General features: G+C 60.3%; 42 protein-coding genes and 1 tRNA gene. 24 read left to right on the top strand and 19 right to left on the bottom strand.

Going from position 1 to position 44,027, the window contains the following annotated elements; genetic code table 11:
- Nucleotides 1-2,015: ATP-binding protein (locus GIW02_RS18430; RefSeq protein ID WP_236421970.1), on the bottom strand; the 2,015-nt coding region annotated here is incomplete at its 3' end.
- A gap of 46 nt (nt 2,016-2,061) precedes the next feature.
- Complete coding sequence (locus GIW02_RS18425) at nt 2,062-2,979, bottom strand: putative 2-dehydropantoate 2-reductase (protein WP_236411574.1); 918 nt, start codon at nt 2,977-2,979, stop codon at nt 2,062-2,064.
- Nucleotides 2,980-3,102: 123 nt separating this feature from the next.
- On the opposite strand from GIW02_RS18425, the gene GIW02_RS18420 reads away from it, so the two are divergent.
- Entirely contained in the window at nt 3,103-3,588 is a 486-nt protein-coding gene (locus GIW02_RS18420; protein ID WP_003175814.1) for a YajQ family cyclic di-GMP-binding protein, read from the top strand.
- Nucleotides 3,589-3,723: 135 nt separating this feature from the next.
- Nucleotides 3,724-4,566: a mechanosensitive ion channel domain-containing protein gene (locus GIW02_RS18415; RefSeq protein ID WP_236411575.1), complete on the top strand. Its 843-nt coding sequence runs from the start codon at nt 3,724-3,726 to the stop codon at nt 4,564-4,566.
- Between the two features lie 188 nt (nt 4,567-4,754).
- On the opposite strand, the gene GIW02_RS18410 is transcribed toward GIW02_RS18415, so the two are convergent.
- On the bottom strand, nt 4,755-6,056 hold the full coding sequence (locus GIW02_RS18410; RefSeq protein ID WP_236411576.1) for an OprD family porin: 1,302 nt from the start codon (nt 6,054-6,056) through the stop codon (nt 4,755-4,757).
- An 873-nt stretch (nt 6,057-6,929) separates the two neighbouring features.
- Here GIW02_RS18410 and GIW02_RS18405 point away from each other — a divergent pair.
- Together GIW02_RS18405 and GIW02_RS18400 are read left to right on the top strand one after the other, a co-directional pair.
- Nucleotides 6,930-7,355 (top strand): HIT domain-containing protein, encoded by a 426-nt coding sequence (locus tag GIW02_RS18405; RefSeq protein WP_236411577.1) that lies wholly within the window; start codon nt 6,930-6,932, stop codon nt 7,353-7,355.
- Between the two features lie 3 nt (nt 7,356-7,358).
- On the top strand, nt 7,359-7,565 hold the full coding sequence (locus GIW02_RS18400) for a SlyX family protein (RefSeq protein ID WP_131697893.1): 207 nt from the start codon (nt 7,359-7,361) through the stop codon (nt 7,563-7,565).
- 87 nt (nt 7,566-7,652) lie between these two features.
- On the opposite strand, the gene GIW02_RS27370 is transcribed toward GIW02_RS18400, so the two are convergent.
- Entirely contained in the window at nt 7,653-8,255 is a 603-nt protein-coding gene (locus tag GIW02_RS27370; RefSeq protein WP_456361627.1) for a cold shock domain-containing protein membrane protein, read from the bottom strand.
- Nucleotides 8,256-8,675: 420 nt separating this feature from the next.
- Between GIW02_RS27370 and GIW02_RS18390 the strand changes: the two genes are divergently transcribed.
- The 19 genes from GIW02_RS18390 to nadA all read left to right on the top strand — a co-directional run bounded on the left by GIW02_RS18390 (nt 8,676) and on the right by nadA (nt 23,982).
- Complete coding sequence (locus GIW02_RS18390; protein ID WP_236411578.1) at nt 8,676-9,149, top strand: Dps family protein; 474 nt, start codon at nt 8,676-8,678, stop codon at nt 9,147-9,149.
- Nucleotides 9,150-9,329: 180 nt separating this feature from the next.
- On the top strand, nt 9,330-9,671 hold the full coding sequence (locus GIW02_RS18385; protein WP_236411579.1) for a ribbon-helix-helix domain-containing protein: 342 nt from the start codon (nt 9,330-9,332) through the stop codon (nt 9,669-9,671).
- A 168-nt stretch (nt 9,672-9,839) separates the two neighbouring features.
- Nucleotides 9,840-10,061 carry an FmdB family zinc ribbon protein gene (locus GIW02_RS18380; RefSeq protein ID WP_003193872.1) on the top strand — a complete coding sequence of 74 codons (222 nt, stop codon included), beginning with the start codon at nt 9,840-9,842 and terminating at the stop codon, nt 10,059-10,061.
- Nucleotides 10,062-10,168: 107 nt separating this feature from the next.
- On the top strand, nt 10,169-11,944 hold the full coding sequence (gene aspS / locus GIW02_RS18375; protein WP_236411582.1) for an aspartate--tRNA ligase: 1,776 nt from the start codon (nt 10,169-10,171) through the stop codon (nt 11,942-11,944).
- 150 nt (nt 11,945-12,094) lie between these two features.
- Nucleotides 12,095-12,841, top strand: a complete 747-nt coding sequence (locus tag GIW02_RS18370; RefSeq protein WP_236411583.1) for a YebC/PmpR family DNA-binding transcriptional regulator — start codon at nt 12,095-12,097, stop codon at nt 12,839-12,841.
- Nucleotides 12,842-12,998: 157 nt separating this feature from the next.
- A complete protein-coding gene (gene ruvC / locus GIW02_RS18365; RefSeq protein WP_016975450.1) occupies nt 12,999-13,523 on the top strand; it encodes a crossover junction endodeoxyribonuclease RuvC in 525 nt (174 codons plus the stop codon).
- Between the two features lie 68 nt (nt 13,524-13,591).
- Nucleotides 13,592-14,203, top strand: a complete 612-nt coding sequence (gene ruvA / locus GIW02_RS18360; protein ID WP_025854761.1) for a Holliday junction branch migration protein RuvA — start codon at nt 13,592-13,594, stop codon at nt 14,201-14,203.
- A complete protein-coding gene (gene ruvB, locus GIW02_RS18355) occupies nt 14,204-15,262 on the top strand; it encodes a Holliday junction branch migration DNA helicase RuvB (RefSeq protein WP_236411586.1) in 1,059 nt (352 codons plus the stop codon).
- A 140-nt stretch (nt 15,263-15,402) separates the two neighbouring features.
- Nucleotides 15,403-15,858, top strand: a complete 456-nt coding sequence (ybgC, locus tag GIW02_RS18350; RefSeq protein ID WP_236411588.1) for a tol-pal system-associated acyl-CoA thioesterase — start codon at nt 15,403-15,405, stop codon at nt 15,856-15,858.
- Nucleotide 15,859: 1 nt separating this feature from the next.
- Nucleotides 15,860-16,555, top strand: coding sequence for a protein TolQ (tolQ, locus tag GIW02_RS18345; protein WP_015885609.1), 696 nt, complete (start codon nt 15,860-15,862; stop codon nt 16,553-16,555).
- 23 nt (nt 16,556-16,578) lie between these two features.
- Nucleotides 16,579-17,031: a protein TolR gene (gene tolR / locus GIW02_RS18340; RefSeq protein ID WP_162276129.1), complete on the top strand. Its 453-nt coding sequence runs from the start codon at nt 16,579-16,581 to the stop codon at nt 17,029-17,031.
- Nucleotides 17,031-18,104, top strand: coding sequence for a cell envelope integrity protein TolA (tolA, locus tag GIW02_RS18335; protein WP_101272733.1), 1,074 nt, complete (start codon nt 17,031-17,033; stop codon nt 18,102-18,104). Before tolR ends, tolA begins: the two co-directional genes overlap by 1 nt.
- Nucleotides 18,105-18,121: 17 nt before the next feature.
- Nucleotides 18,122-19,402: a Tol-Pal system beta propeller repeat protein TolB gene (gene tolB / locus GIW02_RS18330; RefSeq protein ID WP_032864323.1), complete on the top strand. Its 1,281-nt coding sequence runs from the start codon at nt 18,122-18,124 to the stop codon at nt 19,400-19,402.
- A gap of 55 nt (nt 19,403-19,457) precedes the next feature.
- Nucleotides 19,458-19,958: a peptidoglycan-associated lipoprotein Pal gene (gene pal, locus GIW02_RS18325; RefSeq protein ID WP_003209827.1), complete on the top strand. Its 501-nt coding sequence runs from the start codon at nt 19,458-19,460 to the stop codon at nt 19,956-19,958.
- A 6-nt stretch (nt 19,959-19,964) separates the two neighbouring features.
- A complete protein-coding gene (gene ybgF / locus GIW02_RS18320) occupies nt 19,965-20,792 on the top strand; it encodes a tol-pal system protein YbgF (RefSeq protein ID WP_236411590.1) in 828 nt (275 codons plus the stop codon).
- A 164-nt stretch (nt 20,793-20,956) separates the two neighbouring features.
- Nucleotides 20,957-21,604, top strand: a complete 648-nt coding sequence (gene queE, locus GIW02_RS18315; RefSeq protein WP_236411592.1) for a 7-carboxy-7-deazaguanine synthase QueE — start codon at nt 20,957-20,959, stop codon at nt 21,602-21,604.
- A 16-nt stretch (nt 21,605-21,620) separates the two neighbouring features.
- A complete protein-coding gene (queC, locus tag GIW02_RS18310) occupies nt 21,621-22,295 on the top strand; it encodes a 7-cyano-7-deazaguanine synthase QueC (protein WP_236411619.1) in 675 nt (224 codons plus the stop codon).
- 63 nt (nt 22,296-22,358) lie between these two features.
- A tRNA-Lys gene (locus GIW02_RS18305) sits at nt 22,359-22,434 on the top strand.
- A 489-nt stretch (nt 22,435-22,923) separates the two neighbouring features.
- Complete coding sequence (gene nadA, locus GIW02_RS18300; RefSeq protein WP_236411594.1) at nt 22,924-23,982, top strand: quinolinate synthase NadA; 1,059 nt, start codon at nt 22,924-22,926, stop codon at nt 23,980-23,982.
- Nucleotides 23,983-24,119: 137 nt separating this feature from the next.
- Here nadA and GIW02_RS18295 read toward each other — a convergent pair whose 3' ends face one another.
- The 12 genes from GIW02_RS18295 to arcD (GIW02_RS18240) all read right to left on the bottom strand — a co-directional run bounded on the left by GIW02_RS18295 (nt 24,120) and on the right by arcD (GIW02_RS18240) (nt 38,559).
- Nucleotides 24,120-24,608, bottom strand: a complete 489-nt coding sequence (locus tag GIW02_RS18295; protein WP_236411596.1) for an RDD family protein — start codon at nt 24,606-24,608, stop codon at nt 24,120-24,122.
- A 93-nt stretch (nt 24,609-24,701) separates the two neighbouring features.
- Nucleotides 24,702-24,914: a cold-shock protein gene (locus GIW02_RS18290; protein WP_003365337.1), complete on the bottom strand. Its 213-nt coding sequence runs from the start codon at nt 24,912-24,914 to the stop codon at nt 24,702-24,704.
- A 393-nt stretch (nt 24,915-25,307) separates the two neighbouring features.
- The gene (gcvT, locus tag GIW02_RS18285; RefSeq protein ID WP_236411598.1) at nt 25,308-26,432 is read right to left on the bottom strand and encodes a glycine cleavage system aminomethyltransferase GcvT; all 1,125 of its coding nucleotides are present in this window, start codon (nt 26,430-26,432) and stop codon (nt 25,308-25,310) included.
- Between the two features lie 39 nt (nt 26,433-26,471).
- Nucleotides 26,472-27,848 (bottom strand): L-serine ammonia-lyase, encoded by a 1,377-nt coding sequence (locus GIW02_RS18280; protein WP_236411599.1) that lies wholly within the window; start codon nt 27,846-27,848, stop codon nt 26,472-26,474.
- Between the two features lie 164 nt (nt 27,849-28,012).
- Nucleotides 28,013-30,853 (bottom strand): aminomethyl-transferring glycine dehydrogenase, encoded by a 2,841-nt coding sequence (gene gcvP / locus GIW02_RS18275; RefSeq protein WP_236411601.1) that lies wholly within the window; start codon nt 30,851-30,853, stop codon nt 28,013-28,015.
- A 10-nt stretch (nt 30,854-30,863) separates the two neighbouring features.
- Nucleotides 30,864-31,247 (bottom strand): glycine cleavage system protein GcvH, encoded by a 384-nt coding sequence (gcvH, locus tag GIW02_RS18270; protein ID WP_236411603.1) that lies wholly within the window; start codon nt 31,245-31,247, stop codon nt 30,864-30,866.
- 428 nt (nt 31,248-31,675) lie between these two features.
- Nucleotides 31,676-33,187, bottom strand: coding sequence for a sigma-54-dependent transcriptional regulator (locus GIW02_RS18265; RefSeq protein WP_236421967.1), 1,512 nt, complete (start codon nt 33,185-33,187; stop codon nt 31,676-31,678).
- Nucleotides 33,188-33,397: 210 nt separating this feature from the next.
- Entirely contained in the window at nt 33,398-33,760 is a 363-nt protein-coding gene (locus GIW02_RS18260) for a DUF5064 family protein (protein ID WP_236411607.1), read from the bottom strand.
- 18 nt (nt 33,761-33,778) lie between these two features.
- On the bottom strand, nt 33,779-34,708 hold the full coding sequence (arcC, locus tag GIW02_RS18255; RefSeq protein WP_236411609.1) for a carbamate kinase: 930 nt from the start codon (nt 34,706-34,708) through the stop codon (nt 33,779-33,781).
- A 62-nt stretch (nt 34,709-34,770) separates the two neighbouring features.
- Nucleotides 34,771-35,781, bottom strand: coding sequence for an ornithine carbamoyltransferase (locus GIW02_RS18250; protein WP_071484378.1), 1,011 nt, complete (start codon nt 35,779-35,781; stop codon nt 34,771-34,773).
- Between the two features lie 69 nt (nt 35,782-35,850).
- Nucleotides 35,851-37,107 (bottom strand): arginine deiminase, encoded by a 1,257-nt coding sequence (gene arcA / locus GIW02_RS18245; RefSeq protein WP_236411610.1) that lies wholly within the window; start codon nt 37,105-37,107, stop codon nt 35,851-35,853.
- A gap of 24 nt (nt 37,108-37,131) precedes the next feature.
- Nucleotides 37,132-38,559 (bottom strand): arginine-ornithine antiporter, encoded by a 1,428-nt coding sequence (arcD, locus tag GIW02_RS18240; protein ID WP_236411612.1) that lies wholly within the window; start codon nt 38,557-38,559, stop codon nt 37,132-37,134.
- Nucleotides 38,560-38,981: 422 nt separating this feature from the next.
- Here arcD (GIW02_RS18240) and arcD (GIW02_RS18235) point away from each other — a divergent pair, with 422 nt between their 5' ends.
- Nucleotides 38,982-40,409 (top strand): arginine-ornithine antiporter, encoded by a 1,428-nt coding sequence (arcD, locus tag GIW02_RS18235; protein ID WP_236411614.1) that lies wholly within the window; start codon nt 38,982-38,984, stop codon nt 40,407-40,409.
- A 150-nt stretch (nt 40,410-40,559) separates the two neighbouring features.
- On the opposite strand, the gene GIW02_RS18230 is transcribed toward arcD (GIW02_RS18235), so the two are convergent.
- From GIW02_RS18230 to GIW02_RS18220, 3 genes are all read right to left on the bottom strand, one after another.
- Nucleotides 40,560-41,909: a CoA transferase gene (locus GIW02_RS18230; RefSeq protein WP_236411615.1), complete on the bottom strand. Its 1,350-nt coding sequence runs from the start codon at nt 41,907-41,909 to the stop codon at nt 40,560-40,562.
- Between the two features lie 40 nt (nt 41,910-41,949).
- Nucleotides 41,950-43,293 carry a sensor histidine kinase gene (locus tag GIW02_RS18225; protein WP_236421966.1) on the bottom strand — a complete coding sequence of 448 codons (1,344 nt, stop codon included), beginning with the start codon at nt 43,291-43,293 and terminating at the stop codon, nt 41,950-41,952.
- Between the two features lie 69 nt (nt 43,294-43,362).
- Nucleotides 43,363-43,827 (bottom strand): LTXXQ domain protein, encoded by a 465-nt coding sequence (locus GIW02_RS18220; RefSeq protein ID WP_236420071.1) that lies wholly within the window; start codon nt 43,825-43,827, stop codon nt 43,363-43,365.
- Nucleotides 43,828-44,027 lie beyond the last annotated feature (200 nt).

The following is a 44,027-nucleotide window of genomic DNA, read 5'->3' as shown; positions in this document are numbered from 1 at the left end:
GGGGAGGGCGGCAATTGGCTGCCGGCCAGAGGCAGGCGCAGGGTGAAGCACGTGCCTTGGCCAAGGGTGGAATGCACTTCCATCTGGCCCTTGTGGTTGTTGGTGATGATGAAGTACGACACCGACAGCCCAAGCCCGGTGCCCTGGCCGATTTCCTTGGTGGTGAAGAACGGCTCGAACGTACGTTTGCGTACGTTTTCACTCATGCCGATGCCGTTGTCTTCCACCTGGATCTCCGCCCACGGCGGGTTGAGGCGGGTGCGCAGGATGATGCGCCCCGGTTCGCTGTCGTTTTCACGCAAATGAATCGCCTGGGCCGCGTTTTTCAACAGGTTGAGCAGTACTTGCTCCAGCTCGTTGGCGGTGCCGGGCACCGGGCCCAGTTGCGGGTCGAACTGGCGGATGATCGCCTGGCCCTTGAAGTCGAAGCCGATGGCCAGGTCGAAGTCGTTACCGGCGATTTCCACGGCTTGATCGATCAGCGCCGGCAGGTCGCAGGGCGCCATCTGGCGGTTGCTGCGGCGGCTGAAGCTGAGCATATGGGTGACGATCTTTGCCGCCCGTGCCCCGGCCTGCTGAATGCCGTCGAGCAGTTGCGGCACTTCGCGACCCTCCAGGTAACGGTTGACCGTTTCCAGTTCGATACCCGCCTGCTCGGCGTATTCCAGGTTCTTGGGCAGCTCGGGGGAAAGCCGGCGGCGAATGTTTTGCACGTTGTGCAGGATCGCCCCCAGCGGGTTGTTGATTTCGTGGGCCATGCCGGCGGCGAGGCCACCAACCGAGAGCATTTTTTCTGACTGCACCATCATCTCTTCAAGAGACAGGCGCTGCGTGATGTCGTCGATACGGATCACCACGCCGCGCCCGGCGCCGCCGCTCAGCGGGTAGAAGGTCAGGGCGTAATGCTTGGGCTCATCGTCCTTGACCCAGGTGACGCGTTCGATCCGTTCCACCGTGTGTTGCTCCACCGTGGCCTTGATCTGCGGCAGGTACGGTTTGAGCGGTTGGAAGGCGAGGTAGATCGGCTGGTTCAGGGCTTCGTCCAGGCGCGTACCGGAGAGTGCACTGGCTTCCTGGTTCCACTGTGTCACGTAGAGTTGCTCATCCAGGGCGATCAACGCCGAGGGCATCGAGTCGATGATGCTGTTCAGGTAATTCTGAAAGCCGGTGAGTTTTTTCTCGATCTTGCTGCGAACCTGCACTTCCAGTTCCAGCTTGCGGTTGGTGTGGCGGGTTTCTTCAGCCAAGCCCTGGGCCTGGTCGTAGGCGGCCTGGGAGTCGTCCCGTGCGCGTTTGAGCTGTTGCTCACGGGCTTCGATGCGCGACAGCATGGTGTTGAACGCCTCGGCCAGGCTGCCGATTTCATCATGGTTGCCACGGCCGGCGCGCAGGGCGTAGTTCTCTTCCCGCGTAACCTGGCGTGACAGTTCTTCCAGCTCATGGATGGGCCGGGTGATCAGGCGTTTGATCTGCCGGGCGATGATCAGCCACAGCAGCACGCTGAAAATCAGGATGCCCAGGCTGGCCGTCAAGGTGCCGGTATAGAAGGCTACCGGCAGCTCACTGCTGGCCACCAGCAGCAGGTGACCGGACGGCTGGCCGGCGCGGGGCAGGGTGATGACCTGGTTGCTGCGAAATTCGGTTACGCGCCAGGCTTCGATGTGCCGATAGGTGTCCGGCAGGTGCAGGCGATCCCCATGTTGCATCTGCGCCAGGCGGTTGCCCTGGCCGTCGTACAAGGCGGCGGCGCGCAACGGCGAATAGCTGGTCAGCTCATTGAGCAGCGCATTCGCCTTGGTGGGCGATTCGAGGGCGTCGGCGGCCAGGGCCGGGTTGGACACCAGGCGGCCGATGGCCTGCAGGGCCTGGGGTGCCATGCTTTCCTGAGAGATCCAGTAGGCGGCGCTGATGAACGTCAGGTTGGCCACCAGTAAAACGGTGGTCAACAGCACCAGCAGGGCGGCCAGCAGTTTCTGCCCTACCGGTAGATTTTCAAGACGCTGGCGCAGTGGCATCAGGGTTTTCCCAGGTGATAGACAGGTAGGCAGGGTAGCGCGTGCCTCAGTCGCTGGCCAATCCGTGTGCGCGTAAGTGCTCGACCAAACGCGCTTGCAGCTGTTGCAGATGGGGCAGGACCAATTGGTGGCGCGCCGCCGCCTGGCAGGCATAGCCCAGCAGGTAGCTGATTTCGGTGCGCCGGGCGTTGGCCACGTCCTGGTACATGGAAGAGTAGTTGGCCGCCGTGGCGTGGATCACGCGTTCGACCTCGCTGTGCAAATCCTCGGCGGCGGCCGGCTGGCCGCAGCATTCAAGCAACTCGGTCAGTTCGCCACACAAGGTCGCGACCTCGCACTGATGGTCTTGCAGGCCGCCATTGCGACAGTGGTACAGCACAGTCAGCGGGTTGATGGCGCAATTGAGCGCCAGCTTGCGCCACAGGCGCGTCAGAATGTCGGTGCTCCATTCGTGGGGGATGCCGGCGGCGTGCAGGTCTTCCAGCCACAGCGGGGGCGTGGGGTGGCGCGCGTCCCCCAGCCAGGTGTAGCCATGGCCGGCAAAGACCACGCGCCAATCGCCCTCGCGGAACGCGCCCTCGGTGCTGGAGGCAAAGATGCAGCGGGCCAGCGGCAGTTGCGCGGCCACAGCGTCCTGGCTGCCGAGGCCATTTTGCAGCAGGATCAGTTCGGCGTCAGGGGCCAGCCGGTGTTGCAGTTGTGCGACGGCGCCTTGCGCGTCGTAGGCCTTGCACGCTACCAGCAGGCGATGAATCGGCTCTGGGCTGTCGGGTGTTTCGCCGATCACCGGGTAGGTGTGCGCTGCACCGTGTTCTACCAGGGTCAGCCCGTCGGTGGCTTGATAAGCGGCCAGACGCGCCTGATCGCGCAAGATCAACCTCACGGGCACGCCCGCGCGGGCCAGGCGCGTTGCCCAGAGGGTGCCCAGGCTGCCGGCGCCGAGAATATGCCAGGTGGTCGACATCAGTTTTTGCTCCGTAGGGTCGCTCACAGTGAACGCGGCGAAAGAACCGCTATAATGCCCCGGCATTTTAGCTCGGGCGCGCTCCATCGCGACGAAGCCCGCCCCTTATATTGGAGATATGACATGCCTTCGTTCGACGTGGTATCCGAACTGGACAAACACGAAGTCACCAACGCCGTCGAGAACGCCGTCAAGGAACTGGACCGCCGCTATGACTTGAAAGGCAAGGGCAGCTTCGAATTCAAGGAAAAGGAACTGACCGTCAACCTGACCGCTGAAGCCGATTTCCAGCTGGAAGCGATGATCGAAATCCTCAAGCTGTCCCTGGTCAAGCGCAAGATCGACGCCCAGTGCCTTGAAATCAAGGACGCCTACGCTTCCGGCAAGCTGATGAAGCAAGAAGCCGTGCTCAAGGAAGGCATCGACAAGGAGCTGGCGAAGAAGATCGTCGCCCACATCAAGGATGCCAAGCTGAAAGTCCAGGCTGCCATCCAGGGTGAGCAGGTTCGCGTTACCGGCAAAAAGCGTGACGACCTGCAAGAGGCCATCGCGGCCCTGCGCGCCAAGACGTTCGACATGCCGCTGCAGTTCAATAACTTCCGCGACTGATGGCACTTTGCGGAACCTGCGGGCGTTTTTGACGTCCCACGCCCCAGAACCTGCGCCTGCGATTGAGCCCTACGGGGCTCAATTGCATTTATGGGCACTCAATGCGCCGAACATCCGGCAACCAGGAGAATCTAGATGGATTTGAACGCTGAAGTGGATCACCTGATCAAGACCTCACAATCGTGGATCCCGATGATCATGGAATATGGCAGCCGAGTGTTGCTGGCGGTGATCACCCTAGCCATCGGCTGGTGGCTGATCAACGTCTTTACCAGCCGTGTGGGGCGTTTGCTGGCCATCCGTAACGCTGACCTTGCGCTGCAACACTTCATCACCAGCCTGGCGAACATTGCGCTGAAGGTCATGCTGATTGTCAGCGTGGCCTCGATGATCGGCGTGGCAACCACCTCGTTCGTGGCTGCAATTGGTGCCGCTACCCTGGCCATCGGCCTGGCGCTGCAAGGCAGCCTGGCGAATTTCGCCGGCGGCGTGCTGATTCTGTTGTTCCGCCCGTTCCGCATTGGTGACTGGATCGAAGCCCAGGGCACCTCCGGTACGGTCGACAGCATCCAGATCTTCCACACCGTGCTGCGTACGGGCGACAACAAGACGGTAATCGTGCCTAACGGCATCCTGTCCAACGGCATCATCACAAACACCAACCGTCAGCCGACCCGTAAGGTCGTGTTCGACGTGGGCGTGGACTATGAAGCCGACCTGCAGAAAGCCCGTGAAGTCCTGCTGGAGCTGGCGAAAGACCCGCGTGTACTGGCCGACCCGGCTGCGGCTGCCGTGGTGTCGACCCTGGGCGACAGCTCGATCACTGTGTCCCTGCGCTGCTGGACCAAGACTGCGGATTATTGGGACGTGGTGTTCATGTTCAATGAACTGGCGCGTGACCGTTTGAAAGCCGCCAATATTGATATTCCGTTTCCGCAGCGAGTGATTCGTGTCATGCAGGAAACAGTAGCGAAGTAATACAGAGCAGGCGCAGTGAATGTGGCCGATCGGTCAGGTTTACTGCAAAAGTTCTAACCTCGTTAGTTAGCTTGCTAGTTATTTGTTGTTTGAAATAATACTGCAATAAAAAAGCCGCTCCCTTACACGGGGAGCGGCTTTTTAGTTGAGGCCTAAGCCTCAGTTCATCGTTGTAATCAAATCGTCAATTACAAGATGTTCAACGGGTATTGCGCGATCAGACGCAGTTCGTCGAGGGACGGTGAGTTGAAGTACACCGCATCGCTGGAACGGTAGGTTGCTTGACGCAAGCGCAAGCTGAGGTCTTTAGCCGGGCCGCTCTGAATAACGTACTTGGCTTCGATGTCGCGTTCCCACTCTTTACCGTTCGAGGTGGTGGCGGTGTTGGCACCGCTACCGGTGACGTAACGGGTCATGAAGCTCAGGCCAGGAATGCCAAAGGTCGCCATGTTGATGTCGTAACGAGCCTGGTAGGACGTCTCGTCTTCGCCGTAGAAGTCGGAGCGAGCCACCGAGTTGGCCAGAAACACAGTGCCGCCGCCGTCTACGCCATAGCCGTATTGACCGTCACCCGTGACTTTCTGAGCTGCCAGGGTAAAGGTATGAGCGCCGATGGTGTAAGCGCCCTGCAAGCTGAACGCGCGGTTGTCGAGCTTGGTAGTGCCGTCTTTGTCAGCACGCACCAAGCCTGCACCTTCGCTTTTAGTGTCATAGATGTTGAAGTCGAACGCCAACGACTGATCATCGCTCAGCGCGTGGGTCCAGTTGACGTTAGCGTAGTACTTGCGCCAGTAGTCTTCGGTCTTGGCGTAGTAGAGGCTGGTGGTGAACTCAGGCGTCCACGCGTACACGCCGCCCACGAAGTCAGTCTTGGTCAGGCCGAGGCTGTCATGGTAGGTCTGGTTTTGTGCAATGCTCGACGTGAAGTGACCGCCTTCGAGCTTGAGGCCCTTGATCTCGTTGCTGGTGAGCGAGATACCTTGTGGCAGCTCTGGCAGCAAGCGGCTGTCGTCGGAGGCGAACACAGGGGCGGTGGTGTACTGGTCGCCGATTTTCAGCACGGTGTTGGAAATGCGGAACTTAACGGCGCCGCCGCCTTTGGAATAATCATCCTGCGAGCGACCGTCCGAGCCCTGAGGGAAGAGGCCGGTGCCTGCGCGACCCTTGCCGCTGTCGAGCTTGACGCCCAGCAGGCCGATAACGTCCACACCGACACCAATAGTCCCCTGAGTGAAACCCGACTCATACAAGGCGTTGAAGCCCAGGCCGGACTCTTCTACGCGGCTTTGTCGCTTGCCGTTGATGATGGTGTAGCCATCACCGCCCGGCTCGTTGCGGAAATCACGGCTGAAATACAACGCACGTGTATTGATGCCGAAAGTGCTGTCTTCAACAAAGCCCTTAGAGTCGTCCTGGGCGGACGCCATTGCGAACTGCGAGGTGCCTGCTGAAACAGCCAGGGCGATCATGCTCCACTTCATCACGCGCATCGTGATTTGCTCCTTTGGTTTAGGAAGAGTACTGCCGTCCCACCTGTATTTTTGTCTGGGCGGCTCTTTCTTTTTGTGTCGGCGCAAAGGTATATCACGCTGACAATAATTGGCGATACTTGCCCATCTTTCCTTTCAGCTTCTTTACGAGCTGGTCGTGAATCGCTAGGTCCGTGTCGCAATTTCACAGCCTCACTGTACCGAGGCTGACAACGTCAATGCTGTTTCCAAACTGTTAAAAGAGTGCAGTAGAAAACGCTACTTTCAACAGTTTGAATCATCCCTGGTATGCACTGAGTCGCTGGCGTCTTTTATCGCGAAACACCGCGTCCATTCCGGTGCCGTTGCCGACTATGCTGGGATGAATGCAACAAGCGCGCCCAAGTTGGTAACCGAATGTGATTTTTTCGTGAAAAAAGTAGCAGCCGCGTGAAAACCGCATAAGCACGGGGCTTTTGCGCCGATTAGTTTGGCCTTGTTGGCCGGGTTGGGTGACTGCTCGGTCGCGCATAATTCCTGTCTGTGGGAAAAACGTTACCCGTTCACCCCGGTCAGTGGGTAATCGGCGGATCTCTTTGAGGCGTCGGTGAGTCACTTTGGTGCGTGGCCTCAGTGGCTTGGAGTCATCAGTGATGGCTCGGTGCCTTTATCTATAAAGCGTCTGCCTCGGGGCTTTCGTTGCATTTTTGTTTTCAGCATCGGGTATGTGGCGATTCGATTGGTAATTGAGCGTAGTCGAAATTGGCGCTTGTCTCGAAATGGTGCGTTTTTTTTCACGCGCCTTGCCCAGGCGCACGGAGCCGGCGTGAAGCGGCCGCCATTCGCAGGTATGCTTGAGCCCCTGAACCTGACCTGCCGAACGGAGTGCCCGTGGTGTTCGCCTTAGATCAACGCCTGCAACAAGACACGCTGACCATTGGCGATTTCCCGCTGAGCCGCCTGCTGCTGTCCAATGACTCGAATTACCCGTGGTTCATCCTGGTGCCACGGATCAACGGTATCAGTGAAGTGTTTCAGCTGGATGTCGCCGATCAGCAGGCGCTGTGGCAGGAAACCACCGCCCTGGCGCAGTTACTGAATGAAGGCTGGGCCGCCGACAAGATGAATATTGGCGCGTTGGGCAATGTCGTCAGCCAGTTGCACGTGCACGTCATTGTGCGCAAGCGTGATGACGCCGCCTGGCCGGCGCCGGTCTGGGGCAAGCAGCCGGCGCAGCCTTACACACCACAACAGGTAGCGGCTATTCGTGCGCGCATGCGTGAGTTGTTGCCTGCCGACTTTATTTTTGCGCAGGACTGAACCATGGATTTGCAAGACCGCGTGACGGACCTGGAGAGCCGCCTGGCCTTCCAGGACGACACCATCGAAACCCTCAATGACATCCTCGTCGCGCAGCAACGCGCCGTCGAGCGCCTGCAATTGCAGATCACTGCACTGCTCAAGCGCCAGGAAGAAATGGGCGGGCAGTTCGAAACCTCCGAAGAGGAAGCGCCGCCGCCGCATTATTGATGCGTGGCTGGATTAAATAGCCAGGCAATAAAAAACCGCGATCCAGTCAACGCTGGATCGCGGTTTTTTTTGCTGCGAAGGCGGGTATCAGCGACGCGGCAGAGCAGCGATCACGTCTTCGGCCTGCAGGCCTTTGTCGCGATTCATCACGGAGAACTCCACGCGCTGGCCTTCCACCAAGACGCGATGGCCTTCGCCGCGAATAGCCCGGAAGTGGACGAAGATATCGTCGCCCGAATCGCGGGAAATAAAGCCGAAGCCTTTGGACGTGTTGAACCACTTGACGGTACCGGTATCCCGGTTGGTCATGTCGTAGGTTTGCGACGCGGCCGTTGGGGACGAACGGTAGAAGCTGATGGCCAGGTGAAGAACGATGGCGACCACAGCAATCACCAGGCTGAGTAGGATGGCCGGGTGGCCGCCCACTTCAGGCATGGGTGCCAGGAGGGTGAGGGTTTGAACGACAACAGTCAGCACCAGCAGCGCGCTGACCAGGTTTTGCAGTTGATGACGTGTGCCTTTGTTCCAGTAAGGAATCACCGGTGCCAGCGTCAGGTTAATAAGGCCGAACAAGGCCAGGTACAGAGCGTCGTGTTGTTCCAGGTAGGGAGGGCTTCCCTGTTGCAAGCTCGGTATAAAGGACAGCAGCAAAGCTGCAACGCCCGTTAGCAGGTGGACGATTTTCAACATTTTGATTAACTCACGTTAAGACGGATCACGAGGAAGAGCTGACCGGCACGGTTCGCTTCTGAACAATGGGAGGCGTTGGGCACGTGCGCGGGTATCAGCCTATGCCGCTGGCCGCGAGAATTAACGGCAGTGGCACGCTGCCTATTTAACAGCAAAGGCTGTGCCTACTCAAATCAAGCATTTCCAGGTGTTGCAAGGCCCACGGCATTTCTGCGGCAAACGCTTGTCCTAGACAGGTGCAGGCGTTTGCGTGGCAAACGTGCTTGGCCGCGTCGGGCTGTGCAGCAGTCCCCGGACCGGCGCCACAGGGGCGATTTGCCGCACGTCGCGTGGGTGTACCTGGCTGCGCATCCGCAACACTCTTGCTAGAGTGGTCCTGCACCTGATCAGTGAATGCTTTTTCAATTGAAGGGGAAAAACATGGCAATCGATATCGGTATCAGTGAAGAAGATCGTAAATCCATCGTCGACGGGCTTTCACGGCTGCTTTCCGATACCTATGTACTGTACCTCAAGACCCATAACTTCCATTGGAACGTCACGGGCCCGATGTTCCGTACGCTGCACCTGATGTTCGAAGAGCAGTACAACGAACTGGCGCTGGCCGTGGACTCCATTGCCGAGCGTATCCGTGCCTTGGGCTTCCCGGCGCCGGGGGCTTACTCGATCTATGCCCGGCTTTCTTCCATCAAGGAAGAAGAAGGTGTGCCCAATGCTGAAGAAATGATCCGGCAGTTGGTGGCGGGTCAGGAAGCCGTGACCCGCACCGCGCGCGGTATCTTCCCCTTGCTCGACAAAGTCAGCGATGAACCGACGGCCGACTTGCTGACCCAGCGCATGCAGGTTCACGAGAAAACGGCGTGGATGCTGCGCTCCCTGCTCGAAAATCAGTAAACGCCTGCCGTGAGTGGCGCCGCCCTGGCGCCGCTCGCTGGTTTCCATGCATTTCCTGGCGTTGTCCTACGCCTATCAACGTCCCGTCTTCTGGCTGCCTGTGTCCGCCTGCTGTTTTATAGGGCCATCGCCCAATGGGACAACCCATGGGCTGCTGTTTGGCAATGGAGTGTCAGGTGTATGTCATGTGGAGTCGGTAATGGCGTGATGGAAACCGGTGGTTTTCATAAGATAAAAGTCGACCCTTTTGCAAAAGGGTTCGATATGGGGCTGGCCAAGCCCTTGTCACGGTCGGTGAGGCTCAACGGGTTTTCTACCTGCCTGCGGCTTGAGCAGATCTATTGGAATATCCTCACGGAAATCGCCAGGATCAATGCCTGCTCGGTCAGTGCGCTGTTGTCCTACGTCGATCGGGAGGTGCACTTGCGGTATGGCGGTGTAAAGAACTTCAGTGGGCTGGTCAGGGTAGTGTGTGTGGTTCATCTGTTAAAAGGCCGGATTGCTTCGCCGAACCCTGAGTAATCGGCGGGCACCGGGGCCGGCCCGCCGTCGAGGTGGGCCGGGTTCGGGGCAGAATGCCGGCTGCGCTGCCTCGATTTACCAGATATAATCCCGCGCTTTGCTGCGCTTGCGGGGTGTTATCCCAGGGTAGGCGCGGCGCAGTAACGATCTGATCGCCGAGACATCTCCATGCCCATGTACGACTATCAATGTGCTTCCTGTGGTCATCAGTTGGAAGCCATTCAGAAGATCAGCGCCGCGCCGCTGGTCGATTGCCCTGCTTGCCAGGCTCCTGAGCTGAAGAAGATGTTGTCCATGCCGGGCTTCCGTCTGAGCGGCAGCGGCTGGTACGAGACCGATTTCAAGACCGGCGCCAAGAAGAATCTGGCGGGCGGCGACAAAGCAGACTGAGTTGAAACCCATGCGCAGGCTCCTGCATTATCCGTCCCCTGCTTTAATGTACGGTGACGAGGCGGGCCTCCACCGAATTTCGAATTACGAGAAGTGAAACCACTACCATGATGCGCAGCCACTATTGCGGCCAACTGAACGAGACCCTGGAAGGTCAGGAAATCACCCTTTGCGGATGGGTTCACCGTCGCCGCGACCACGGCGGGGTGATCTTCCTCGATATCCGTGATCGTGATGGTCTGGCCCAAGTGGTGTTTGACCCGGACCGCGCCGAGAGCTTCGCCGCCGCCGACCGCGTGCGCAGCGAATACGTCGTGAAAATCACCGGCAAGGTTCGCCTGCGTCCGGAAGGTGCCGTGAACAAGAACATGGCCTCCGGTGGCATCGAAGTGCTGGGCTATGAGCTGGAAGTACTGAACGAGTCGGAAACCCCGCCGTTCCCGCTCAACGAATACTCCGACGTCGGCGAAGAAACCCGCCTGCGCTACCGCTTCCTGGACCTGCGTCGCCCGGAAATGGCCGAGAAGCTGCGTCTGCGTTCGCGCATGACCACCAGCATCCGCCGCTTCCTCGACGAGAACGGCTTCCTCGACGTCGAAACGCCGATCCTGACCCGGGCCACCCCGGAAGGCGCGCGCGATTACCTGGTGCCGAGCCGCACCCACGCCGGTTCGTTCTTCGCGCTGCCGCAATCGCCGCAGCTGTTCAAGCAACTGCTGATGGTGGCCGGCTTCGACCGTTACTACCAGATCGCCAAGTGCTTCCGTGACGAAGACTTGCGCGCCGATCGCCAGCCGGAATTCACCCAGATCGACATCGAGACCAGCTTCCTCGATGAAAAAGAGATCATGGGCCTGACCGAGCAGATGATCCGCAACCTGTTCAAGGAAGTGCTGGACCTGGAGTTCGGCGAATTCCCGCACATGACCTTCGAAGAAGCCATGCGCCGCTACGGTTCCGACAAGCCAGACCTGCGTAACCCGCTGGAACTGGTGGACGTGGCCGACCAGCTCAAGGAAGTCGACTTCAAGGTGTTCAGCGGCCCGGCCAACGACCCTAAATGCCGCATTGCCGCCCTGCGTGTGCCTGGCGGCGCGAGCATGCCGCGCAAGCAGATCGACGACTACACCAAGTTCGTCGGCATCTACGGTGCCAAGGGCCTGGCGTATATCAAGGTCAACGAGCGCGCCAATGGCGTTGACGGCCTGCAATCGCCGATCGTGAAAAACATTCCGCTGGACAACCTGAACGCGATCCTCGATCGCGTTGGCGCGGTCGACGGCGACATCGTGTTCTTCGGCGCCGACAAGGCCAAGATCGTCAGCGAAGCCCTGGGCGCACTGCGCATCAAGCTCGGTCACGACCTGAACCTGCTGACCTGCGAATGGGCCCCGATGTGGGTCGTTGACTTCCCGATGTTCGAAGAGAACGACGACGGCAGCTTCAGCGCCTTGCACCACCCGTTCACCGCGCCCAAGTGCTCCCCGGCCGAGCTGGAAGCCAACCCGGCAGGCGCGCTGTCCCGCGCCTACGACATGGTGCTCAACGGCACCGAACTGGGTGGCGGCTCGATCCGTATCCACCGCAAAGAGATGCAGCAAGCGGTCTTCCGCCTGTTGGGCATCAACGAAGCGGAACAGGAAGAGAAGTTCGGCTTCCTGCTCGACGCCCTGAAATACGGCGCGCCGCCGCACGGTGGCCTGGCATTCGGCCTGGACCGCCTGGTGATGCTGATGACCGGCGCCCAGTCGATCCGTGAAGTGATTGCCTTCCCGAAAACCCAGAGTGCTGCGGACGTAATGACCCAGGCTCCGGGTGTAGTGGATGCCAAGGCGCTGCGCGAGCTGCACATCCGTCTGCGTGAGACGCCTAAGGCTGAGTAAGGCCACTGCGTGCAAGCGCACTGAGGTTTACGCAGTCTAAAAAGGCGCATCTTAGGATGCGCCTTTGCGTTACAAGGCTTGTGCTTTAAAGAAAGAAGTCCGGCCTGAGGCGGGATAGATAAGGTTTCTAGAGAATTTCGGAGTTGTGTTATGGCTGGCCATTCCAAGTGGGCGAACATCAAGCACCGCAAAGAGCGTCAGGATGCCAAGAAAGGCAAGATTTTCACCAAGTGGATCCGCGAGCTGACCGTCGCTGCCCGCCAGGGCGGTGGTGACCCGGGCTCCAACCCGCGCCTGCGATTGGCGCTGGACAAGGCCCTGGGCGCGAACATGAGCCGCGACATCATCGACCGCGCCGTGGCCCGTGGTGCCGGTGCAGCCGACACCGACGACATGGTCGAGCTGACCTACGAAGGCTACGGCCCGGGCGGCGTAGCGGTGATGGTCGAGTGCATGACCGACAACCGCAACCGCACCGCAGCGGCTGTGCGCCATGCGTTCAGCAAGTGTGGCGGCAACCTCGGTACCGACGGGTCAGTGGCCTACCTGTTCGAGCGCAAGGGCCAGATCTCCTTCGCGCCGGGCGTGGATGAAGACGCGCTGATCGAAGCGGCGATGGAGGCAGATGCCGACGACGTGGTGACCAACGAAGACGGTTCCATCGATGTGTTCACCTCGTTTGCCGGGTTTTATGCCGTGCGTAACGCGTTGGAGGCTGCCGGTTTCAAAGGCACTGACGCGGAAATCGTGATGTTGCCGACCACCAGTGCCGAACTGGACCTGGACGGCGCGCAAAAGGTCTTGAAGATGCTCGACATGCTTGAAGACCTGGATGATGTGCAGAACGTATATTCGAATGCCGACATCCCGGAATCCGTGGCCGAACAGCTAGGCTGAGGAATGACGTAGATGCAAATGTGGGAGGGGGCTTGCTCCCGATGGCGGTCGTCCAGTTAGCCATAAGCTGACTGACACACTGCTATCGGGAGCAAGCCCCCTCCCACATTGGAACTATGGTGTATCAAAAAATGTGTTTATCCGACCTGCAGGCGTTATGACTTTAATCCTAGGTATCGACCCCGGTTCGCGCATCACCGGTTTTGGCGTGGTGCAGCAGACCCCGCGTGGCTGTGTATACGTCGCTTCGGGCTGCATCCGCACGGGCGCGGGCGAGTTGGCCGAGCGCCTGCAGATCGTCTATCGCGGCGTGCGTGAAGTGATCCAGACCTACGGGCCGGTGACCATGGGCATCGAAAAAGTCTTCATGGCCAAAAACGCCGATTCGGCCCTCAAGCTCGGCCAGGCCCGTGGCGCCGCCATCGTGGCGGGTGCCGAAGAGGGCATGGAAATCGCCGAATACACCGCGACCCAGGTCAAACAAGCGGTGGTCGGCACCGGCGCGGCGAATAAAGAGCAAGTGCAGATGATGGTCATGCACATGCTCAAGCTCACTTCAAAGCCGCAGATTGACGCCTCCGACGCCCTGGCCATCGCCATTTGCCATGCGCATACCCGTTCCAGTCTGTTGCCCCATGGCCTCGGCACGGCACGCAGTCGTGGCGGGCGCCTGCGTCTCTGATAGCATCAGCGCAATCGTTGTTTCCGGTCAGGCCCCGATCTGACCCCCAAGCTTTAAGGATCTGAACCGTGATTGGACGCTTGCGCGGCACCCTGGCTGAGAAACAGCCGCCGCACCTGATTCTGGATGTAAACGGGCTGGGGTATGAGCTGGAAGTGCCCATGACCACCCTGTACCGCCTGCCGTCGGTCGGCGAACCGCTGACCCTGCACACTCACCTGGTGGTGCGCGAAGACGCACAATTGCTCTATGGTTTCATTGGCAAGCGTGACCGTGACTTCTTCCGCGAGCTGATTCGCCTGAACGGCGTGGGCCCCAAGCTCGCCCTGGCGCTGATGTCGAGCCTGGAAGTCGATGAGCTGGTGCGTGCGGTGTCGGCCCAGGACACCTCGGCGCTGACCAAGGTGCCGGGCGTTGGCAAGAAAACCGCCGAGCGCTTGCTGGTCGAACTCAAGGACCGTTTCAAGGCCTGGGAAGTCGTACCGAGCATGTTTGCCCTGGTGCCGAACCAGCCGGATATGCCGGCGGGCCAGGTGGCCAGTGCCGAAAGCGATGCTGTCAGCGCGCTGATCTCCCTGGGCTACAAGCCGCAGGAAGCCAGCAAGGCCGTGTCGGCCATCAAGGACAAGAACCTGAGCAGCGAAGACATGATCCGCCGAGCCCTGAAGGGAATGATTTAAGTGATTGAAGCTGATCGTCTGATCGCGGCCACCGGCCCGCGCGACCGTGAAGAAGTCCAGGACCGCGCCATCCGCCCCCTGAGCCTGGCCGAGTACATCGGCCAGCCCACCGTGCGCGAGCAGATGGAGCTGTTTATCCAGGCCGCACGTGGGCGCAGCGAGTCGTTGGACCACACCCTGATCTTCGGCCCGCCGGGGTTGGGCAAAACCACGCTGGCCAACATCATTGCCCAGGAAATGGGGGTTTCGATCAAGTCCACCTCCGGCCCAGTGCTGGAACGTCCGGGTGACCTGGCAGCATTGCTGACCAACCTTGAACCGCACGATGTGTTGTTTATCGACGAGATCCACCGGCTTTCGCCGATCGTCGAGGAAGTGCTGTACCCGGCGATGGAGGATTTCCAACTCGACATCATGATCGGCGAGGGCCCGGCGGCCCGCTCGATCAAGCTCGACCTGCCACCGTTCACCCTGGTGGGCGCGACCACGCGTGCGGGGATGTTGACCAACCCGCTGCGAGACCGTTTCGGCATTGTTCAACGTCTGGAGTTCTACAGCACTGCCGACCTCGCGACGATTGTCAGCCGTTCGGCGAGCATCCTGGGCTTGCCCCTGGAGCCTGAAGGGGCGTTTGAAATCGCCCGGCGCGCTCGCGGCACGCCACGGATTGCCAACCGCTTGCTGCGTCGCGTGCGCGACTTCGCCCAGGTGCGGGCCAAGGGGCATATCACCAAGGCGGTGGCCGACCTGGCCTTGAACCTGCTGGACGTGGACGAGCATGGCTTCGATCACCAGGATCGACGTCTACTCTTGACCATGATCGAGAAGTTCGACGGTGGCCCGGTGGGCGTCGACAGCCTCGCGGCAGCCATCAGCGAGGAGCGCCATACCATTGAGGATGTGCTGGAACCGTACCTGATCCAGCAGGGCTACATCATGCGCACGCCAAGGGGGCGGGTGGTGACGCGCCACGCCTATCTGCACTTCGGGTTAAACATTCCGTCACGATTGGGGGAGATGCCCGTGGTAGACGAATTCCTCGATGCAGTGGACGATTAAAAGCAGTTTGTTCGTCGATTTATTCGAGGTTTGTGCTGTCCTAGTGGCTGGCGTCGTCATTCAGTCACTGGATATGTTTTTCGAGAATGAAAAAACAGTTGCCCAGCCGGATTGGCAACCTGAGGAGTAAGCACTAGAGTATGCGCGCGCAAAATGGGGATCCGTCGTTCGCACATCGCTGTCGCGTTTATTACGAAGACACCGATGCGGGCGGCATCGTGTATTACGTCAATTACCTCAAGTTCATGGAGCGGGCTCGAACCGAGCGGCTACGGGAGCTGGGCTTTGCCCAATCCGAGCTGGCAGGGGAGGACCTGTTGTTCGTCGTGCATTCCAGCGAGGCTCGCTATCACGCGCCGGCGCGGTTGGACGATGAGCTGTTGGTCAGTGCGCAAGTGATCGAATTGAACCGTGTCAGCCTGCGTTTCAAGCAGCAGGTCAGGCGGGCAACGGATGCAACGCTGCTCTGTGAGGGGCAGTTCCTGGTGGCCTGTGTGCGCACCAATAGTTTGAAACCTCGGGCCATTCCCGAAACTCTACGTGCGGCCTTTGCCGCCGAGAGCGGCGCGGGTAAACAATCAAAGCAGGAGATTTAGCGTGGAACCTACCGTCGTCGACCATTCCTCCATGTGGAGCCTGGTCAGCAATGCCAGTGTTGTGGTTCAACTGGTCATGCTGACCCTGGTAGCCGCATCGGTTACCTCTTGGGTCATGATTTTTCAGCGCAGCAACCTGCTGCGTGCCGGTCGACGCGCCCTGGAGAGCTTTGAAGAGCGCTTCTGGTCGGGTATCGACCTGTCCAAGCTGTACCGCCAGGCCGGCAGCAACCCAGACCCGGACTCGGGTGTGGAGCAGATCTTCCGCGCCGGCTTCAAGGAATTCTCGCGCCTGCGCCAGCAGCCGGGTGTTGACCCGGAAGCGGTCATGGAAGGCGTGGCCCGTGCCATGCGCGTTGCCATCTCCCGCGAAGAAGAGAAGCTTGAGCAAAGCTTGCCGTTCCTCGCCACCGTAGGTTCCGTAAGCCCGTACATCGGCCTGTTCGGTACCGTGTGGGGGATCATGAACTCCTTCCGCGGCCTGGCCCAGGCCCAGCAAGCCACCCTGGCCACCGTGGCTCCGGGTATTGCCGAGGCCCTGATCGCCACCGCGATCGGCCTGTTTGCCGCTATCCCCGCAGTAATCGCCTACAACCGTTTTGCCGCTACCAGCGAAACCTTGATCGGCCGTTACTACACCTTCGCCGATGAATTCCAGGCGATCCTGCACCGTAAAGTGCACACCAGCGAAGAATAAGCAGGTAATTCCCAATGGCTTTAATCGCTCGAGCTCGCAAAAAGCGCAAGCCGGTCGCCGAGATGAACGTAGTGCCCTACATCGACGTGATGCTGGTACTGCTGGTTATCTTCATGGTGACCGCGCCGATGCTCAACCAGGGCGTGAAGGTTGATCTGCCCAAGGTTTCCAGTGAAGCCTTGCCGCAAGACAACAACACACAGGTCCTGACCATTTCGATCAAGTCTGACAAGACCTATTACTGGAACCTTGGCAGCGAAGTCGACACTCAGAAACAGCAGGACAAGGCCCTGACCCTGCCGGCGATGACCGATGCCGTGACCAAGATCATTCGTTCCGGCAACGAAGGTGGCAAGCACACCCAGGTGTTCATTCGTGGTGACAAATCTGTCGACTACGGCTCCGTCATGGGTGCCATGGGCGGGCTGCAGAAGGCCGGCGTCGGTAACGTTGGCTTGATTACCGAGGCGCCCTGATGCAGCAACAGCGAGAGCCGTCCGCCTCGGAAAGCTTCTTCTGGCCTAGCGTCTGGGCAATTGCCCTGCACGTCCTGGTATTTGGCATGCTGTTCGTCAGCTTTGCCATGACCCCGGACCTGCCGCCAGCCAAACCGATCGTGCAGGCGACCCTGTATCAGCTGAAATCGAAAAGCCAGGCCACCACCCAGACCAATCAGAAGATTGCGGGTGAAGCCCAGAAGTCGGCTGCGCGCCAGACTGAAGTCGAGCAGATGGAACAGAAGAAGGTCGAGCAGGAAGCGGTGAAGGCTGCTGCGGAACAAAAGAAAGAAGAGGCGGCTCAAAAGGCCGAGGAATCGAAAAAGGCTGACGAAGCGAAGAAGGCCGACGAGGCGAAAAAGGCTGATGAAGCCAAGAAAGCCGAGAAAGCTGCCGACGCGAAAAAGGCTGAAGAGAAACAATTGGCTGATATAGCCAAGAAGAAAGCCGAAGACGAAGCAAAGAAAGCTGCCGAAGAAGAGGCCAAGAAACAGGCCGCTGAAGACGCCAAGAAGAAAATAGTCGAAGACGCGAAGAAGAAAGCCGCCGAAGACGCCAAGAAAAAAGCTGAAGCAGACGAGGCGAAGAAGAAGATCGCCGACGACGCGAAGAAGAAAGCTGCCGCCGACGCCACCAAGAAGAAGGCCCAGGAAGCAGCGCGTAAATCCGCCGAAGAGAAAAAGGCTCAGGCCTTGGCAGATTTGCTCTCCGACACGCCGCAGCGTCAGCAAGCCTTGGCCGATGAACGTGGTGATGAAGTCGCGGGCAGTTTCGATGACCTGATTCGGGCTCGTGCAGCGGAAGGCTGGACACGTCCACCTTCGGCACGCAAAGGCATGACAGTCGTATTGCAGATCGGCATGTTGCCGGACGGCACGGTGACTTCGGTCAGCGTGGCCAAGGGCAGTGGCGATGCTTCGTTTGATAGTTCAGCGGTTGCAGCGGTCAAGAATATTGGCCGGTTGACCGAGATGCAGGGAATGAAACCAAGCGACTTCGCTCCCTATCGTTCATTCAAGATGACATTCACACCTGAGGATCTAGCCTTGTGAGAAACCTTCTTCGAGGAATGCTTGTCGTTATTTGCTGTATGGCAGGGATAGCGGCGGCGGATGAAAAGAACATCCTGGTCACCAGCGGTAGCGATCGGGCCACCCCGATCGCCGTAGTACCGTTTGGCTGGCAGGGCGGCAGTGTGCTGCCGGACGACATGGCCCAGATCGTCAGTGATGACCTGCGCAACTCCGGTTATTACGCGCCTATTCCGAAAGGCAACATGATCAGCCAGCCAAACCAGGCCAGCGAAGTGGTGTTCCGTGACTGGAAAGCGGTGGGCGCGCAGTACCTGATGGTCGGCAATATCACGCCGGCTGGCGGTCGCCTGCAAATCACCTACACCTTGTTCAACGTGGCGACCGAGCAGCAGGTTCTGACCGGCAGCGTCTCGGGCACTGCCGAGCAGATTCGCGACATGGCCCACTACATCTCGGACCAGTCGTTTGAAAAGCTCACCGGTATCAAGGGTGCTTTCTCGACACGTCTGTTGTATGTAACGGCTGAACGTTTCTCCGTAGACAACACTCGTTACACTTTGCAGCGCTCGGATTACGACGGCGCACGTGCTGTCACTTTGCTGCAGTCGCGTGAGCCAATCCTGTCGCCGCGCTTTGCGCCGGACGGCAAGCGCATTGCCTATGTGTCTTTCGAACAGAAGCGTCCGCGTATCTTCGTCCAGCACATCGATACTGGCCGTCGTGAGCAGATCACCAACTTCGAAGGCCTCAACGGTGCACCGGCGTGGTCGCCGGATGGTTCGCGCCTGGCGTTCGTGCTGTCCAAGGACGGCAACCCGGATATCTATGTGATGAACATGGCTTCGCGCCAGATCAGCCGTGTTACCAGCGGCCCGGGCATCAACACCGAGCCGTTCTGGGGTAAAGATGGTTCGACTATCTATTTCACCTCCGACCGTGGCGGCAAGCCACAGGTCTACAAGGCAAATGTGAACGGCGGCGGCGCGGAACGAGTGACCTTTATTGGTAACTACAACGCAAATCCAAAGCTTTCGGCTGATGAAAAGACGTTGGTGATGATTCACCGTCAGGATGGTTTCACTAATTTCCGGGTTGCGGCCCAGGATTTGCAGCGTGGAACGGTAAAAATCCTCACAGATACCAACCTTGATGAGTCAGCTACTGTTGCGCCCAACGGCACCATGGTAATCTACGCCACCCGCCAGCAGGGCCGGGGAGTCTTGATGCTCGTGTCCATTAATGGACGCGTAAGGCTCCCGCTTCCTACCGCTCAAGGCGAAGTCAGAGAACCGTCCTGGTCCCCTTACCTGAACTGACGCGGCGCTACAAAAAGAAGTACTTAACACACTGGGGTTCATTAGGAGTTTCACGATGGAAATGCTGAAGTTTGGTAAGTTTGCTGCTCTGGCTCTGGCTCTGTCCGTAGCCGTTGGTTGCTCGTCTAAAGGCGGCGACAATGCCGGTGAAGGCGCAGCTGTTGATCCAAACGCTGGTTACGGCGCTAACACTGGTGCAGTTGACGGCTCCCTGAGCGAAGAAGCTGCTCTGCGCGCTATCACCACTTTCTACTTCGAATACGACAGTTCGGACCTGAAACCAGAAGCCATGCGCGCTCTGGACGTTCACGCGAAGGACCTGAAAGCTAACGGCGCTCGCGTTGTTCTGGAAGGTAACACCGACGAACGTGGTACTCGTGAGTACAACATGGCACTGGGCGAGCGTCGTGCGAAAGCCGTTCAGCGCTACCTGGTACTGCAAGGTGTTGCTCCAGGCCAACTGGAACTGGTTTCCTACGGTAAAGAGCGTCCAGTTGCTACTGGCCACGACGAGCAGTCCTGGGCTCAAAACCGTCGCGTCGAACTGCGTAAGTAATTCGTCATGCGAACGTGCCGTCGTGCTCTAACTGTATTGGCTCTCAGCCTCGCACCGCTTGCGGTGTGGGCTGCGGTTCCTGTGGAAGATAGCAACTCTGGCTATAACAATAGCGGGAGCAGCTATCCGCCAGCGGGTTATGGCACGAACGGCGCCTATGCTGGGGGGGCGGCTACGTCCGCCCCCTCCGCACAGGGCGAACTGTTCAACCAGCTGCAACGCATGCAGGATCAATTGTCGCAGCAACAAGGCACTATTGAAGTTCTGCAGAATCAAGTGAACCAGCTCAAGCAAGAAGGCCTGGAGCGATACCAGGATCTTGATCGACGCATAGGAACCGGCGTTACACCCGCCGCAACTCCTGATAATTCTTCTGCCGGTGGCGCGCCCAGTGCCGCCGCCGGTGGTGCAGCAGCCGGGGCCGCAGCGGCCCCTGCCGCGAGCAGTGAACCGGGTGATCCGGCCAAGGAGAAGCTGTATTACGATGCAGCCTTTGACCTGATCAAAGCCAAGGATTTCGATAAGGCCAGCCAGGCATTTACCGCATTCCTGCGCAAGTACCCGAACAGCCAGTACGCGGGCAATGCCCAATACTGGTTGGGTGAGGTCAACCTGGCCAAGGGTGATTTGCAGGGGGCAGGCCAGGCATTTGCCAAGGTCAGCCAACTGTACCCCAAGCACGCCAAGGTGCCGGACTCGCTGTACAAACTCGCTGACGTAGAGCGCCGCCTGGGTCATACCGACAAGGTCAAAGGCATTCTGCAACAGGTTGTGGCCCAATACCCAGGGACCTCGGCAGCCCAGTTGGCCCAACGGGATCTGCAGCGTTTGTAAGCGATGCAGTCCGTTTAGAAGAAACCCGCGCCTGGCGCGGGTTTTTTCGTTAGAATCCACGCCCTTTTATGAAACACGCTTCTTGGGGCCTACGCGTTGGCGGGGTTGCTTGAAGTGCCTGACGGAGGCGGACAGCCTGTTTAGCTGTTACGCCCGTGGCGACTATGCAAGACACATTACGCATTACCGAAGTTTTTTACTCGTTACAGGGTGAAACGCGAACCGCTGGCCTGCCCACAGTCTTTGTGCGCTTGACCGGCTGCCCTTTGCGTTGCCAATACTGTGACAGCGCCTACGCCTTCAGTGGCGGTACGGTACGCACCCTCGACGACATCCTCGAGCAGGTTGCCGGTTATCGGCCGCGCTACGTCTGTGTGACGGGCGGCGAGCCCCTGGCGCAACCCAATGCCATCCCTTTGCTCAAGCAGCTGTGTGACGCCGGTTACGAGGTGTCCCTGGAGACCAGCGGTGCCCTCGATATTTCGGCGGTAGACCCGCGTGTCAGCCGGGTGGTCGACCTCAAGACCCCAGGCTCCAAGGAGTCGCACCGCAATCGCTACGAGAACATGGACCTGCTGACGGCCAACGACCAGGTCAAGTTCGTGATCTGTTCCCGTGACGATTACGACTGGGCGAACTCCAAGCTGATCCAATATGGCCTGGATCGTCGCGCGGGTGAGGTACTGTTCTCCCCAAGCCACCACGACCTGAATGCACGTGACCTCGCTGACTGGGTAGTGGCTGATAACCTGCCAGTACGCCTGCAGTTGCAGTTGCACAAATACCTTTGGAACGACGAGCCGGGACGCTGAAATGACTGAACAAACGATCGATCAGAAACGCGCGGTAATCCTGCTGTCCGGTGGCCTCGACTCCGCCACCGTGGTAGCCATGGCGCAGGCTGAGGGCTACACCTGCTACACCATGAGCTTCGACTACGGCCAGCGCCACCGCGCAGAGCTGAACGCTGCTGCCCGCGTTGCTCGCGACAGGGGTGTGGCTGAACACAAAGTGATCGGCCTGAACCTCAACGGTATCGGCGGTTCGGCCCTGACTGACAGCAGCATCGATGTGCCGGAAGCCCCCAGCGAAGGGATCCCGGTCACCTACGTGCCAGCGCGCAACACCGTGTTCCTGTCCCTGGCCCTCGGTTGGGCAGAAGTGCTGAATGCCCGCGACATCTTCATCGGCGTCAATGCGGTGGACTATTCCGGCTACCCGGACTGCCGCCCCGAGTTCGTCGAGTCGTTCGAGCGTATGGCCAACCTGGCGACCAAGGCCGGTGTAGAAGGGCAGGGCTTCCGCATCCTGGCACCGCTGCAGAACCTCAGCAAGGCCGATATCGTGAAGGCTGGCGTAGGACTTGGCGTGGATTATTCGCTGACTGTTTCCTGCTATCAGGCAGACGATGACGGCCGTGCTTGTGGGAAATGCGACAGCTGCCGACTGCGTGCAGAAGGCTTCCAAGCGGCCGGAATTACTGACCCAACGCGTTATTTCTGATTTATTTCAAATAAGGTGTTGAATAATCCTTAGAAATCAGTATTATACGCGCCACCACACAGCGGGTCGTTAGCTCAGTTGGTAGAGCAGTTGGCTTTTAACCAATTGGTCGTAGGTTCGAATCCCACACGACCCACCATTTTTGGCGGTTTAGAAAATCCGGAAGGCCCACGCAAGTGAGGATTTCCGGGTTTTTTTTTGCCTGTAATAATCTCGCGCGCTGGCTGCTCTCCCTGAGTAGCCCCGGCTGATATCCAATGAGTGCCCAGCACCTCAGACGCTGTACTTCAGGCCGGGCATGAAGCCACACGGCGCTCCACACATCCCTTGCCAACCTTGAAGGATGCCCTGGCGAAGAGGCACGCATCGGTGACGTTGCAAGAAGCTCCTTGCGCGCTGTTGCGCTGACCCTGTGCAGGAGTCGGCCTGACGGCTCTTGCCAGGGATGTTGCGCCCTATCCCCATTTGCGCTCCAGATTAGGCTTTTGAATCGATTCGATATTCTGTAGCCTTGCGCAGCTTCCCCGTGCTTGATGAACACAATCACTTCGTCCGGCGGCGCCCTGAGGGCTCCAGAGCCGGTGGTACACTCGACTTTCGCGCAACTGCGCCTGCAGGTCTTGCGAACATGACGCAAATTTCCGAACGCCTACTGGTTCAAGCCCACCTCGACGCCAAGCAGCCCAAGGCCCTCAGCGCCGATGAAGAAGCGAGCCTGCGTGCCGCTATCGCCGCCGAGCTGAAAGCTCAGGATGCGGTGTTGGTTGCCCACTTCTACTGTGACCCGGTGATTCAGGCTCTGGCCGAAGAAACCGGCGGCTGTGTCTCCGATTCCCTGGAAATGGCCCGCTTCGGCGCCGCCCACCCGGCCAAGACCGTACTGGTCGCCGGCGTGCGTTTCATGGGCGAAACCGCCAAGATCCTCACGCCTGAAAAACGTGTTCTGATGCCGACGCTGGAAGCCACGTGCTCCCTGGACCTGGGTTGCCCGGTCGAAGAGTTTTCGGCGTTCTGCGATCAGCATCCCGAGCGCACCGTGGTGGTCTACGCCAACACGTCAGCGGCGGTCAAAGCCCGGGCTGACTGGGTGGTGACGTCCAGCTGCGCATTGGAAATCGTCGAAAGCCTGATGGATAACGGCGAAACCATTATCTGGGGCCCGGACAAACACCTGGGCACTTACATCCAGCGCCAGACCGGTGCCGATATGTTGCTGTGGGACGGTGCCTGCATCGTCCATGAAGAGTTCAAATCCAAGCAGCTCGAAGACATGAAGGCCCTGTACCCGGATGCAGCGATCCTGGTGCACCCGGAATCACCGACTGCGGTGATCGAGCTGGCGGACGCCGTCGGCTCAACCAGCCAGTTGATCGCAGCGGCGCAACGCTTGCCGAACAAGACCTTTATCGTGGCGACCGACCGCGGCATCTTCTACAAGATGCAGCAGCTTTGTCCGGACAAGGTCTTCGTCGAAGCGCCTACGGCTGGCAACGGCGCCGCGTGCCGCAGTTGCGCGCATTGCCCGTGGATGGCGATGAATACGCTGGAGCGCACGCTGCAGTGTCTGCGTGAGGGCAGTAACGAGATATTCGTCGAGCCGTCGGTGATCCCCCACGCTGTGCGCCCGCTCAAGCGTATGCTGGATTTCACCCAGGCTGCGCGCCTCAAGCTGGCCGGCAACGCCTGACCTCAAGGCTGGCTCGGTCAAAAAATGTGGGAGGGGGCTTGCCCCCGATGGCGGCGTGTCAGCCAGCTTATTTTTAGCTGGCTCACCGCTATCGGGGGCAAGCCCCCTCCCACATTTGGATTCCCAGTGTTCAGGCGTTACTTCTTCTGCTTGGGGATTCGTACCAGTTGCGTGTCCGAGTAGATGTCATGCCAGCTGCGTTTATGTTTATCAAACAACGACCAGATAAACCCCAGCCCCACGCACAACCACGACGCAATCGACACCACAAAGCGCAGCAGCGCTTGCCATAGGCTGATGCGCGATCCATCCGCGTTCTGTACGCGCACGCCCCACACTTGCATGCCCAGCGTCTGCCCGGAATGGGTCCAGAATTTGGCGAAGAAACCAAACAGCACGAACAACAGAATCGTCGACAGCAGCGGGTCGCCATCCAACGCACCGGATTCAGTGAGGGTGCGCATTTTGGCTTCACCGATAAACGCCATCCACACCAGCTTGTAGACAAACGCAGTGACGATCAGCAGGGCGGTGCACAGCAGGAAGTCGTAAAACATCGCTGCCAGGCGACGGCCCAGGCCAACAGCGGGGAATTCCCCTTGGGGGCTCAGCAGGGGTTTGGACATGGCAGGGGGCTCTGGAGAAAACACGCAGTTTACGCAATAGCGCCCATAAAAAAGCCCCTGATGTCATGTCAGGGGCTTTTTGTCGCAGAACGATCAGCCTTCTGCTTGTACTTCGTCAGCCTGCATGCCTTTTTGGCCTTGCACGGCAACGAACGTCACTTTCTGGCCTTCTTTGAGGCTCTTGAAGCCGTTGCCCTGAATAGCGCGGAAATGCACGAACAGATCCGGACCGCTTTCTGGCGTGATAAAACCAAACCCTTTCTCGTCGTTAAACCACTTGACGGTACCGCTCTGACGTTCAGCCATTTTCTTATTTCCTTGACGCTAAAAATTAATGACAGCCCCTTTCACATGAAAGAGTACTGGGCTGGGTTGCAGGAAAGTAAGAGACGTCGAACGGGTTGTAGCACAACTACTTCAGCTACTGCCCAGGTCCAGGTTCCAAGCGACCCATGCAAACACAGTGGGCAAACTCTACGCCAACTAATGGAGAAAAAACAAGCCCCGAGAAAAGCCCAGTGTTTGCTCGGCTTTATGACACTTTGGTCAAAAGTGTGAAGCGGGCTTATTCGATAGAGTTGATCACTTGTTATAGGTTAAACGTTTAAACAATGACTATCGTCAATGCACTGTTTTATGGCGGTTGCGTTACAGTTTAGTGCACGTTAACGCAACCGCGTTACTTATAGAAACAGCCAATCAGCCACGGTAGTAACGCTGTGGAACAAATGGCATTTTGCTTACACGAAGTGGCACTTTTTTCCCACGCACCAACGCGCAGACTTCACTGTCCAGTGCAGTGAAGGCGCTGTCCAGATAACCCATGGCCAGCGGGCCGCCCAAGGTTGGGCCAAAGCCGCCGCTGCACACGCTGCCGATGACGGTGCCCTGTTCGTCGACAATCTCGGCACCTTCACGCACGGGCGTGCGCTCCTGGGGCAGCAGGCCTACGCGTTTGCGGCTTACACCGGCTTGTTGCTGGGTGAAGATCCGGTCTGCTCCCGGGAAGCCACCCGCGCGCGCGCCGTCGGCGCGGCGAGCCTTGGAGATCGCCCACAACAGGCTGGCTTCAATCGGCGTGGTCTCGGTGTTCATGTCGTGGCCGTAGAGGCACAGGCCGGCTTCCAGGCGCAGCGAGTCGCGGGCGCCCAGGCCGATGGCCTGTACTTCGGTTTCGGCCAGCAGGCTGCGCGCCAGGCTTTCGGCGTTGGCGGCAGGTACGGAGATTTCAAAGCCGTCTTCCCCGGTGTAGCCCGAACGGCTGACATAGCAGTCCACGCCCAGCAGGCGCAGCGAGGCGAACTGCATGAAGGTCATCTTGGTCACTTCCGGCGCCAGGCGCGCCAGCACTTTCACTGCCGCCGGGCCTTGCAGGGCCAGCAAGGCGCGCTCCTCGAACAGCGGCTCGATGCTGCACTGGTCGCCGATGTGCGCGCGCAGGTGGGCAAGGTCCTGGTCCTTGCAGGCGGCGTTGACCACCAGGAACAGCTCATCGTTACCCAGGTTCGCCACCATCAGGTCATCGAGGATGCCGCCCTGGTCATTGGTGAACATGGCGTAGCGCTGCATGCCTACTGGCAGGTCGATGATGTCGACCGGCACCAGGGTTTCCAGGGCCTTGGCCGCATTCGCGCCGCTCAGGCGGATCTGGCCCATGTGGGACACGTCGAACAGCCCGGCCTGATCACGGGTGTGCAGGTGTTCCTTCATCACGCCCAGTGGGTATTGCACCGGCATGTCGTAGCCGGCGAAGGGCACCATGCGCGCGCCCAGTTCAATGTGCAGGGCGTGCAGAGGGGTTTTCAACAGGGTTTCGGTGGACATATTCAGCTCCTGAAAAACGTGCTGGCGCGCCTTTAGGCGTCAGCACTCGATAATGTTGACCGCCAAACCGCCACGGGCGGTTTCCTTGTATTTGCTCTTCATGTCGGCGCCGGTCTGGCGCATGGTGCGGATGACCTTGTCCAGCGAGACAAAGTGCTGCCCATCGCCCCGCAACGCCATGCGCACCGCATTGATGGCCTTGACCGAGCCCATGGCGTTGCGCTCGATGCAGGGCACCTGCACCAGCCCGCCGATCGGGTCGCAGGTCAGGCCGAGGTTGTGTTCCATGCCGATTTCGGCGGCGTTTTCGACTTGGGACACGCTGCCGCCCAACACCTCGCACAGCGCACCGGCCGCCATCGAGCAGGCCACGCCAACCTCGCCCTGGCAGCCGACTTCAGCCCCGGAGATCGAGGCGTTTTCCTTGTACAAAATGCCGATCGCGGCGGCGGTGAGCAGAAAGCGCACCACGCCGTCCTCGTTCGCGCCCGGAATAAAACGCATGTAGTAATGCAGCACCGCCGGTACGATCCCGGCCGCACCATTGGTGGGCGCCGTGACCACGCGCCCGCCGTTGGCGTTTTCTTCGTTCACCGCCAGCGCGTACAGGTTGACCCAGTCCAGTACCGAGAGCGGGTCGCGCAGGGCCGACTCGGGGTGCTTGCACAGCTGGCGATGCAAGGCCGCGGCGCGGCGCTTGACCTTCAAACCGCCAGGCAAAATCCCTTCGTTGCGACAGCCGGCGTCGACGCAGTCCTGCATCACTTGCCAGATCTTCAGCAGGCCGGCACGGGTTTCGGCTTCCGGGCGCCAGGCACTTTCATTGGTCAGCATCACTTGGCTGATGGACAGCCCGTAAGTGGTGCAATGCCCGAGCAAGTCCTTGGCGTGTTTGAAGGGAAAGGTCAGGGGCGTGGCATCTTCGACGATACGGTCGGCGCCGGCGGCGTCTTCGTCCACCACAAAACCGCCACCGACCGAGTAGTACTCGCGGCTGCGGATCTGGATATTGGTGGCGTCGAAGGCACGAAAAATCATGCCGTTGGGATGGTAGGCCAGGGGTTTGCGAATCATCGCCAGGTGTTCTTTCTCGTTGAACGCAATGCTGTGTTCGCCGAGCAGGTTCAAGCGACCGTCGCTGCGCATCTGCGCGAGGCGTGCAGCCACGGTTTCGGTGTTCACGGTGTCCGGGTGTTCGCCTTCCAGGCCCAGCAATACGGCCTTGTCACTGCCGTGGCCTTTGCCGGTAGCGCCGAGCGAACCATAGAGTTCGACCTTGATGCCGTGAGTGGTGCTCAACAGGTTGTCACGCTTGAGGCCTTCGACGAAGCGGGCGGCGGCGCGCATCGGGCCGACGGTGTGGGAGCTGGAGGGGCCGATGCCAATCTTGAACAGGTCGAACACGCTTAAAGACATGAGTTGTTCTCCGGTTTCTTATTATTTGGGAAGCTGACTCGGTCCAAATGTGGGAGCGGGCTTGCTCGCGAATGCGTTGGTTCAGTCACCAGATGCATCAACTGATACACCGCTTTCGCGAGCAAGCCCGCTCCCACATTTTTTACCGCGTTTCTCGAGTCAGATCAGGCGTAGCTCTCAATCGACGGGCACGCGCACACCAGGTTGCGATCGCCAAACACGTTGTCGACACGACCCACCGGTGGCCAGTACTTGCCGTCGATCAGCGACGCTACCGGGTACACCGCTTGTTCGCGGCTGTACGGGTGCGACCACTCACCGACCAGTTCAGCAGCGGTATGCGGGGCGTTTTTCAGCGGGTTGTCATCTTTGTCCAGGGTGCCGTTTTCCACTGCGCGGATTTCTTCGCGGATGGCGATCATGGCGTCGCAGAAGCGATCCAGTTCTTCCCTGGATTCGCTTTCGGTCGGCTCGATCATCAGCGTGCCCGCGACCGGGAACGACATGGTTGGCGCATGGAAACCGAAGTCGATCAGGCGCTTGGCCACGTCATCCACGCTGATGCCGCTGCTGTCTTTCAACGGGCGCAGATCCAGGATGCATTCGTGCGCCACCAGCCCGTTGCTGCCGGTGTAGAGGACGGGGTAGTGCTCCTCGAGGCGACGGGAAATGTAGTTGGCATTCAGGATCGCCAGCTGCGAAGCGCGCTTGAGGCCCGCGCCGCCCATCATGCTGATGTACATCCAGGTGATGGGCAGAATGCTCGCGCTGCCAAATGGCGCCGCGCACACCGCGCCTTCCTTGCGCGCCATGGCCGCGTGGCCCGGCAGGAATGGCGTGAGGTGCGACTTGACGCCAATCGGACCGACGCCCGGGCCGCCACCGCCGTGGGGAATGCAGAAGGTCTTGTGCAGGTTCAGGTGGGACACGTCGCCGCCGAACTTGCCCGGTGCGCACAGGCCGACCATCGCGTTCATGTTGGCGCCGTCGATGTACACCTGGCCGCCGTTGTCGTGAATGATGCCGCAGATTTCGCGGATACCTTCTTCGAACACGCCGTGGGTGGACGGGTAGGTGATCATCAGCGCGGCGAGGTGGTCGCGGTGCTCGATGGCTTTGGCGCGCAGGTCTTCGATGTCGACGTTGCCACGCGCGTCGCAGGCGGTCACGACCACGCGCATACCGGCCATGTTGGCGGTCGCTGGGTTGGTGCCGTGGGCCGACGACGGGATCAGGCAGATGTCGCGGCGCTCGTCGCCACGGCTCTGGTGGTAGGCACGGATCGCCAAGAGGCCTGCGTACTCGCCCTGGGAACCGGCGTTCGGCTGCAGCGAGATCGCGTCATAACCGGTGGCCGCGCAGAGCATGGCTTCCAGGTCCGAGGTCAGTTGCAGGTAGCCGGCGCTTTGCTCGGCCGGGGCGAACGGGTGCAGGGCGCCGAATTCGGCCCAGGTCACCGGGATCATTTCGCTGGCGGCGTTGAGCTTCATGGTGCACGAGCCCAGCGGGATCATGGTGCGGTCCAGTGCCAGGTCCTTGTCGGCCAGCTTGCGCAGGTAGCGCATCAGCTCGGTTTCGGAGTGGTAACGGTTGAACACCGGATGGCTGAGGACTGGCGACTGACGCAGCAGCGCAGCGGGCAGGGTGCTGTCGACGTTGGCAGCGAAGTCCGGCAGGGCCTTGCCGTCGGCGAAGATCGCCCACAGGGTGTCGATATCGGCCTGGGTGGTGGTTTCGTCCACCGACACACCCAGCCGCTCGGCGTCTACCACACGCAGGTTGATGCGCTGGGCGCGGGCCTTGTCGTGCAGGGCGGCGGTGTTGGCGCCGGTGTTGAGGGTAATCGTGTCGAAGAAGTGTTGCTGCTCGACCTTCACGCCCAGGGCGGTCAGGCCCTTGGCCAGGATCGCGGTCAACTGGTGCACACGTTGGGCGATCTGGGTCAGGCCTTTGGGGCCGTGGTACACGGCGTACATGCTGGCGATGTTGGCCAGTAGCACTTGGGCGGTGCAGATGTTGCTGGTGGCTTTCTCGCGGCGGATATGTTGCTCGCGGGTCTGCATGGCCAGGCGCAGGGCCGGCTTGCCGAAACGGTCGACGGAGACCCCGACCAGACGGCCCGGCATGTCGCGCTTGAACGCATCCTTGGTGGAGAAGTACGCCGCGTGCGGGCCACCAAAGCCCAACGGCACGCCAAAGCGTTGCGCGCTGCCGATGGCCACGTCGGCGCCGAACTCACCCGGCGGGGTCAACAGGGTCAGGGCCAGCAGGTCGGCGGCCACGGCCACCAGGGCGTTGGCGGCGTGGAAGCGTTCGGTCAGTTCGCGGTAATCAAACACGTCACCGTTGCTGGCCGGGTATTGCAGCAAGGCGCCGAAGAAAGCGCTGACGTCGGTCAGCTCGCGCTCATCGCCGACGACCACGTCAATGCCCAGTGGCTCGGCACGCGTGCGCAACACGTCGAGGGTTTGCGGGTGGCTGTGCACAGAAGCGAAGAAGGCGTTGCTGCTTTTGTTCTTGCTCAGGCGCTTGCAGAAGGTCATGGCTTCGGCGGCAGCGGTGGCTTCGTCAAGCAGCGAGGCATTGGCGATCGGCAGGCCGGTGAGGTCGCTGATCAGGGTCTGGAAGTTCAGCAGCGCTTCCAGGCGGCCTTGGGAAATTTCTGGCTGGTACGGGGTGTAGGCGGTGTACCAGGCCGGGTTTTCCAGCAGGTTGCGCAGGATCGGCGACGGCGTGTGGCAGTTGTAGTAGCCCTGGCCGATGTAGGTCTTGAACAGTTGGTTCTGGCCGGCGATGGCCTTGATCTTGGCCAGGGCCTCGGCTTCGCTCAGGCCGTCTTCCAGGCCGAGCACGCTGGTGCCCTTGATGCTTTCCGGGATCACGCTGGCGCTCAGGGCTTCGAGGGAATCGAAGCCGAGGCTGGCGAGCATGTGTTGCTCGTCTTCCGGGCGCGGGCCGATGTGGCGGGCGATGAATTCGTTGGCGGTGCTCAGGTTAATCGTCATGGCGCGCTCCTCAGGCTTCAGCGTTGGCTTTGATCAGGCGGTCGTACGCATCCTGATCCAGCAGTTTAGCTACCGCCCCGGCGTCGGCCGGTTTAAAGCGGAAGAACCAGCCTTCACCCAGGGGGTCTTCGTTGACCAGTTCGGGGCTGTCGCTCAATTTTTCGTTTACTTCCAGCACGTCGCCGGTCAGTGGCATATACACGCCGCTGGCGGCTTTTACCGATTCTACGGTGGAGGCTTCAGCGCCCTTGTCGTAGGCCTGCAACTCTGGCAGTTGCACGAAAACCACGTCACCCAGTGCGTTCTGCGCGAAAGCGGTGATACCCACGGTGACGCTGCCGTCGGCTTCGGCGCGTAGCCATTCGTGATCTTCGGTGAAACGCAACTCGCTCATGGAAACTCCTCAGGGCCAGATGGGTCTGGCGGGCTGGATTGGAATAATGGGGAGTTACTTAGCAATATTGCGGCCAACGTTATTAAGTCGTTATAAATCAGTAAGTTATAAAAAATGGTGATGAGGATATCACGATTGGCTGTAGCGATTTCGCTACACGCGTGCGCGTGAAAAAAAGCCTATGTGGATCAAAGCCTTGCATGGCGCGCAAAAAACAGGGTTGTAGCGATATCGTTACGCTGTAGCGCTTTCAGTACAGCCGATGTCGTTCTCAGACCAAAACCTGGCAGGCGGTCAATGTTTGGAATGTGCCAATGTGGGAGGGGGCTTGCCCCCGATGGCGATGGGTCAGTTAGAGATGCTTTGATTGACACACTGCTATCGGGGGCAAGCCCCCTCCCACATTTGACCTCTATCGACCCAGCCAGTCAGGGCTTGTTGGAGGGAATGCCGTACTTGCGCAGGCGATGGGCGATGGCCGTGTGGGAGGTTTGCAAGCGGCTGGCCAGTTGCCGGGTCGAGGGGTAGCTGGCGTAGAGTTTTTCCAGCAGGCTGCGTTCGAAGTCTTCCACGGCCTGTTCCAGGCTGTCGACTTCGCCGTCACTCTGGCGTGCCACCGAGGTGCCGGCGATGTCCAGGTCGCCGATGTCCACCAGGTTGCTGTCGCAGATGGCGGCGGCGCGGAAGATCACGTTCTGCAACTGGCGCACATTGCCAGGCCAGCGGTTGCCCAGCAGCGCCGGATAGGTGCCGGGTGCCAGGCGGCACACCGGGCGCTGGATCTGCGCGCAGGCCTGCTGCATGAAGTAACGGGCCAGCAACAGGATGTCCTGGCCGCGTTCGCGCAGGGGCGGCACTTCAACGTTGAGCACATTGAGGCGGTAGAATAGGTCTTCGCGGAAGGTGCCCTCGCTGACCATTTTTTCCAGGTCGCGGTGGGTGGCGCTGAGGATGCGCACATTGACCTTGACCTCACGGTCGCCGCCCACCCGGCGAAAGCTGCCGTCATTGAGAAAACGCAGCAGTTTGGCCTGCAAATACGGCGACATTTCGCCGATCTCATCGAGGAACACCGTGCCCTGGTTGGCCAGCTCCATCAGCCCCGGCTTGCCGCCGCGTTGCGCACCGGTAAAGGCGCCCGGCGCATAACCGAACAACTCGCTCTCGGCGAGGTTCTCCGGCAGCGCCGCGCAGTTCAATGCCAGAAACGGCGCGCTGTGGCGCGCACTGATAGCGTGGCAGGCACGCGCCACCAGCTCTTTGCCGGTGCCGGTTTCGCCCTGGATCAACAATGGTGCATCCAGCGCCGCCACCCGCTGCGCGCGGGCCTTGAGGGTGCGGATCACCGGGGACTCGCCCAGCAGCGCATCAAAGCCTTCGGCATGGTCGTGGTGCAGCGCCGACAGTTGTTCGCCGATGCGGTTGGGTGGGTAGAGGGTGAGCAGGGCGCCGGCGTCGGTGATCGGCGTGGCGTCGAGCAACAGGGTCTGGCCGTTGACGCTGATCTCGCGCAGCGGCAGGCGAAAGCCGTGTTCCAGCAAGGTTTCCAGTAGCGCCGGATCGTTGAACAGCTCGCTGATGCTTTCCCCGGCCGGCTCGCGGCCGTACAGGGCAATCAAGGCCGGGTTGGCCAGCAGGATCTTGCCCGCGCTGTCCAGCGCCAGCACCGGGTCGGTCATGGCCGCCAGCAGGGCGTCGAGTTGCAGGTGGCGGCGCTGGCCGGGGAGGATATCGACCACGGTGACCGCCTGCACGCCGTGCACGCTGAACAGCGCATCACGCAGTTCTTCGAGAACCTCGGCGCTGAGGGTTGGTGCGTCGATATAGACGTTGGGCGGCACCATCTCTACCGCATCCAGGTTGAGATTGCGCCCACCGAGCAAGGCCAGGACTTCCTGGGTGATGCCGACGCGGTCGATGAAGCTGACGTGGATACGCATGGGGCGATTGGCAATTCTGCAGAGCGAGAGGCGGCAAGTATGCCTTGGCGCGGGGCGCAGGTGAAATCTGACAGGTGATGGAGATCTACAGGTGGGAGGGGGCTTGCCCCCGATTGCGGTGGATCAGCTTATAAATTTGTTGCTGACACACAGCCATCGGGGGCAAGCCCCCTCCCACATTTTGCACAGTGTTGGGTCAGTGCAAGCGCATTACTCCAGATGTTCAGGTTTTACCGGGTCGCCCGATTTCACATCCAATTGATGCCGCACATCTTCAAACATCAAGTCGTACTGCTTGTGCATCGAGCCATTCAACACGGCAATCTTGGGCATGCCGTATTTCTGCGCGATGTTCATCGCATGCCGGGCGAAGTCGAACGCCTGATCCTTGGGCAGGAAGAATTCCTCCTTGAGGTCCTTGCCTTGCACCGAGCCATGCAGCTTGAACAGCATCCCCTTGCCTTCCTTGGGGTCCTGGCTGACTTCATAGTCGATGCACAGGTTGTAGCTGTAGTCATCCTTATTCAGCGCGTGACGTTCAACGTGCAAGTGACCGGGTTCAAAGGTGGCCATAGGCGTATCTCCTTTACTTCACAGATAGGTGATGCCAGGTGTTGCCGTGCTGATACGCGTACCGGCACTGCCCTGGACGATGGCTTCGATGTCCGAGAGTGAACCGATGACGGCGGTTTTGCCAGTCTGGCGGGCGAACTCGCAAGCCGCCTGGACCTTGGGCCCCATGGAGCCGGCGGCGAAGCCGAGTTTTTCCATATCATCCGGGTGGGCCTGGCCGATGGCCTTCTGGGTGGGTTTGCCGAAGTCGATATAGGCCGCGTTGACGTCGGTGGCGATCACCAGCAGGTCGGCGTCCAGTTGCGCGGCCAGCAAGGATGAGCAGAGGTCTTTGTCGATCACCGCTTCGATGCCGCGCAGCTTGCCGTCTTCGCCATACATCGTCGGAATACCGCCACCGCCCGCGCAGATCACGATGGCGTTTTTTTCCAGCAGCCACTTGATCGGGCGGATTTCAAAGATGCGTTTGGGCCGTGGGCTGGCCACGACGCGGCGATACTTATCGCCATCGGGGGCGATGGCCCAGCCTTTTTCGGCGGCGAGTTTTTCTGCTTCAGCCTTGGCATACACCGGGCCGATAGGCTTGGTGGGGTTCTGGAAGGCCGGGTCCTTGGCGTCCACTTCGACCTGGGTGAGCAAGGTCGCGAAGGGCACCTCGAAGTCCAGCAGGTTGCCCAGTTCCTGTTCGATGATGTAGCCGATCATGCCCTCGGTTTCGGCGCCGAGCACGTCCAACGGGTACGGCGAAACCTGGGTGTAGGCGGCGGCTTGCAGCGACAGCAGGCCGACTTGCGGGCCATTGCCGTGGGCGATCACCAGTTCGTTGCCGGGGTGGATCTTGGCGATCTGTTCAGTGGCGATACGGATGTTGGCGCGTTGGTTGTCCGCCGTCATGGGTTCACCACGGCGAAGAAGGGCGTTGCCGCCCAGGGCTACGACGATGCGCATAATGCGATCCTTCTAGAATTCAGCTTTGTGAACACAGGGCTAAATGTGGGAGCGGTGTTGAGTTAGATATCCGCCAACGCCGACACCAAAATCGCCTTGATGGTATGCATGCGGTTTTCCGCCTGCTCAAACGCGATGTTGGCCGGCGACTCGAACACTTCTTCAGTCACTTCCACGCCATTGGCCAGGTTTGGATAGCGCGCGGCGATGTCCTTGCCCACCTTGGTTTCGCTGTTATGGAACGCCGGCAGGCAGTGCATGAACTTCACGCGCGGGTTGCCCGAGGCTTTCATCATCTTGGCGTTGACCTGGTACGGCAGCAGTTGCTCGATACGCTCGTCCCACGCCTCCACCGGTTCGCCCATCGAGACCCAGATATCGGTGTGGATGAAGTCCACGCCTTTGACCGCCTCTTTCGGGTCTTCGGTGATGGTGATACGCGCGCCGCTTTCTTCGGCAAACGCCTGGCATTGCTTGATGAAATCTTCGTGCGGCCACAGCGCTTTCGGCGCGCCGATACGTACGTCCATGCCCAGCTTGGCGCCGATCATCAGCAACGAGTTGCCCATGTTGTAGCGCGCATCGCCCAGGTAGGCATAGCTGATGTCATGCAGCGGCTTGTCGCTGTGCTCGCGCATGGTCAGGGTGTCGGCGATCATTTGCGTGGGGTGGAATTCGGCGGTGAGGCCGTTGAACACCGGCACGCCGGCGAACTTGGCCAGCTCTTCGACGATTTCCTGTTCGAAGCCACGGTACTCAATGGCGTCAAACATGCGGCCCAGGACGCGGGCGGTGTCTTTCATGCTTTCTTTGTGGCCGATCTGCGACGACACCGGGTCGATATAGGTGACGTGGGCGCCCTGGTCGTGGGCTGCCACTTCGAACGCGCAGCGGGTGCGGGTCGAGGTTTTTTCGAAGATCAGCGCGATGTTTTTGCCTTTCAGGTGCGGACGCTCAGTGCCGGTGTATTTGGCGCGTTTGAGGTCGCGGGACAGGTCCAGCAGGTAGTGCAACTCGCGGGTGGTGTGGTGCATCAGCGAGAGCAGGCTGCGGTTGCGCATGTTGAAAGCCATGATGGATCTCCTTCTGTTTAGGTTATCCCCCTGGCCGGCACCTTATGGGCGACGGCCAGGGCCTGGAAATTAATAGTCGATAGGGTCGCGGATGATCGGGCAGGTCATGCAGTGGCCGCCGCCACGGCCACGGCCGAGTTCACCGGCACTGATGGTGATCACTTCCACACCGGCCTTGCGCAGCAGGGTGTTGGTGTAGGTGTTGCGGTCGTAGCCGATCACCACGCCAGGCTCCACGGCCACCACGTTGTTGCCGTCGTCCCATTGCTCGCGTTCGGCAGCGAAGCTGTTGCCGCCGGTCTCGACCACGCGCAGCGCCTTGAGATTTAGGGCTGCGGCGACGGTGTCGAGGAAGTTGGTTTTCTCGCGTTGGATGTCGATGCCGTGGGGCTTGCTTTCATCCGGGCGCAGGGTAAACGGCACGATCTGGTTGACCACCTCGGGGAAGACGGTGACCAGGTCGCGGTCGCAGAAGCTGAACACGGTGTCCAGGTGCATCGCCGCGCGGGATTTCGGCAGGCCGGCGACGATCACGCGTTCCACCGCTTTGTTCTTGAACAGGTTGCGCGCCAGTTGGCCAATGGCCTGGTGGGACGAACGTTCGCCCATGCCGATCAACACCACGCCGTTGCCAATCGGCATCACGTCGCCGCCTTCGAGCGTGGCGGCGCCATGTTCCTGGTCGGGGTCGCCGTACCAGATCTGGAAGTCGGCGTTGGTGAATTCCGGGTGGAACTTGTAGATGGCGCTGGCCAACAGGGTTTCCTGACGTCGCGCCGGCCAGTACATCGGGTTGAGCGTCACGCCGCCGTAGATCCAGCAGGTGGTGTCGCGGGTGAACTGGGTGTTCGGCAGCGGCGGCAGAATGAAGCTGGCGTGGCCGAGGAAGTCGCGGAACATCTCGATGGTCTTGCCACCGAAGCTGCTCGGCAGGTCATCGGCCGACACGCCGCCGATCAGGAACTCGCTGATTTTGCGCGGCTCCAGGCTGCGCAGCCACGAGCTGACTTCATCAACCAGGCCCAGGCCGACCGTGTTGGAAGTGATCTTGCGCTGCAGAATCCAGTCCAGCGCCTCGGGGTTGGCGACGATATCGGTGAGCAGGTTGTGCATTTCCAGCACATCAATGTCCCGCTCACGCATCTTGGTCACGAAGTCGAAATGGTCGCGCTTGGCCTGGGCCACCCACAGCACGTCATCGAACAGCAGTTCATCGCAGTTATTGGGGGTCAGCCGCTGGTGGGCCAAGCCTGGGGAGCACACCATGACTTTGCGCAGTTTGCCGGCTTCGGAATGTACGCCGTACTTCACTTTTTCCGTGGTCATTACAGATCCTCCAGTGAACATCAGTTACAGAGTCAGGAAGCCGTCGTAGAGCCCATAGGCCGCCACCAGGGCGCCAATGACGACTGCGGCGAAAATCAGCTTCTCGACAGTGGTGAAAATCGGTTTGCCCAATTCACGCTTGGCCTTGGCGAACAGGATCGCGCCGGGGGCGTAGAGCAGGGCGGAGAGCAGCAGGTACTTGGTGCCGCCGGCATACAGCAGCCACACCGCGTAGATCAGCGCGACGGCGCCGATAAACAGGTCTTTCTTGCGTTCTTTGAGGGCGTTTTCGTAGGTTTCGCCGCGTACTGCCAGCAGCAGCGCGTAGGCCGCCGACCACAGGTAAGGCACCAGGATCATCGAGGTGGCGAGGTAGATCAGCGACAGGTAGGTGCTGGCGGAAAACAGCGTGATCACCAGAAATACCTGCACCATCGCATTGGTCAGCCACAGGGCGTTGACCGGCACATGGTTGGCGTTTTCCTTGCGCAGGAACGCTGGCATCGTGTGGTCCTTGGCGGCGGCGAACATGATCTCCGCGCACAGCAACACCCACGACAGCAACGCGCCGAGCAGCGAGATGATCAAGCCGACGCTGATCAGCACCGCGCCCCAGTGGCCCACCACGTGCTCCAGCACGGCGGCCATCGACGGGTTCTGCAGCTTGGCCAGCTCCGGCTGGGTCATGATCCCCAGCGACAGCACGTTCACCAGCATCAAAAACAGCAGCACGGTGATAAAACCGATCACGGTAGCTTTGCCGACGTCGGAACGTTTTTCTGCCCGCGACGAGAAGATGCTCGCGCCTTCGATACCGATGAACACCCACACGGTGACCAGCATCATGTTGCGCACCTGGTTCATCACGCTGCCGAGGTCCGGGTTTTTCACGCCCCAGATGTCAGCGGTGAAGATCTCTAGCTTGAAGGCGAACAGCGCGATCAACACAAACAGCACCAGCGGCACCACTTTGGCGACGGTGGTCACCAGGTTGATGAAAGCGGCTTCCTTGATGCCGCGCAGCACCAGGAAATGCACGGCCCACAGCAGCACCGACGCACCAATCACCGCCGCCGGGGTGTTGCCTTCGCCGAAGATTGGAAAGAAGTAACCGAGGGTGCTGAACAAGAGTACGAAGTAACCCACGTTGCCCAGCCAGGCGCTGATCCAGTAACCCCAGGCGGATGAAAAACCCATGTAGTCGCCAAAGCCGGCCTTGGCGTAGGCATATACGCCGCCGTCGAGGTCCGGCTTGCGGTTGGCCAGGGTCTGGAACACAAAGGCCAGGGTCAACATACCGATGGCGGTAATCACCCAGCCGATCAGCACCGCGCCCACGTCGGCACTGGCCGCCATGTTTTGCGGAAGTGAGAAGATCCCGCCGCCAATCATTGAGCCCACGACCAGTGCTACAAGTGCGCCGAGTCGTAGTTTTCCGGGAGAATCAGACATTGCATGACTCCAATGCAGGAGAAGAGAGACCACAGAATAAATCCGTGCGCTAATCAAACAGCTGACTCAGATCACTTCATTGGCACATTCCATTGTGAATTAATGACTTAGGGGGGAACCCTTGGGCAATACTGTTCCTCGGAAAGACGCATCCCAGAGCGGTCTCTCCGTTGTAGTTAATTATTTAGTCTGCGCTGTGGTCGTTTGAAGCTAGACCGTTTTGCCGAATGTGCAAACTTTTTCAAGCCGCGCGGCCAAGTAGTTAGTGCGCGCGGTATTTAAAATCTAAATAAGCCTAAACTTTATAAATTGTCATGCCATTGCGTTATGAGCCTGTGGGTTTTATCGCGGTATTTAATAAACGCTACACTCGCTGAATTAATTCGTTGATCAGCGCAATTATTATTAATTCAGGAGTCAGCATGTCTCAACCGGCCCAGAAACTTCGACTCAGTGCCCTGATTGCCCTGGTGGTGGGCTCGATGATCGGCGGGGGGGTTTTTTCCTTGCCGCAGAACATGGCGGCGCGTGCCGAGGTAGGGGCGGTGCTGATCGGTTGGGCGATCACCGCGGTCGGCATGTTGACCCTGGCGTTTGTGTTTCAGACCCTGGCCAACCGCAAGCCGGACCTGGACTCCGGGGTGTATGCCTATGCCAAGGCCGGTTTCGGCGACTACATGGGTTTTTCGTCGGCTTGGGGTTACTGGATCAGTGCGTGGATGGGCAATGTCGGTTATTTCGTGTTGCTGTTCAGCACCCTCGGCTATTTCTTTCCGGTGTTCGGCCAGGGCAATACGCCGGTGGCAATCGGCTGCGCGTCGCTGCTGCTGTGGGCGGTGCACTTTCTGGTGATGCGCGGGATCAAGGAGGCGGCCTTCATCAACCAGATCACCACGGTGGCGAAGATCGTGCCGCTGCTGATGTTTATCGTGATCGCCGGCGTGGCGTTCAAGGCCGATATCTTCACCCGGGATATCTGGGGCCTGGGCAACCCGCAGGTCGGCAGTGTGGTGGACCAGGTGCGCAACATGATGCTGGTCACCGTGTTTGTGTTTATCGGCATCGAGGGCGCCAGCGTGTATTCGGCGCGGGCCGAGAAGCGTTCGGACGTGGGCCGCGCCACGGTGATCGGGTTTCTCGGGGTGCTGGCGCTGCTGGTACTGGTCAACGTGCTGTCGCTGGGGATCATGAGCCAGCCGGAACTGGCCCAATTGCAAAACCCCTCGTTGGCGGGCGTGCTGGAGCATATCGTCGGCCCCTGGGGCGCCTTGCTGATCAGCCTCGGGCTGGCGGTTTCGCTGCTGGGCGCGTTGCTGTCCTGGGCGCTGTTGTGTGCCGAAATCCTCTATGTCACCGCCCATGACAAAACCATGCCGGCCTTTCTGAAAAAGGAAAACGCCAACCAGGTGCCGGTCAACGCCCTCTGGCTGACCAATCTGATGATCCAGGCCTTCCTGGTGATCACGCTGTTTTCCCACAGCACCTACACCACCCTGATTTACCTGGCGTCGTCGATGATCCTGGTGCCCTACCTGTGGTCGGCGGCGTATGCGGTGTTGTTGAGCGGGCGTGGCGAAACCTATGACGGCGCGCAGGGCCAGCGCTTTAAAGACCTTGCGGTAGGGTTGATCGCGCTGGGCTACGCCGTGTGGCTGCTGTATGCCGGCGGCCTGAAGTACCTGCTGCTGTCGGCGCTGCTGTATGCGCCCGGTGTCATCCTGTTCGCCCTGGCCAAGCGCGAGCAGGCCCAACCCGTATTTACCCACGTGGAAAAAGGCATTTTCAGCTGCGTGATCGCCGGCGCGGGGCTGGCGGCGTATGGACTGTACAGCGGGGTGTTGTCGTTGTGAGGTTGGCGTATCAGCATGTGTGGACGTCGCTGCAGTAGGGGATTGATAGCGTCGGTACTGGCCCCATCGGGAGCAAGCCCCCTCCCACATTTTGATCTGTGAATAGAGTCAAATGTGGGAGGGGGCTTGCTCCCGATAGCGGTTGTCAGGTCACCACTGAGGTCGATGCGAACCCAGCTCCCCGGCCGGCAAATCCCACTGCAACGGCGTGCCGCTGATGGTCACCGGCGCCAGCAAACGGTGGGCCTGGCCCCACGCTGTCTGCTCCACCACCAACCCCTGATCCTCCGGCGCTTCAGCCCGCAACGGCAGTTGTTCGGGCACGTGCCCCGCGTCCACCAGCAGCTTCGCCGTACGCGCCAATGACAACCGCGCCGAGCCGCCCCGGCCGGTTTTCAGGCGTTCGCTGAACGCCTGAAGCGCACTCGCCGCCATCAGGTAGCCGGTTGCATGATCCAGCGCTTGCAGCGGTAGCGGCAGTGGTTTGTCCGACTGTTTCCAGGCCATGCCCGCGTCGGCAATCCCGCTGCTCATTTGCACCAGGCTGTCAAAGCCTCGGCGATTGCGCCACGGGCCGCTCCAGCCATAGGCATTGAGGCTGACGTCGATCAGGCCGGGCGCGAGGGTTTGCAGGGCGGCGGCGCTGTAGCCCAAGTGCTCGAGTGCGTCGGCGCGGTAGCCGTGGAACAGCATGTCGGCGTCCTTGAGCAAGCGTTCGAACACCGCGCGGTCTGCGGCGGTTTTCAGGTCCAGGCGCGCGCAGCGTTTGCCCAGGGTCATTTCCGGGACCACGCCAGGCTCGTTCCAGGTCGGCGAGTCGATGCGCAGGACATCGGCGCCCAGCCCGGCAAGAAAGCGGCTGGCCACGGGGCCGGCCAATACGCGGGTCAAATCCAGCACTTTGACGCCCGCCAGCGGGCGCGCCACCGAGCCGAGCCAGTGCGTGTCGGTGCGGGTGGCGAAGGTCTCGCGCTGTATCAGCGCCTCGGCGTTCACTGCCAACCCTTGGGGATGTTGCTGCCACGCCTGCCACGAACGCATCTGCGCCGCACAGCCGCCGGCCTCGACAATCGCCTGTTCCAGCTCGGCGGTGTTCCAGGCAGCGACCTTGCGGGCCATCTCGGTACGCTCGGCGACCTTGCCCAGTACCCGCTCGGCGGCGGCGCGGTGGTGGGGAGCGTTGGTGTGCAGGCGGATCCAGCCATCGGCACCCGCGTAATCGCCGGCCACCGGGTCCCACAGCGGGGGCACGTGCCAGCCCACCGGGCGAATCGACGAGGAAAACCAGAAGGACGCGAGGCGCCGGTCTACCGTGACGCTGGGCAGGCGCCCGGTCTGTTGCAGGATCAATTGGGCGACGGCCTGGCCGGCAGCGCCGATGCTGGCGCTGGCCAGATCGGTCACGGCGAAGGTCGAGGGCAGGGCGCCGGCCTCTGTGTAGGTCAGCGCGGCGTGCGGCAGGTCGAGTGCGGCTTGGATGGGGGTCAGCAGGTCAGTCATCAACGGCCCTCCGTAAGAGAAGGGCCACTATAAAAGATCCTCAGGACGGTGTGGCAACCCCCGGTTCCAACGGCAGGTCGATGCGCGCAATAAAACCGCCGTCGGGAGCGTTGGCCAGGATCAGGCTGCCGCCATGGCGTTCCGCCGCCCGCCGCGCAATCGCCAGGCCCAGGCCGTGGCCCTGGGCGGTCTGGCCGGGGGCGCGGTAGAACGGCTCGCCCAACTGGCTGAGGTGCTCGGCGTTAACCCCGGGGCCGTGATCGCGCACGCTGATGACGATATGCGCACCCTCACGATAGGCCTGCAGCTCGATCGGCTGCTCTTTCGGGTTGAAACGCTGGGCATTGCGCAGCAGGTTATCCACCGCGCGCTCGATCATGGTTGGCCAGCCCCTGAGTTGCAGCTCGCCCTCGGTGCTCAGTTGCACCACTTGGTCCGGCGCGCTGAGCTGGGCGTCTTTTTGCAGGGTCTTGAGCAGGGGAACGAGGTCGATAGCTTCGGCGCTGGCGTTGTCGGCATCGACGCGGGCCAGCACCAGGATTTCGCTGATCAGTGCTTCCAGGCGGTCGCATTCGCGGGTCAGGCGCGGCCAGAGTTTTTCCCGCTCTTCGGGGCTGGCGCGTTCGGCCAGCGCCAGGGCGATGCGCAGTCGGGCCAGGGGCGAACGCAGTTCGTGGGACACATCGCGCAGCAACTGGCGCTGGCTGCCAATCAGGCTTTGCAGGCGGGCGCCCATGCGGTTGAAGTCGGTGGCGAGCACACCAAACTCATCACGCCGGTTGGCCAGTTGGGCCAGGCTGTTTTGCTGGTAGGTGGCCTGGCCGAGGTCATGCACCGCGCCGCGCAAACGGCTGAGCGGGCGGGTGATGGACAGCGTCACCAGCAAGCTGAACAGGGTCAGCACCACCAGCGCAATCGCCAGCGCACTCAACGGCCACAGCAGGCTGCTGCGGTGCCAGGCGTCCAGCTCGGGGTGGGGAATGCGGTAGATCAGCAGGTAGGTGTCGCCGGTTTTTTCACTGGTGTACTCGGCGGTCAGGCGTCGCCAGGGCAGGTGGCCGTCCTTGCTGTCATTCTGCCGGGCTTCAAACGCAGCGGCCCGTTTTGGGAAGGTTCCGCGCACCACCGGCTCGCCGCTTTCGTTGAGCACTTGCACGTCGATGTGGTACTGGCGCTTGCGTTGTTGCAGCAAGTCCTGGGCCGCGTCCTCGCCCTGGGCTTCGTAGAGTTGTGTCCACTCTTCGGCCAGGTTGTTGAGGCCGGGGTGACGGCTGAGAATCCAGGCATCTTGATTGAGCATATGCCCAAGCAGGATCGACAACCCGGCAACCAAGGCGATGGCCAGCCAGAAGCTGGCCAGGATGCGCCAGAACAATGAACGCACAGGAAACCCTCAAACAGGAAAAGCCCAGTGGCGGGAGGCCACTGGGCTGGGAGCGTTAACGCGATGGCATTATTGCGCTTTTTGCGGCTGTTGCGCTTTCCAGGCCTGGAATTCCTTCCACTCGGCGCGGCGCTGTTCTTGCTTCTTGACGATGTCGTCGAATTTCTTCTGCTGATCAGGCTTGAGCACTGCACGGATGTCCGCCTGGGTTTTCTGCTTGCCGGCGGCGATTTCGTCCTGCATGGCTTTCTGGTCAGCGGCCGGAAGCTTGTCCAGGTACTTTTTGGTCAGGTCTTTGCGAGCGTGCCATTGGTCACCCATCAGCTTGCCGATTTGCTCGCGCTGTTCCTTGCTCAGGTCCAACTGGCTGAAGGGGCCGCCTTTGCCACGCGGACCGTGTTCACCACCGTGGCCCGGGCCACCCATCATGTGGCCGGACGGTTCGCCCATCGGGCCTGGGCCTTCGGGCATTGCAGCCATGGCAACGGTGGGCAGGGCAGCGGCGAACATCAAAGCGATAAGGGTCTTGCGCATGGTGATTCTCCTGTCTCTATTCCGGTGAGTCCGGATGTGAGTAGATTACCCAGCGCAAGGTCAGCGGCGGTCAGGTGTGGGTAAAGCTTGCGTAAAGAGGGTTTTGTTGCGGGCTGACAAAACTATCAGGCGTTGGGCATTCATATGTGGGAGCGGGCTTGCTCGCGAATGCGGTGGGTCAGTCTGAGCATGTGCTAGCT

The organism is Pseudomonas syringae (assembly GCF_021606685.1).
GTDB classification, from domain to species: domain Bacteria; phylum Pseudomonadota; class Gammaproteobacteria; order Pseudomonadales; family Pseudomonadaceae; genus Aquipseudomonas; species Aquipseudomonas syringae_R.
Note: the sequence above shows the minus strand (reverse complement) of the source record. Positions and strands in the feature narration are given on the sequence as shown.

What these genes read in the sequence shown, in the direction of transcription:
- GIW02_RS18420 (WP_003175814.1), top strand. Translation starts at nt 3,103, where the DNA reads ATGCCTTCGTTCGACGTGGTATCCGAACTGGACAAACACGAAGTCACC.
- GIW02_RS18250 (WP_071484378.1), bottom strand. Translation starts at nt 35,781, where the DNA reads ATGGCTTTCAACATGCGCAACCGCAGCCTGCTCTCGCTGATGCACCAC.
- GIW02_RS18295 (WP_236411596.1), bottom strand. Translation starts at nt 24,608, where the DNA reads ATGTCCAAACCCCTGCTGAGCCCCCAAGGGGAATTCCCCGCTGTTGGC.
- tolB (WP_032864323.1), top strand. Translation starts at nt 18,122, where the DNA reads ATGCTTGTCGTTATTTGCTGTATGGCAGGGATAGCGGCGGCGGATGAA.
- GIW02_RS18370 (WP_236411583.1), top strand. Translation starts at nt 12,095, where the DNA reads ATGGCTGGCCATTCCAAGTGGGCGAACATCAAGCACCGCAAAGAGCGT.
- ruvC (WP_016975450.1), top strand. Translation starts at nt 12,999, where the DNA reads ATGACTTTAATCCTAGGTATCGACCCCGGTTCGCGCATCACCGGTTTT.
- queE (WP_236411592.1), top strand. Translation starts at nt 20,957, where the DNA reads ATGCAAGACACATTACGCATTACCGAAGTTTTTTACTCGTTACAGGGT.
- GIW02_RS18410 (WP_236411576.1), bottom strand. Translation starts at nt 6,056, where the DNA reads ATGCGCGTGATGAAGTGGAGCATGATCGCCCTGGCTGTTTCAGCAGGC.
- ybgC (WP_236411588.1), top strand. Translation starts at nt 15,403, where the DNA reads ATGCGCGCGCAAAATGGGGATCCGTCGTTCGCACATCGCTGTCGCGTT.
- arcD (WP_236411614.1), top strand. Translation starts at nt 38,982, where the DNA reads ATGTCTCAACCGGCCCAGAAACTTCGACTCAGTGCCCTGATTGCCCTG.
- GIW02_RS18380 (WP_003193872.1), top strand. Translation starts at nt 9,840, where the DNA reads ATGCCCATGTACGACTATCAATGTGCTTCCTGTGGTCATCAGTTGGAA.
- GIW02_RS18230 (WP_236411615.1), bottom strand. Translation starts at nt 41,909, where the DNA reads ATGACTGACCTGCTGACCCCCATCCAAGCCGCACTCGACCTGCCGCAC.
- GIW02_RS18260 (WP_236411607.1), bottom strand. Translation starts at nt 33,760, where the DNA reads ATGGCCACCTTTGAACCCGGTCACTTGCACGTTGAACGTCACGCGCTG.
- gcvT (WP_236411598.1), bottom strand. Translation starts at nt 26,432, where the DNA reads ATGTCCACCGAAACCCTGTTGAAAACCCCTCTGCACGCCCTGCACATT.
- GIW02_RS27370 (WP_456361627.1), bottom strand. Translation starts at nt 8,255, where the DNA reads ATGTTGAAAATCGTCCACCTGCTAACGGGCGTTGCAGCTTTGCTGCTG.
- gcvP (WP_236411601.1), bottom strand. Translation starts at nt 30,853, where the DNA reads ATGACGATTAACCTGAGCACCGCCAACGAATTCATCGCCCGCCACATC.
- GIW02_RS18390 (WP_236411578.1), top strand. Translation starts at nt 8,676, where the DNA reads ATGGCAATCGATATCGGTATCAGTGAAGAAGATCGTAAATCCATCGTC.
- GIW02_RS18400 (WP_131697893.1), top strand. Translation starts at nt 7,359, where the DNA reads ATGGATTTGCAAGACCGCGTGACGGACCTGGAGAGCCGCCTGGCCTTC.
- GIW02_RS18280 (WP_236411599.1), bottom strand. Translation starts at nt 27,848, where the DNA reads ATGTCTTTAAGCGTGTTCGACCTGTTCAAGATTGGCATCGGCCCCTCC.
- aspS (WP_236411582.1), top strand. Translation starts at nt 10,169, where the DNA reads ATGATGCGCAGCCACTATTGCGGCCAACTGAACGAGACCCTGGAAGGT.
- pal (WP_003209827.1), top strand. Translation starts at nt 19,458, where the DNA reads ATGGAAATGCTGAAGTTTGGTAAGTTTGCTGCTCTGGCTCTGGCTCTG.
- nadA (WP_236411594.1), top strand. Translation starts at nt 22,924, where the DNA reads ATGACGCAAATTTCCGAACGCCTACTGGTTCAAGCCCACCTCGACGCC.
- GIW02_RS18415 (WP_236411575.1), top strand. Translation starts at nt 3,724, where the DNA reads ATGGATTTGAACGCTGAAGTGGATCACCTGATCAAGACCTCACAATCG.
- ybgF (WP_236411590.1), top strand. Translation starts at nt 19,965, where the DNA reads ATGCGAACGTGCCGTCGTGCTCTAACTGTATTGGCTCTCAGCCTCGCA.
- GIW02_RS18220 (WP_236420071.1), bottom strand. Translation starts at nt 43,827, where the DNA reads ATGCGCAAGACCCTTATCGCTTTGATGTTCGCCGCTGCCCTGCCCACC.
- tolA (WP_101272733.1), top strand. Translation starts at nt 17,031, where the DNA reads ATGCAGCAACAGCGAGAGCCGTCCGCCTCGGAAAGCTTCTTCTGGCCT.
- GIW02_RS18425 (WP_236411574.1), bottom strand. Translation starts at nt 2,979, where the DNA reads ATGTCGACCACCTGGCATATTCTCGGCGCCGGCAGCCTGGGCACCCTC.
- GIW02_RS18385 (WP_236411579.1), top strand. Translation starts at nt 9,330, where the DNA reads ATGTCATGTGGAGTCGGTAATGGCGTGATGGAAACCGGTGGTTTTCAT.
- arcA (WP_236411610.1), bottom strand. Translation starts at nt 37,107, where the DNA reads ATGACCACGGAAAAAGTGAAGTACGGCGTACATTCCGAAGCCGGCAAA.
- arcD (WP_236411612.1), bottom strand. Translation starts at nt 38,559, where the DNA reads ATGTCTGATTCTCCCGGAAAACTACGACTCGGCGCACTTGTAGCACTG.
- GIW02_RS18265 (WP_236421967.1), bottom strand. Translation starts at nt 33,187, where the DNA reads ATGCGTATCCACGTCAGCTTCATCGACCGCGTCGGCATCACCCAGGAA.
- arcC (WP_236411609.1), bottom strand. Translation starts at nt 34,708, where the DNA reads ATGCGCATCGTCGTAGCCCTGGGCGGCAACGCCCTTCTTCGCCGTGGT.
- GIW02_RS18290 (WP_003365337.1), bottom strand. Translation starts at nt 24,914, where the DNA reads ATGGCTGAACGTCAGAGCGGTACCGTCAAGTGGTTTAACGACGAGAAA.
- gcvH (WP_236411603.1), bottom strand. Translation starts at nt 31,247, where the DNA reads ATGAGCGAGTTGCGTTTCACCGAAGATCACGAATGGCTACGCGCCGAA.